Source organism: Stakelama portus, from assembly GCF_003171655.1.
Lineage (GTDB): Bacteria > Pseudomonadota > Alphaproteobacteria > Sphingomonadales > Sphingomonadaceae > Sphingomonas > Sphingomonas portus.
The window spans coordinates 403,700-458,307 of record NZ_QFZL01000002.1; the positions used below are offsets into that span (position 1 = coordinate 403,700).

The window sequence follows — 54,608 nt, forward strand, 5'->3', positions numbered from 1 at the left end:
CGCCGACAGCGCGCAGGTCTATGCCGATCTGCACGTGTTGTCCGCGCGGCCCGATGACGGGGAGCTTGCCCGCGCGCCGCACCGGCTGTTCGGCCATATCGACGGCGCCGACGATTATTCCGCCGCCCGCTGGGCAGCCGAGGCACGCCAGGAGATACTCCAGGCGCACGCCGATGACAGGCTGCCGATTCTGGTCGGTGGCACCGGCCTGTATATGCGCACGCTGCTGGATGGAATCGCACCGGTGCCGGAAATCGATGCCGATATCCGTATGGAAGTGCGCGCGCTGCCGGTGGCCGAGGCCTATGCCGCGCTGGAAAAGGCCGATCCGCAGGCGGCGCAGCGGCTGCGGCCGACCGACACGACGCGGATTGCCCGCGCGCTGGAAGTCGTGCGCTCGACCGGTCGCCCGCTCGCCGAGTGGCAGGCCGAACGGGTCGGCGGGATCGGCAAGCGCGTGGCGCTGACCGCCATGGTGCTGCTGCCCGATCGCGAATGGCTGCGCGCACGTTGCGATCGGCGGTTCGATCTGATGCTCGATCAGGGCGCGGTCGAGGAAGTCCGCGCGCTGTGCGCCCGCACCGATATAGCCGCCAATGCGCCGGTCCGCCGCGCCATCGGCGTTGCCGAAATCGGCGCATGGCTGTCGGGTGCGCTCACCCGCGAAGAGGCGATCGAGCGCGCCCAGGCGGCGACGCGCCAATATGCCAAACGCCAATATACCTGGTTCCGCAACCAGCCTCCCGGCGAATGGGCACGCACGGACGAGACAGAAACAAACCGATTGTTGCATATATTTGAAACTAAATTACTCAATTAAGCCTTGACCTGCACTTTTCGTGCGACTAGCAGCGCCCCTCCGGCGGTGCTATGGCGCACGCGCCTGAAGGAGGACCAACGTGACCGAGAAGAGCGGAGCAGACATCCTGATCGAGACCCTGACGGATCTCGGCGTGGAAGTCGTATTCGGCTATCCGGGCGGCGCGGTTCTTCCGATCTATGACGCGCTGTTCCAGCAGGACCGGATCAAACACATCCTCGTCCGCCACGAACAGGCCGCGACTCATGCGGCGGAAGGCTATGCCCGCGCGACCGGCAAGCCGGGCGTGGTGCTGGTCACCAGCGGCCCAGGCGCGACCAATGCCGTGACCGGCATCACCGACGCGTTGATGGATTCGATCCCGATGGTCGTCATCACCGGTCAGGTTGCGACGCAGCTGATCGGCACCGATGCGTTTCAGGAAGCCGATACGATCGGCATCACCCGCCACTGCACCAAGCATAATTATCTGGTGAAGGCGCCCGGGCGCATTGCCCCGGTGATTCGCGAAGCGTTTCATATCGCCACGTCGGGCCGCCCCGGCCCGGTGCTGATCGACATTCCGAAGAATGTTCAGGTCGCAACGGCGCCCGCCGCCGATCCGGCTGCGCCGGTGACGCGCACCACCTATCGTCCCGTCACCCAGCCCGATCCCGAAGGCATCGAAGCGGTGATCGAAATGCTGGCGGCGGCCGAACGGCCGATCCTTTATACCGGCGGCGGCATCATCAATTCGGGGCCGAAGGCTTCGGAATATCTGCGCGAGCTGGCGGCACTCACCGGTGCGCCGGTCACGTCGACGCTGATGGGTCTGGGCGCCTTCCCTGCTTCCTCGCCGCAATGGCTGGGGATGCTGGGCATGCACGGCACCTATGAAGCCAATCTGGCGATGAACAAGGCGGACCTGATCGTTGCGATCGGATCACGCTTCGACGATCGCGTGACCGGGCGGCTCGATGCCTTCGCGCCCAATGCGAAAAAGGTGCATATCGATATCGACCGGTCGAGCGTGAACAAGAATGTTCGCGTCGATCTGGCCATCATCGGCGATGCCGGAGCGGCGATGCAGGCGATGATCGACCTGTGGAAAACGCGCGGGCATCAGGCGGCGGACCTTACCGAATGGTGGAACCGCATTGACGGCTGGCGCGCGGTGCGCAGCCTGGACTTCGATGACGGCAAGGACGGCGTGATCATGCCGCAGCGTGCGATCCGCGCGCTGTGGGAAGCCACCAGGGACCGCAATCCGATCATCACCACCGAAGTCGGCCAGCATCAGATGTGGGCCGCGCAGCATTTCGGTTTCGATGATCCGAACAAATGGCTGACCAGCGGCGGGCTCGGCACGATGGGCTATGGCCTGCCCGCGGCGATCGGCGCGCAGCTCGGCCATCCCGACGCGCTGGTGATCGATATTGCCGGTGAGGCGTCGATCCAGATGAACATTCAGGAACTGGGCACCGCAATCCAGTATCGTCTGCCGGTCAAGCTGTTCATTTTGAACAACGAATATATGGGCATGGTCCGCCAGTGGCAGGAACTGACCTATTCGAGCCGCTATTCGGAAAGCTATTCCGATGCGCTGCCCGATTTCGTGAAGCTCGCCGAAGCCTATGGCTGGAAGGGCCTGCGCATCGAAGGGATGCAGGAATTGCAGCCCGGCATCGACGAGATGCTCGCCTATGACGGGCCGGTGCTGGTCGATTGCCGCGTCGCGAAACTCGCCAACTGCTTCCCGATGATCCCGTCGGGCGCCGCGCATACCGAAATGCTGCTCGGTGGCGCCGAGGTTTCGGGCGAAATGGACGACGAAGCGAAGGCGCTGGTGTGATGGCTATATGCAATCCTCCCCGTACCGGGGAGGGGGACCATGACGCGAAGCGGCGTGGTGGAGGGGAATTTCGGCAAGCGGAGCGCGGGTGGACACCCCCCTCCACCATGCTGCGCATGGTCCCCCTCCCCGTGTCGGGGAGAATTTAAATGCACATCAAGGAAGAATCGGTCGAGCGGCACACGCTCTCGGTCGTCGTCGACAATGAGCCGGGCATTCTCGCGCGGATTGCGGGGATGTTCACGGCGCGCGGCTATAATATTTCGTCGCTCACCGTGTCGGAAATCACCGACGACGATCTGGTCAGCCGCCTGACGATCGTCACTCATGCTTCGGCGCCGGTGATGGAACAGATCATCGCCCAGCTCGACCGGCTGGTGCCGGTGCACAAGGTGACCGACCTGTCCGTCCATGGCGAACATGTCGAGCGCGAACTGGCGCTGGTAAAGGTCGTCGGCACCGGCGATCACCGGATCGAGGCGCTGCGCCTCGCCGAAGTCTACCGCGCGCGCGTGGTCGATGCGACCATCTCCAGCTTCGTGTTCGAAGTCACCGGCGGGACCGAGAAGATCGACAAGTTCCTCGAACTGATGCGCGAGGTCGGGCTGGTCGAGGTTGCCCGCACCGGCGTCGCCGCCATCGCGCGGGGGAAAGAAGCGGTCTAGCACCGAAGAGACAATTCAATTCGTCACCCTGAACCTGTTTCAGGGTCCACCCCTCCACCGGCGCGGACCGCGCTGGTTGCACGGTGGATGCTGAAACGAGTTCAGCAGGACGGCACATCGGAAGGGAATGAAACGAAATGCGTGTCTATTATGATCGTGACGCCGACATCAATCTGATCACCGACAAGAAGATCGCGATTGTCGGCTATGGCAGCCAGGGCCATGCCCATGCGCAGAATCTGCGCGACAGCGGCGTCAAGCAAGTCGCGATCGCGCTTCGCGCCGGTTCGGCGACCGCCAAGAAGGCCGAAGATGCCGGCTTCAAGGTGATGACCAATTCGGAAGCCGCCGAATGGGCCGATATCGTCATGATCCTCGCCCCCGACGAGCATCAGGCCGCGATCTGGGAAAACGACCTGAAGGGAAAGATGAAGCCGGGCAGCGCGCTTGCCTTTGCCCATGGCCTCAACGTCCATTTCGGCCTGATCGAACCGCCCGCGGACATCGACGTCATCATGATCGCGCCCAAGGGCCCGGGCCACACCGTGCGCAGCGAATATAAGCGCGGCGGCGGCGTCCCCTGCCTGATCGCGATCGATCAGGACGCGACCGGCAATGCGCATGACATCGCGCTCGCTTATGCCTCGGGCGTTGGCGGTGGCCGTTCGGGCATCATCGAAACCAATTTCCGCGAGGAATGCGAAACCGATCTGTTCGGCGAACAGGCCGTTCTGTGCGGCGGCATCACCCATCTGATCCAGGCGGGTTTCGAAACGCTGGTCGAGGCGGGCTATGCCCCCGAAATGGCCTATTTCGAATGCCTGCACGAAACCAAGCTGATCGTCGACCTGCTCTATGAAGGCGGCATCGCCAACATGCGCTATTCGATCAGCAACACCGCGGAATATGGCGATATCACCACCGGCCCGCGGATCATCACCGACGAGACCAAGGCCGAAATGAAGCGTGTGCTCGCCGACATCCAGTCGGGCCGCTTCGTCAAGAATTTCGTGCTAGACAACCGCGCCGGTCAGCCCGAACTCAAGGCCAGCCGCAAGGCCGCCGAAGCGCATCCGATCGAAAAGGTCGGCAGCGAGCTGCGCGCGATGATGCCGTGGATCGGCGCGAACAAGCTGGTCGACAAGGAAAAGAACTGACGCGAAACCGGTTCGCCCGCGCCCGATGCGGCGCGGGCGGGCTTCATTTATTTTCCGTTGTAGAACAATGTGTTGAAGCATTTTTCTGCCGTTACAACTCTGTAACCGCTATTGCAGTTCCCCATGGGTTGGCCCAACTTCCCGCCTGATCGCACCCCAGCGCATTCACGGGAGAATTTTTGCCATGCGTACGCCGACCCTTATCGCCGCCATCGTTTTTGCCGCCGCCGCGCCGCTGGCCGCCGCACCGCTGCTCGCGCCGCAACAGGCCGGTCTGCCCGGTGCCGCCGATCCCTCGCGCGTCGTCGCCGGCACCTATTCGGTGGACAGCGCCCACACTTTTGCGCGCTGGACCGTCAATCATATGGGCGTGACTCCGCTCGAAGGCATTTTCGCCAATGCCACCGGCACGCTGACCATCGATCCGGCCAAGCCCGAAGACGCCAGCGTCGATGTGACGTTCGACATGGCCAAATCGACCACCCATCTGGAAGCGTTCACCCACCATCTGCACAGCGCCGATTTCTTCAATGTCGCCGAATTCCCGACGGCGCGCTTCGTTTCGACTTCGGTCTCGGTCGACGGCACCGAAGCCACGATCACCGGCAATCTGACGCTGCACGGCGTTACCAGGCCGGTCACGCTGGAAGCCGAATTCTTCGGCGCGGGCGACAATCCGATGAGCAAGCAGCTCAATATCGGCTTCACTGCCGAAACGACGATCAAGCGCAGCGATTTCGGCCTGGGCTATGCCGTTCCGGTCGTGTCCGACGAAGTCGAGCTCGAAATCGTCGCGGCGTTCGCCAAGCAATAACATCCCGCTTGGCTGATCTGTCCCGTCAATGCTCCCTTGCCCGGGTTGGGCAAGGGGGCGGCGGCCACTATCGTCCATGCGGCAGCACCGCTGACGCCGATCACGCCTTTGCCCGAGCTCGGCGATGCTGCGTGGGTGCAATTTCGGGTTTCTGCCCAAAAGCGCGCTCGACACGCGGTTTGCGCAATAGCAGCGCCTAAGGTCGTGAACCCATGAATTCGGAACGCAGCGCGATGCCCCAGAAACGCGGCGGCCCGGGAAAACCGGCATAGGCCCCGGGCTGTTCGGGGATCGCCAGGCCGGTGACGTGATAATAGGTGTCGAACAGGTTTTCGACGAACAGCGACACGCTCCAGCGGCCATCGTCGCGCCCGATGCCGATGCGTGCATTGACCAGCGCATAGGCGGGATTGCGCACCACGCCGCGGCCTGTGAAACGATCATAGCCGTCAATCTCCACTGCGCTTTGATAGCGTGTGTCGACATGGACGAGCGCGTGCATCGTCGCGCCCAGGGGCGGGCTCCAGCTGGCCGCGATCGTCACGACATGCGGCGGCTGATTGAGCACGCGCGCACCTTCCAGACCGGTCAGCGGCGTGCCGGAAAAATCATTTTCGTCATCATAGCGTATGTCCATCCACGCATAGCCCAGCCGGAGCGACACCGCCGGTACGGGGCGCAGGATCGCTTCCGCCTCCACGCCCTTGGCGGTTTCGGAATCGACATTGAGAACCGAGAAGCTGGTGCCGCCGAACGCCAGCGCCTGGGCATCATGGATATCCATCACATAGCCGGCGAGGTTGACCATGATGGCCGGCGATGGGCTGAACTTGATGCCTACTTCCCAGGCATCGGCATGTTCGGGACCAAAGCCCAGATCGCTCGCCTGCGCACCGTTTCCGCCCAGCACCGCAGTGTCGAACCCCGATTGGTCGAGATTATAGCCGCCCGACTTCACCCCGCGCGAAAAGCCGGCATAGAGCAACAGGCGCGGATCGGCCTGCCACGCGATCCGAACGGTGCCCGACAGGCGCGCGTCGCTGCGGCGATCGGCATAATCGCCGTTGAATTCGGTGTTTACTGCCGGATTGCAGGCGAGCAGGAACAGCCCTTCATACAAATCCGGGTCGGCGGCGCGGATCGCCTGTCGATAGAGGGCCGCGCGCGGATCGGCGTCGGTGAAGAAGGCGCACCCACCGGTGTCATTTGCGATCCGCGCCGTCATCCGTTTCGTTTCATGATCCCAGCGCAGCCCAAGCGTCAGCGACAGCTGATCGGTCAAATGCACGATGTCGTGCGTGAATAATGCGACCGCGCGGGTATCGACACGATAGCGATCGTCCTGGTTGCCCTGCCCCGCGGCCGAACCCGCAAGCGGGCTGTTCAGATAGTCGAACAGCGCCGATCCGGGCGGGGCCGCCGCCTGCAATGTCGGGCTTTGCAGATAGAGAAGCTGGCCGAACAGCGGCACTGCGCCGGGCGGCAATGGCGCCAGCCCCTGAAGCGCGGCGCCGACCTCTGTTAGCGTCGGCACGGCATAGCTGCCGTAAAATTGCGCGGGAATGCCGATCCCCTGTGGCGGCGGTGCGCCAAGCTGGCCCGCCAGCACAGCATCGACATAGCGGTCGCCGTCGCGTCCCAGCCGCACCGTGTCGGTTTCGCGCAGCCGCTGATCGAGGAAGAAGCCGCCGATCAACCAGTCGAGTCCGCCGCCCGCCGTCGATCCCCGCAGCCGCACTTCCTGCGTGAAATCGCGAACGTCGCTTGTAAAGCCGTCGCGATAGGCGCGGTCGATCCCCGAATAATCGATGTCCTGATTGCGCGTGACGCGCCAGTCGCGCCACGCCGTCACGCTGGTCAGCGTCGCCGCGCCGAGTTCCCAGTCGAGCTGTCCCGAAATGCCGCCATCGCCCACGCGTTCGCCATAATCGCGCATCGGCGAAACGCCCTGCACCCGGTCCTGCGCCGGGCCGTCATGGATGCCGACCAGCCCCTGTCCGGCGGCAATCGCGTCGATCGCGGGCGCGAAGGCGCCGCGCGACACTATCGCGACGCCGCAACATTGCTCCTGCGTTTCGGCATAGTCGCCGATCAGGCGAAAGCGGATATTCCCGGAATCGAACAGCGCCTGTCCCCGCACGTTCCAGCGATCGAGATCGTTGATCGTGCGACGGGAATTCGCGTCGCTTATATAGCCGTCGCGCCGCCTGAGGCCGCCATCGAGTCGCAACGCCAGCGTATCACCGACCGGACCCGTGGCCCCTGCGTGCAGCGCAAACAGGCCGTAATTGCCCAATTGCGCCTCGCCATAGCCGCGCCAGCGAAATTCGGGCGGCGCCGTGAAGACCGCGATCGCCCCGGCCGTGGCGTTGCGCCCGAACAACGTGCCTTGCGGTCCGCGCAGCACTTCGACGCGATCGAGCGGGGGCAGATCGCCGAGCGCCATGCCCGCGCGCGAACGCAGCACACCGTCGATATAGATTCCGACGGCGGGTTCGAATCCCGGATTGTCGCCGGCAGTGGTGGCGCCGCGGATCGCAAAGGCGGTTCCGGTCGCAGCCGACTGGCCGCTGGTCGCCTGAAGACTGGGCGTCAGCCGTTCCACGTCGCGCAGGTCGGTTACGCCCGACGCGCCGAGCATGGGCGAATTGAGCACCGTTGCCGCGTCCGGCGAATGTTCCAGATAGGCTCGCCGTCCGGTCGCCGACACCAGGATGGTTTCCGCATCCGTTTCGGCCGAGTCGCCCTGTTGCTGCGCATGCAGCGGCGCGGCGACGAAAATAGACAGCACAGCCGCCGTCATCCACCCGCTGACATGCATGATAGTCCCCTTTTCCGCACCGATCTTCGCCGGTTCCGGCATTTGCTTTTGCCCGGGGAGCAACTAACGCTGCGCCTTTCCCCACGTCAACGGAAACGGATTTGGGAACCGGCGCGGCAATCGCCGCTTACCCCTAATGGAAAAGAGGAAGAGCCTGACCGCATGCACAATCATGAAGACGAACCCGACGACGGCGACATCATTGCCGAGCCCGGCAAGATTCCCGTTCCCAAAGAGGTCAGCGAAGCAATCCGCACCCTGATCCGCTGGGCGGGCGACGACCCCGATCGCGAAGGGCTGCTCGACACGCCCAAGCGCGTGGCGCGGGCATGGAAGGAATATTGCCAGGGCTATGACGACGATCCCGCGCATCATCTGGGCCGGGTGTTCGAGGAAGTCGGCGGCTATGACGAAATCGTGCTGCTCAACGACATTCCGTTTCAATCGCATTGCGAGCATCACATGGCGCCGATCATCGGCAAGGCGAGCATTGCCTATCTTCCCAAGGACCATGTCGTCGGCATTTCCAAGCTGGCACGCGTGCTGCACGGCTTTGCCCGGCGGCTGCAGGTTCAGGAACGGCTGACTGCCGAAGTGGCCGATTGCATCTGGCACCATCTCAAGCCGGTCGGCGTCGCCGTGGTGATCGAAGCGACGCATGCCTGCATGACCGCGCGCGGGGTGCGCACGCCCGGCGTCGGCATGGTCACCAGCCGGATGATGGGCGTGTTCCGCGACGATGAGCGCAGCCGTGCCGAAGTGCTCAAGCTGATGGGATATTGATCGCGATGGACCGGCGCGTTCTCGTCACCGGTGCATCGCGGCGAATCGGTGCGGCGATCGCCCGCCACCTCGCCGCACGCGCATGGGCCGTCGCGGTGCATCATCATGCGTCGCCCGAAGAAGCAGAAGCCATGGCGATGGACATTCGCGAAGCGGGCGGCACGGCGTGCGTCGTGCAGGGCGATCTGGAGCACGCCGCCACGGCCCCGGCGCTGATCGCCGCGGCGCGCGCGGGGCTGGGCGGGCCGATAACCGGTCTGGTTAACAATGCCTCGCTTTTCGCATGGGATACGCACGCGCTGACCGATTATGCGCAGCTCGACACGCATATGCGAGTCAATCTGGCCGCGCCGGTCGCGCTCGCCTCGGCGCTCGCGGCTCAGCCGGACATGACCGACGGCGCGGTGGTCAATCTGCTCGACCAGAAAGTCGGCAATCTCAATCCCGACTTCTTCACCTATAGCTGTTCGAAGGTGGCACTTGCGGGCGCCACGGAAATGCTCGCCCAGGCGCTGAGCCCCCATATTCGCGTCAATGCGGTGTCGCCCGGCCTCACCCTGCCCAGCCTCGACCAGAGCGAGGAAGAGTTCGCGCAAACCTGTGGCGAAAATCTGCTGCGCCGCCGGGTCGCGGTGGAGGATATCGCAGCTACCGTAGCGCTGCTGCTCGAAAGCCGCAGCATTACCGGCCAGAATATCTTCGTCGATTGCGGCCAGCACCTCGTCCGCTCCGACGGCGATGTGATGTTCAATACCCGCGAGCGCCCCAATGGCTGAGAAACGCTACACCATCCTGCTCGACGCGCTGGAAGTGACGATGGGGCTGGGCATCCACGACCATGAACGCGCCGCGCCGCAGCGCGTTTCGGTGCGCGTGTCGATGGAATGCGTCTATCCCGACGTGCCTGCCGACCGGATCGATGCAGTGGTCGATTATGATTTCCTGCGGGTCGGGATCCGGAAGCTGGCAAGCGAACGCCATTTCGAGCTGCAGGAAGTGTTTTGCGAACAGATCGCCACATTGGCGCTGCGCGATCCGCGCGTGGTGCGCATATGCGTGCAATCGATGAAGCTCGACGTCTATCCGGATGCCCGGGTGGGGTGCGAAATCGACCGCGAGCGCTGATCGATGATGCGCCGGCGCGCGCGCGGTTTCTGAACGCCACGCCGCGCAGGCATCAGGCATATCGACCTGCGGCGGCACTTTATTGAGCACCGCCGCAGGGATCACCGTCAGTCGTCTTTCGCACCCTTCGCAGCGGCGCCCGCTTCGGATTTCGGCGCCGGTGAAGGCGCCGCAGCCTCCGGGGTTTCCCGCTCGGCCCGCGCAGGCGTTTTCACGACCGGCGTTGCCAGGCCACCCGCTTCGCCACCGCCCTTGACCAGATTGTCGAGCGAGCTGCCGTCGAGGCCAAGCTCCTTCATCAATCCGTCGATCACCGGTGCCTGCGCACGATAGGCAAGCGCGGCGCTGACTGCGTCGCTGGCGAGGTTGCCCGAGCCGCCGCCGGTGGGCACGCGCATCGTCGTGCCTTCGCCGCCGCTGCGCAGGCCATCGACCTGGACGATCTTGATCGAATCGATCGCTTCCAATGGCTTGGCGCTTTCGCGGACCAGATCGGGCAACACCTTGAGCAGCGCCAGCTTGGTCTGCAACGACACCTGATCCGAAGACAGGATGTTCGCCGCTTCGTTGACCGCGCGTTGCCCGGCAGCTTCGACTTCGAAACGGACGCGGGCAGCTTCGGCGCGCAGCTTTTCGGCTTCGGCCTCGCCCTGTGCTTCCAGCCGTGCGGCTTCGGCGCGATTGGTCGCGGCGTCGCGTTCGGCCTCGGCATCGACCTTGATCCGGATCGCGTCGCGTTCGGCGGCCTTGGCGGCTTCGATCAGTTCGATCCGCTTGTCGCGTTCGGCAACCTCGGTCTGGCGCGCCGTGGCCACCTGTTCCTCGGCGGCAACCGCCTTGGCGCGGGCTTCGTCGGCTTCGGCCTTGGCCCGGCTTTCGTCGCGGCTCTTGTTCTGGATCGCGATCTGCTGTTCCTGACGGGCGAGCTCGACTGCCTGTTCCTGCGCGATGCGCGCTTCCTTGATCACGCGATCGGCGTCGATCTGCTGGCTGTCGACCATCCGCTTGGCTTCGATCCGCGCGGCTTCGGCTTCCTGATTGCGGACTGCCTGTTCGCGCGCGATCTCGGCCGCCTGTGCGGCGCGACGCATCTCGACTTCGCGCTCCTGTTCAAGCCGGGCAAATTCATTGTCGCGGCTGATTTCGAAGCTGCGCTGGTCGGCCTCGAGATTCTTGGTCTCGATCTGGACACGCGTTTCCTGCTCGATGTCGTTGCGCGCTTTCTTGCGCAGCTCGATCTGCTCGGTCAGCTTGGTCAGACCTTCGGCGTCGAACGCATTATTGGCGTTGAAATGCTCGATCGACGTCTGGTCGAGCCCGGTCAGCGAGACGCTTTCGAGCTCAAGCCCGTTCATCGCCAGATCCGACGAGGAAACCTGCTGCACCTTCTGCACGAAATCCGCGCGTTGTTCGTGCAACTGGTTCATCGTCATCCCCGCCGCGACCGAGCGCAGCGCGTCGACGAACTTGCCTTCGACCAGGTCCTTGAGCGCCTCGGGCTGCATGGTGCGCATGCCCAAAGTCTGCGCCGCCATTGCGATCGCGCCGGCATCGGGACGGACGCGGACATAGAATTCCGCCTTCACATCGATGCGCAGCCGATCGAGCGTGATCAGCGCGTCGCCATTCTTGCGCTCCACCGCAAGACGGACCGTGTTCATGTTGACCGGCATGGTTTCGTGGAAGACCGGCAGCACCATCGCGCCGCCGTTCATCACCACCTTTTCGCCGCCGAAACCGGTGCGGACAAAGCCGATTTCCTTGGTCGCGCGCTTGTAGAGGCGCGTGATCGTGATCGCGAGGATCAACAGGAACGCAAGGATTGAACCGGCAATAATGCCGATCGTAGTCAGATTTTCCATCTCACTCCTTTTCGCGCGGGCTCAGAACGGCCGCGCTTCCACAGCAATGGCATAGAATATGTCGCCGTCGCGCCGCACGAGCAGCACTTCCGCGCCGGATTCCAGCACCTCGCCGTCCTCATTCGGTTCGACCATCACATGATGGATGGTACCGAAACGATCGCCGACGGCGGCGCGCGCCGGCGAGCCGCGGGATGCGCGGCCGATCTCGATATGACCCCGTTTTGCGATCAGGCTGTCGATGCCCACCGCCGTCGTTTCGTCATGCGGCAGGATCCGCGCCAGCGGGCGCGACAGCGCTCCGGTCAGCGGAAAAGCCGCCAGCGCGGCCAGCCCGGCAGCGGGGAGCGCGGGCATGGTGTCGCCGGTAAAGCCCAGCATCGCCTGTTGTCCGCCCAGCCCCAGCAACGCGAACAGCGCGAGCAGCAGCGACAGCCAGATCAGCAGCGGCAGCCGGCCAAAGCCGATCACACTGGCCAGTCCGCCGGCGAAATCGAGATCGGCGTCCGCATCGATGTCGACATCGACATCCGCATCGGCGTCACCCAGCAAATCGCCAAGTCCGACAAGCTGCACAAAGGCAAGCAACACCAGCACCGAAAGCGCAACCGCAAACGGCAGGTTCGAATTTGAAAGCAGGAAGTCCATCTCTGTATCTCTTGGAAGGAGAATAGGACCGCGATTTCGCCCCCGCAATGAAAACCGGATTTGTCATGTACGATTTTCGGAGCGGCGATTTGCCCGCCTGTTTGATGACGGAAAAATTTCGGTACAAAAGATTGCCGTGGTTTCAGCAGCGAAACAGGTTCAGCCTGGCGAAAGCTGGCCCGCGCAAAGTGGCGGCAACGCAATTCGGGGGAATGCAGTCATGAATGGTCGCGCATCACGGCTCTGGCAGATACTGGCGGGAATAAGCGCGCTATACGCGGTGCTATGGGCATTGCCTGCCTCGGCGCAGCAGCTCAGCCGTTATGCAATGGGGCCGCAATATCAGGTTTCGGTTCGCGGCCTGCCGATGAACTGCCGCGCGTATCGCACGGGGCAATATGTCGCGATCTTCAGCGATCCGATGCTCGACGATGTCGGCATTGCCAGCAGCTACGGCAATCAGCCCTATATCGTGCTCAATCCCAACGTCATGGCCCGCTATTCCGATCTGGTCGCGGTCTGGTGGTTTGCGCACGAATGCGCGCACCATGCGCTGGGCCCGATGAACAGCGAATCGAACGCCGATTGCTTCGCCATCCGGCGGATGCGCGATCTGGGCATCATCCGCCGGCGCGAGCAATTGATCGCCTTTTCGCAGGAACTGCGCAACCTGCCCGGAACGGCGATGGGGCACCTGCCCGGCCCGCTGCGCGCGCAGCATATCGCCGCCTGTGCGCTCAGCTAGGTCACCCCTGTGGGAGTACGCCTAAAGCTTCGTTAACCGGTCTGGCCCTAAAGCACGTGCCCATGGGACGCATGTGGTGAGCGAGAACACTCTTCTTCAGATCGTATATGTCAGCAGCCTGACACCGGGCGCGGAAATCGACCCGACGGCGATGCTGGCAAAGGCACGTCGCAACAATGGACGCGACGGGATCACCGGCATGTTGTTTGCCGATGGCAAGCGCTTTCTTCAGGCGATGGAAGGGCCGCTGGAAAAGGTCGAGGCGACGCTTGCCCGCATCCAATCCGATCCGCGCCATCGCGCGATGGTGGTGCTTTCCAAACGGACGATCGCCGAACGCGAATTCGGGCCATGGGAAATGGCGCATTACCATCGTGCCACCGATGCCGAATTCGTCGATCGCGTGCGCCAGCTGACCCAAGCGGCGGCACCGGCCGTGCGTGCGACGATCGAAGGATTCGTGACGCTGCGCACCGAAGTGCGCAGCTAGCCCTTCCCGGTCGTGTCGGGCGATCAGCCCGGCGACCGCGCCCGGTTTGCCGCGCTGAGCACTGCCCGGACCGAAGCCGTCGCGATGTCCGCGTCGATCCCGACGCCGAATACCGTGCGCCCGTCATCGGTCCGACATTCGACATAGGCCGCCGCCTGGGCATCCGATCCCGCACCGATCGCATGTTCCGAATAATCGACGACATCGAGATTGGGGCCGGTCGAATCCGCCAGCGCGGCGATCACGCCGGAAATGAGGCCATTGCCCTTGCCGCTGATCGAGCGTTCCTCGCCGTCGATCGCCACGCGCCCGACGAACAGGCGCTGTCCGACAGTGCCGCTTTCTTCATAATCGACCAGCGTGAAACGATCCCCCTCGCCGGGGAGATAGACCTGATCGAACAGCTTGCTGATGTCGGCAGCATTGAGCTCGCGGCTGGTTTCGTCGGCGAGGCGCTGTACGTCCTTCGAAAATTCCGCCTGCATCCGCTTGGGCAGTTTGAGGCCGCGATCCTGTTCGAGCACCCAGGCGACGCCGCCCTTCCCGCTCTGCGAATTGACGCGGATGACGGCTTCATAGCTACGCCCCAGATCGGCGGGGTCGATCGGCAGATAGGGGACGTCCCACATCTGATCGTTGCGCGCTTCCTGTGCGGCAAAGCCCTTTTTGATCGCGTCCTGATGGCTGCCCGAAAATGCCGTGAACACCAGTTCGCCGGCATAGGGATGGCGCTGATGCACCGGCAGCTGGTTGCAATATTCGACCGTCCGGATGACTTCGTCGATGTCCGAGAAGTCGAGGCCGGGATCGACGCCCTGGGTGTACATGTTGAGCGCGACAGTGACGAGATCGCAATTGCCGGTCCGCTCGCCATTGCCGAACAGACAGCCTTCGAGGCGATCGGCGCCCGCCATCAGGCCCAGTTCCGCCGCCGCGACGCCGGTGCCGCGATCATTGTGCGGGTGGAGGCTGATGACGACCGAATCGCGGTTGCGGATATGCTTGCAGAACCATTCGATCTGATCGGCATAAATGTTGGGGCTCGCCGCCTCGACCGTCGCGGGCAGGTTGAGGATCAGCGGATGATCGGGCGTCGGACGCAGGATATCCATCACCGCCTCGCAAACCTCGACCGAGAAATCGAGTTCGGCGGTGGAAAAGGTTTCGGGCGAATATTCGAAATGCCAGTCGGTGTCCGGCTGCTTCGCCGCTTCGTCGCGCAGCACCTTGGCACCGTTGATCGCGATTTCGCGCACTTCCTCGCGGCTCATGTTGAACACGATCCGCCGCCATGCCGGGCTGACCGCATTATAGAGGTGGACGATCGCCTGTTTCGCGCCCTTCAGGCTTTCGAAGCTGCGCGCGATCAGATCCTGCCGCGATTGCGTGAGCACCTGCACCATCACATCGTCGGGAATCCGGTCCTGCTGAACCAGGCCGGAGATGAAATCGAATTCGGTCTGGCCGGCCGAGGGAAAGCCGACTTCGATTTCCTTGAGCCCCACCTTCACCAGCAGGTCGAAAAAGCGAGTCTTCTTCTCCCCGTTCATCGGGTCGATCAGCGCCTGATTGCCGTCGCGCAGATCGGTGGACAGCCAGCGCGGCGGATGCGTGATCGTACGGCTCGGCCATTGCCGGTCGGGCAGGTTCACTTGCGGGAATGCGCGGTATTTGACGCTCGGATCGCGTAACATCTCGTCAGGTCTCTCTTCTGCGCGCGCTATTCCAGCACGCGGGGAACATCAGCGGTCGAAGAAGCCCTTAGAGGCGCGCGTGTCTGCACGATCCGCACCTCTAAGGGCGGATAAGTCGAAGTCCGAGCAGGAGCGCGTTTCGCATCATGGCGCGCGATATGGCCCATGGTTCAGCATATGTCCAGCCGCGCAGGGTTAAGCCCGCTTAACGATGAATTGTCGTCTACAATGTAGAACGAACAATCGGAGAGGATCATGTTGCAGCTCGTTTATGTCAGCAGCGTCAATCCCGCCGCCGCCCCGGTGGCGCCCGAGCCAATTCTTGCGGTGGCCCGGCGACTGAACGCGCGCGACGACATTACGGGCCTGCTATATTCGGACGGCCAGCGTTTTCTTCAGGCGCTCGAAGGGCCGGAGGAAGCCGTGGAAGCTGCGTTCGCCCGGATCCAGGCGGATCCGCGCCATCGTGCGATCATGCTCCTGTCGCGCCGCATCACCAGCCGACGCGAATTCGGCGACCGGGACATGGCGCACCACACCAGCGCGGACGATCTCGACACGTTCCTGCATCGCATCCGGGCGCTGGTGGCGCGGGCATCGGACGATGTGCGCGCTACGTTCGAGGGCTTTGTCGAGGTTCGGCGCGCGGCCTGAACCTCATTCGATATCGCTGTCATATTGGGCGAGTGCGCGCTGCACGTCGATTTCGCCGGCATGTTTTTCCTTGAGCGCGGCCAGCGCGGCATCGGTGCCGGTGCAGTTTTCGGAAATGCCGTCGGCGATCTCTTTCTTGCGATCCTCGTCGGTGCCTTCCTCATCCATCCAGCGTTCGCACGCGTCGCGCTTTTGCTTGAAGGCGATGACATCGGCGGGAAGCGTGTCCGCAGGATCCACCATGGTCATGGCATTTTGCGGGCTGGGCGTCGGGGTCGGCGTCGGACTGGGTGTCTCACCCGGCGTCGCGACGATCTCGGCCATCGGCGGCGTATCCGAATAATTCGTCCCGGTCGTGCCCCCGTTTCCGCCGCAACCGGCGAGCGCCAGGCTTCCCGGCAACAGGACCACCAACAACCCCCAAACGCGCATATTCACACCTCCCTTTCCCGCTTGCCGATACTGTTAGCACGGGAATCCGCCCCGGCCTACCGCACCGCTTCGATCAGGCGACGCATATGCGCGACGAAATGCGGCAGCAGCGCAACCAATCATGCCCGCCGCGCTTTCGATTCAGCAACGATCGGGCTTTGCACAGGCGGGACCGCGCGCGGCCAAACCGCGCGGGCAAGGCGTACCGCAAAACGCTTAATCGGACCGGGCTTGGCAGGATGGACACAGCGCGGCACAAAACGCCATCGGGTACGTGCATCTTGCCAAGAAGCGCAGTACATCGTTCATAGCGAACAGGGCTGCGAGGCTTCCCACAAGCCCGAAGCGCTATTCAGGGATAGGCCCCGGCATTTTCAACGGGGCATGGAAGGAGAAGGATATGGCTACCAAAACCAGCGGCGCGCGCGGCGGCATTGCCAAGCCGGTGACTCCCTCGCCGCAGCTCGCGGAAATCACGGGAAGCGCCCCGCTGCCGCGCAGCGAAGTGGTGAGCAAGATGTGGGAATACATCAAGAAGCACAATCTGCAGAACCCGGAAAACAAGCGCGAGATCATCGCCGATGCGAAGCTGAAGCCGATCTTTGGCCGCGACAAGGTGACCATGTTCGAAATGAACAAATATCTCAGCAATCACATGAGCTGACGGCCGCGGGAGCCGGCACCGCCGGCTCCCCGGGTTGTCTCGGGCAGGGTCCCTGCCCCCATTTTACTGCGCGGCGTCGATTTCCGCCGCCCAGGGGTCGGGCCCCGCCACTGCTTCGCCCGCCCGCGTGAAATCCATCAACAGGTCGGTGTCGCGCGCATAACGCGGCCATTGCGGCAGCCCCGCGCCGTTCGGATCGCCGGTCTTGACGAAATTCACCAGATAGTCGCTGATCGTGTCGCCGACCGCCCGGTCCGTGGCCGTGGTGGCATCGCCATATTTGATCGCGGCATTGTCGAAGAAATAGGGAATGTCGCTGGCGTGATAGGCGCCATCCCAGTCGAGCGACCCGGCAACATAGGAAAAGCGATATTCCCACACCGGAACGCCATGATCGGCGATCGCGCCGGACGCCTGGCGCGCGCCCGCGACCATATAGCCGGTCCTGCCGCCGATATCCGCGCTCGTCGCGCCGATCAGCATCGGCACCTGCGCAAATTCGCCGCTGTCATAGGCCGCGCCCATATCCACGCTGACCGTGCCGTCGACGAAGGGACGCGAGAAGGTTTTCGGCCCCGGCGCGGACATGGTGGCAAGATTGAGCCCGCCGGTGACATCGTCGGCGCTCAGCGCGCGCAATTTGTCCATGGCATCGGCGGCCTGGGGGTCGATGCCGTGCGCGCGCGCGAAATTCGCGCTGATTGCCTCGACATCGGCGGTGTGGGGCGCATCATCCGAGCGGCCGGCGCCGCCCGACAGGATCACCGCCTTTTGAAACAACCCGCGGGCGCGCGGCGAGGTGACGAGCTGGTGCACCGACATGCCGCCCGCGCTTTCGCCGATAATCGTCACATTGTCCGGGTCGCCGCCAAATGCGGCAATGTTTCGCTGCACCCATTTCAGCGCGGCGATCTGATCCATCGTGCCGAAATTGCCGAGCCGCCCGTCATAGAGATTCTCGTCCTTCATCTGCGGCATCGCAAAGGTCCCGAACCGGCCCAGGCGATAGTTGAAGCTGAAGAACAACACGCCCTTTTTCGCCATATTGGCACCGGCATAGGTGGGCGGCGAAGCGCCCCCGTTCACAAATCCGCCGCCATAGATCCACACCACGACCGGCAGCTTGCCGGTCGCGCCCGCAGGCTTCCAGACATTGGCGTAGAGGCAATCTTCGGCAGGCGTGGTGCCGAGCGGCGCAGCATCGCTGGGGAACGGCAGCTGCATGCAATCGGACGCATAGGCAGTCGCATCGCGCACGCCCTGCCAGTCGGCCATCGGCTGTGGTGCGCGCCAGCGAAAGCGCCCGACCGGCGGCGCGGCGAAGGGAATCCCCTTCCAGCTTTCGACGCCGTTCTCGATCTTTCCGCGCAGCGCGCCATTCTCGATCGTCACGACCGGCTGTGCGGTCTGCGCCTGAACCAATACCGGCATAGCCGCTGCTGCGATCAGCGCGATGCTGCAGGCGAAACGCTTCATGGCAACCTCTCCAGTCATGCCTGCCGCTGTCCCGCGCTGCGGCAGGCGATTGGTGTCCCGGAGAGGATTCGAACCTCCGACCTCCAGATTAGGAATCTGCTGCTCTATCCTACTGAGCTACCGGGACACGGGTTGCGTGGGTAGATTTGCGCGCGGGGCGGGTCAACGCGGAAAGCGCAGTTGCCGACGCCGTAATGCGCGTGCCTAATTCCGCGCTTCGGGTGGCACCACCGGAAAGGGGAGCGGCGCGACCGCCAGCCCGTCCTCGATCATCTCGCGCGTTTCCTCTGGCGTTGCCTGGCCATGAATCGGCGCATGATCCTCTTCGCCTTCATGCATCGCCCGGGCGCGTGTGGCGAAGCTCTTGCCCACCCATTGCGAATTTTGGAGCGCCTTTGCCTGCATCTGCGCCAGCGCGGCAAGCGCGGCCTTCACCGCTTCAGGCGAGGGCGCCTCGGCCGGCGGCGACGGCTTCGCGTCCGGCGTTGCAGAAGCGGGCAGCGGCTTTGGTGCAGGGCTTTCCGATCTGCGATTGCCCTTGGTGCCGACATTGGGCGCCATCAGCGCCTTGCCGACATCGCCATCGCCGCACATCGGACAGGCAAGCATGCCCCCGGCCTTCTGCTCTTCATAGGCTGCGCTCGATCCGAACCATGCTTCGAACACATGCCCCTGCCCGCATTTGAGGTCGAACACGATCACAGCGTTTCGACTTCAGGAATCGGGCGGCGATGTTGCAGGACCGGTACGCGGGCGCGGGCGTCGGTGACCCGGGCCTGGTCGATTTCGGCAAAGCCCACGCCGGGCGCTTCGCCCATGTCGAGCAATATTTCACCCCAAGGATCGACCGCGAGCGAATGGCCATAGGTGGCGCGGCCATCCTCATGCTCGCCGGTCTGTGCCGCCGCGATGACGAAGGACGCTGCCTCGATCGCGCGGGCACGCAGCAGAACATGCCAATGCGCCGCACCGGTCGGCCGGGTGAATGCGGCGGGCAGCGCGAACAATGTCGCCCCGGCATTGCTCAATGCGCGAAACAGGTCGGGGAAACGCAGGTCGTAGCAGATGGCAAGGCCAAGGCGCCCCAGCGGCGTATCGACCAGCACGGCTCTGTCGCCACCGGTATAGACGGCGGATTCGCGCCAGCTTTCGCCGGTCGGCAAATCGACGTCGAACAAATGCATCTTGTCGTATCGGGCACGGATTTCGCCGCGATCGTCGATCACGAAACCGCGATTGGCGAGCTTTCCGTCCTCGCGCAGCAAGGCGAGCGATCCGATATGCGCCCAGATGCCGTGTTTTGCCGCCGCGTCGCGCATCGCGGCGAGCACCGGATCCTCCGCTTCCTGCGTCAGATGCGCGGCGGCGCGCTTGCGATCGCGGTCGAGCAGGCCCGACATTTCCGGCGTGAAGAGCATCGCCGCGCCCTCGCCCGACGCTTGCGCCATCGCGTCGGTCATGACCTTCGCATTGGCGGCGGGATCGATCCCGCTGGTCATCTGAAGAATCGCGGCGCGGCTCATCCGTTCAGCATCGCGTCCAGCTTGCCGTCACGCTCAAGCGCGGCGAGATCGTCCGACCCGCCGACATGCGTTCCGTCGATGAATATCTGGGGCACGGTGGTGCCGCCATTGGCGCGATCGAGCATCTCCTGGCGTTTGGGACCGCCCATGGTGATATCGAATTCCTCATATTCCGCGCCCTTGCTGGCGAGGAGATTCTTCGCCCGCGAGCAATAAGGACAGAATGCCTTGGTGTAGATTTCGACTTTTGCCATATCGTCCCCCGAGTTGTGGTGCGCCGCGTCGCTTGTCAATCTACGGCTTCTCCGGGAAGAACGCGCGCCCAGCATAAAAGGATCACTTGCGCGGCTCCGGCACGCTTGAGCAGGCTTGCGCAGGCCTCCGATGTCGCGCCGCTGGTATGGACATCGTCGACCAGCAGAATGCGTTTGCCGGAAACCGCTTCTTTCGCACCCGGCGCGAGGGCGAAGGCGCCCGCCACCACCTTGCGCCGCTGGCGCGGGCCCATGCCGCGCAATGGGGGCGTGGCCCTGGTCCGCACCAGCAGGTCGCGCGCGATCGCAACGCCGCTGGTCCGGCCCAATGCCTGCGCGATCAGCAGCGACTGGTTATAACCGCGTCGCCACAGGCGCCAGCGATGCAGCGGCACCGGGATCAGCAGATCGGCATCGGCGGGCATCAGCCGGGCCATCGCCTGCGCCATCGTATCGGCGGCGGCCATCCGCCCGCCATATTTGAGCTTCAGCGCGACATGCCGCGCAATATCGCCATAGGCGACCGCCGCGCGGATGCCATCATGCGGCGGCGGATCGGCCAGGCATTGCCCGCATTGTGCGCCCGGCCCCAGGTCATATTCGAACGGCGCGCGACAGGTGGCGCACCAGGGTTCGCCCAGAAACCGCAATTGCCCCCAGCAAGCAGCGCAGAAATCATGATCGGTGCGGGTAACCGCCGAACAGCCGGGGCAGCGCGGCGGCAACGCGAAATCGGCAATCCGGGCAAGCGGCGCGAGCGAGACCATGACCGGCTTGTCGCCGCCCGCGCGAGCCTGCACAAGCGCCGACTATGACTCCGCCCGAAATCTTTGACCGCGCGCTGCGCCGCCGCCGCCGTGACCGCGCGGCGCCTCTATATGCCGAATTCGATTTTCTCCGCGCGCATATGCTGGAGGGGATTGCCGAGCGGCTGGGCGATGTGACGCGCGAATTCGGCGACGTGCTCGATCTGGGCAGCTTCGACGGCGCTTTCACGCTGCCCGGCACGCGAATCACGCGAATCGACGCGGGCGCACGCTTCGCCGCGATGGCGGGAGGGGTGCAGGCGGACGAGGATCGCCCAAATTTTCCCGATGGCAGTTTCGATCTGATCGTTTCGGTGGGCGTGCTCGATCAAGTCAACGACGTGCCCGGCGCGCTGGCGCTGGCGCGGCGCGCGCTGCGGCCCGACGGATTGTTCCTGGGAGCGTTTCTGGGTGGGGACAGCCTGGCGACGCTGCGCCGGGCGTTTCTCGAAGCGGAAGGCGACCGCCCGGTGGCGCGGTTTCACCCGCGAATCGATGTACGCGCCGCCGGCGACCTGTTGTCGCGCGCCGGCTTTGCGCTGCCCGTGGCCGATGTCGAGACGCTGACCGTGCGCTATGCGGGCGTCGGCAATCTGTTGCGCGACCTGCGCGGCATGGCGGCGTCCAACCTGTTGCCCGGCACGCCGCCGCTACGGCGCGATACCGTGGCACGTGCCGCCGAAGCCTTTGCCCGGCAGGCGGACGCGGACGGACGCACGGCGGAGCGATTCGACATCGTCTATCTGACCGGCTGGGCACCCGATCCGAGCCAGCCCAAACCCGCCCGCCGCGGCAGCGCGACGGCATCGCTGGCGGATGCCCTGAAAGCCAGAGACTGATCGCGTTCGGGGACGCAGGGGGGGCCGATCCGTCCCCGCTTGCGAACTCAGGCGCCCAGTTCGCGCAATTCGCTTTCGATCTGCGCGCGCTGGTTGTCATCCGCCGATGCGAGTTGGGCGCGGAGCGCTTCCTTGCGCCCGTCCTTCATTCCGCCGACGATTTTCGCGAATTTCTTCGACAGCACGACCATGCCCAGCGCGATCAGCGTCCACACGGTCAGCACCAGCGACCAGGTCCCGATCTCTTCCTTGGCCGAATCGGAATAGCGCAACGCCATTTCGGATGTCTGGGACATTTTGTAGAAAAACAGCAGCCAGCCGAGCACCGCGCCCCCGAGCAGCCAGCGCCCGATCTTCTGCATCCTGGCCAGCTTTTCTTCGGATTCGCGCAATTCGCCTGCGGTCGGATTTTCCTTGCTCACGACAACCTCTCCTTTGCCCCCGACGGGGTCTGTCTTGCCATTTTTCGAGGAGAGATTGAGGAAACCGGAGCCTGGCTTCAGGCAAGGCCCGTCCAGGTCAGAAGTAAATTCGACAAATTTATCAAATGCTTATCGCGCAAAAATGCGCATTGGCCCCCGATCACCCCTCCTCTGCCAATAATCGAGCAAGGAAAGATCTGAATTTCAAGCCTTCAAAGCGTCCCGCATGCTTTCACCGCTATCGCAGAGACATGGCGAAGGTTGTTCAGATCAGCGCTTCGAGCAAGCCGATCAGCGGCTTGTCAGCCGGCGGCATTTCCAGCGCGTGAAGCTCTAACGGGCGAACCCATTTGAGCGCGCTGGCATGTTTTGCCTGCGGCATCCCGGACCATTTGCGCAATGCATAGAGCAGCAGCAACAGATGCCGGTCGCCGAGCGGCTCGCTGGCGAAGGTCGCCGGGGCGAGACATGCCGTCTCCACTGCGATCCCCAGTTCCTCGGCCAGTTCGCGGGCCAGCGCGGCTTCCGGCACTTCGCCGGCTTCCACCTTGCCGCCCGGAAATTCCCACAAGCCGGCCATGGGTTTGCCGGGCGGTCGCTGCTGCACCAGCACGCGCCCGTCGCCATCAACCAGCGCGGCGGCGACGACGAAGAGAAGGGAAGACCGGTTTGCTACAAGGGACACGTTGAGCACTTCATTAAGGAAGAATCGCTACCTCTTGTAGAGATGCGAGTTAAAGAAACCAGCGATGCGTAAGCTCGCCGCGACACTGATCCGGCTGACGCGCGACTGCCGTGGGGCAAGCGCGGTGGAATATGGATTCATCCTGGCGCTGATCGTTCTCGCGCTGATCACCAGCCTGATGGCGCTCGCCGATGTCACCACCGGCATGTGGAACAATGTGTCGGAAAAGGTCGTCCGGGCTTCTCAGTAAGTCCGCTTAAGCCTTTTTCAACCTCCGACACCTACCGTCCGATCTGCCGAACCGGTTCTCCGGTGCGGCCGGGTGACTGAAGTTTCATGGAACACTGGAGACCGGACATGCAGAAGATTCGTAATTTCCTGAAGAACAGCAAGGGCGCGACCGCCATCGAATATGGTCTGATCGCAGCTCTGATCGCCGTTGCCGCCATCGCCGCGATGCAGGGCCTGGGCAACAATCTGAAGAACACCTTCAACAACGTTTCGTCGAACATGAAGAGCACCTAGTCTCTAGGTTTTTCAAGATTCTACGCGAACGACTGGCGGCGGGGCTTCGGCTCCGCCGCTTTTTTATGGGTGCAAGGCAGATCGGGCGGAACGTGCCGCCGCCAGACGATCAGAGGCGGCCCATCGCCAGGAATTTGGCACGGCGCGCCTGACGCAACCCTTCGGGCGAACCGCCGTCGAGATCGTTGAGTGCCGATTCGATGGCATCGCCCAGCGCGCGAATCGCCACCTTGGGATCGCGATGCGCGCCGCCCAGCGGCTCGGCAACGATTCGGTCGATCACACCCAGTTCCTTCAGATGCTGGGCAGTGACCTTCATCGCTTCGGCGGCGTCCGCCGCCTTGTCCGCGGTGCGCCACAGGATCGAAGCGCAGCCTTCGGGTGAAATCACCGAATAGACCGCATGCTCCATCATCAGCACGGTATTGCCCGATGCGAGCGCGATCGCGCCGCCCGAGCCGCCCTCGCCCAGAATCGCCGACACCAGCGGCACCCCCAGATTGAGGCATTGTTCGGTCGAGCGGGCAATGGCTTCGGCCTGTCCGCGCTCTTCGGCCTGCACGCCGGGAAAGGCGCCCGACGTATCGACCAGAGTCACGACCGGAAGGCCGAACTTGTCGGCCAGCCGCATCAGCCGGATCGCCTTGCGATAGCCCTCCGGCTTGCCCATGCCGAAATTATGCTTGAGCCGGCTGGCGGTATCGTCGCCCTTTTCATGGCCGATCACCATCACGCGGCGTCCGCGAAACCGACCCAGCCCGCCCATGATCGCATTGTCGTCGGCAAAGGCGCGATCGCCGCCCAGCGGCATGAAATCCTCGATCAGCTCGGCGACATAATGTTTGAAATGCGGACGTTCGGGATGACGGGCGACCTGAGTCTTCTGCCACGGCGTCAGCCGGGCATAGGTGTCGGTCAGCATCTTGTCGGACTTGGCCTGAAGCTTCGCGACTTCCGATTCGATATCCACGGCGCCATCGGCCGCAGTCTGGCGCAGCTCGTCGATGCGACCCTGAAGCTCCGCAATCGGCTTTTCGAAATCGAGAAAGGTGGCCATCCGGCGCCTGAAATCCTGTTGTCTGCCCAAAAGCCGCGCATTGCACCCGCGCCGCCAACTCCATGCGGCCTAGGTGCGTCCGGCGCCTTCGTCAACGCGCGAGGTCGGCCAGGGGATGCCGCTGATTGACCAGTTCGACGAGTCGGCGGCTGTCGACATGGGTATAGATCTCGGTCGTGGCGATGTCGGCATGGCCTAGCATCGCCTGCAGCGCGCGCAGATCCGCACCGCCTTCGAGCAGGTGCGTGGCAAAGGCGTGGCGCAACACATGCGGGCTTACCCGATCGGGCGCGATGCCGGCCTCTCCCGCCAGCGCGCGGATGATCTGGAACAGGCGGACGCGCGACAAATGCCCCTTTCCCGACGGGAAAAGCCAGGGTTTTTCCACCGGCACATGGTCGCGCCATGCGGCAACCGCGGCACGCGCACGGTCGCTGATCGGCACCAGCCGCTCGCGCCCGCCCTTGCCGCGCAGGATCAGATAGGGGCGGTCGGGCGCCACGGCATTGCGCGGCAGGGCGACCAGCTCGCTCGCGCGCAGCCCGGAGCCGTAGAGCAGCTCCACCAGCGCGGCGAGCCGCAGATCGCGCGGGTCGGGCGGCACCCGCGCTATGCGCGCGGCGATCGCCGCGAACAGCGCGTCGACGTCGGCGACCGACAAGGTACGCGGCAGCGGCCGAGTCGCGCCGGGGCGCGGCAACGCGCCGCCCGGATCGTCGCTGCGCAGCCCCTCATCGGCCAGAAAGGCGTAAAAACGCCGCAGCGCCGCCGATTTGCGCGCCACCGTGCTGCGCGCCAGCGACATCCATTCGGCACCCAGCCGCTCGAGATCCTCGCGCCCCGCCTCGCCCAGCCGCCCGCCGAGAAATTCGGAAGCGAGCCGGAGGTCGGTGGCATAGGCGGCGATCGTGTTGCCTGCGGCCCCCGCCTCGGCAGCCATCATCTCCAGAAACCGCTCGATCAGCGCAGCGTCGTTCGCCGACACGCTCATGCGGCCGTGTCGGCGGAACGAATCACGCCCGCGTGATCGCCTCGACGGCGATCATCCGCGCATAATTTTCCATGCCCGCCGCGCGCAGCGCCGCGACGATATGGAACAGCGCTTCGGGCTGTACCTGCGACCAGCGATAGGTCTGCATCGCCAGTGCGGAAAGCAGCACCACGGTCCCGGCATCGCCGCGCCGACCTGCAGCGTCGATTTCCTGGGTCCAGAGATTGCTGGCCCCGATCGGCACATCGAGCGCGGACGCCATGCGTTGCGCGTCATTGTCCTCAAGCCGCCCGAGCCCCGCCAGACCGGCGAAGAAAAGCTGTGCCCTGCGACGATCGAAATTGGCGCGATAGCTGTCGGCATCGCTATAGGAAATGCGCGCGCCCGGCGTCATGTCCGCCAGCGTCAGCATCGCCCAGCCATTGGTGCCGCGCGCGACGACGCTCTCCCACGCCTGTGCCTGCTGAGTCAGGCCGGTGCTGAGCATCGACGCGATCAGCAGGTCCGCATCCTCACTCAGATCGCTGCTCGCCGGAAGCCGCCCCGCCGCGCGCGCAGTAAGGATCAGGCGCGCATAATGGCGGCGCGAATCCCCCGGCGCTTCCCACAGGCTGCGCATCGCCGTAACGCGGTCGGCCGCACGCGCAGCGGCATAGGCGGTGCGCAAATCGCGCGCCGTTGCCAGTTCCGCGCTGTTGCCATCGTCGTTGGCGGCGATTTCGCCATAAAGATCGACCAGCCCGGCGTTCGAAAACACGCCATTTGCCGCCGCCAGTTCGGCATCGGCGACCCGCAATCCGGGATCGGGGCGCGGCGAAAGCGCATACCAGTAGCGCAGCTGCGGCCGGACGCCCTGCATCAGCCGATCGGGAATTTCGACATTGCCCGCCATCGCCAGGCCATATCGCCAAGTCGTCAGGCGATTGACGCTGTTCCATTCGATCGTCACGGCACGCGCACCCGATGCACCGGTCGCAATCACTTTTTCGGCGAGCAGCGTATCGATATCGTTGCGCGATCCGCGACGTGTGCCTTGCTGCACCAATTCTTCGGCGCGCTTCGACTTGCCGACCAGCCCGGCGCACATCGCCTGGGCAAGCACCCAGCCGCGCGCGGGCAGGGTTTCGGCGCCACGATCGGCATAGGGGCACACCGCCGCAGGATCGCCATTGGCGAGCGCGACCTGCATCCCCGTCTGCATCAGCCAGGGCGAATAATCCTCGGTATCGACCGACTGGACGAGCAGCCGCGCGGCAACCGATTCGCCCATGCGGAGCAACAGCCATGCGCGCTCTGCCGTGAAATCGGCGCCGGAAATGCCCTGCGGCGTGTCGATCCGGGACATCAGGGCGCGGCGCAGCGCGATCGAAAGCCAGCGCGACGCGATCGGCGCGTCGAGCCGCCGCATCAGAATCTGAAGATAGCGTCCGTTCGACCGGCCGAACGAATCATGCGCGAAGGGCGGATTGCCATAGGCGACCGTACCGACCCGCGCCGTGGAGCGGCGGGCGAATTCGGGCAGTTCGTACCGCGAATAATCGACGGTCGACAGCGTCGGAGTCGGCTGAGGCGCAGGCGATTCGCCGCCGGTTTCCGCGCTTTGCGAAGGCGATGCGGGAATCGGCTGCACAATCGCCGGACGCGGCGCCGGGTTGGGAGCGCGCGTCGGTTGCGGCGCCGGCGGCGTCGTATCGGGCTCGCCGAATCCCGGCGGCAGCAGCGATTCGGGCGCGTCCTGGCGGTCCTGCCGATCCTGGCCGAGCGCGGGAATCCCCGTCCCGGCGGCCAGCAATGCGAGCGCGATTGCCCCGAAGGCGACGTTACTGCGAGAGATTTTCAAGCGGAACGACCTTTTCAACACGAACCGGCTCCTGTTCGCTATTGCGGCCGGCGAGAAAGAACAGGCCGCCAACCAGCAACAACAGGACGACGACCAGAGCGATGAGCGAACGGGGCATGGAACAGGGTCCGTGGACAGAGGAAAATCGGGTCGGCGGCCTTTTGCCCGAGACCCACGCTGGCTGTATAGCCCCAACTGTCATGTTACAAACCGATGTCAGTCACGCGACCTGGAGCGGCAAGCCGATCGTATTGATCGGGCTGATGGGCGCAGGCAAGTCGACCGTGGGTCGCCGGCTGGCCCAGCGGCTGCATCTGCCGTTCGTCGATGCCGATTGCGAGATCGAAGCGGCGGCGGGCATGACGATTCCGGAAATTTTCGACAAATTCGGCGAGCCGCATTTCCGCGACGGCGAACGGCGCGTGCTGGCGCGCCTGATCGACGACACCACGCCCAAGGTGATCGCGACCGGGGGCGGCGCGTTCCTGAACGACGATACGCGCGCGCTGATCCTCGAACGGACGCTGGCGATCTGGCTCGACGCCGAACCGCATGTCCTGGCCGAACGCGTCAGCCGTCGGGACTCGCGCCCGTTGCTACGCGATCGCGATCCGATCGAAGTGCTTACCGAACTCGCACGCGTGCGAAATCCGGTCTATGCGCTCGCGCCGATCCGCGTCGAAAGCATCGCGATGCCGCACGACGTAACCGTGAACGAGATTTTGAAGGCTCTGGGTCTGTGACCATCGTCCCCGTCGCGCTGGGCGCACGCAGTTATGACATTCGTATCGAGGCGGGGCTGATTGCCCGCGCCGGCGATATACTCGCACCCTTTTCGCGTGGGCGAACGATGGCGATCGTTTCCGACGAGAATGTCCGCCCGCATCTTGCCGCGTTGCAGGCGAGCATGGAAATGTCAGGGATCGCCAGCGAGGCAATCGTGCTGCCGCCCGGCGAAGCTACCAAGAGCTGGGCACAGCTGGAGGCGCTGACCGACCGGCTGCTCGATCTGGGTATCGAGCGCGGCGATCATGTGATCGCACTGGGCGGCGGAGTGATCGGCGATCTGGTCGGCTTTGCGACTTCGATCCTCAAGCGCGGATGCGGCTTCATCCAGATTCCCACCACGTTGCTGGCGCAGGTCGACAGTTCGGTCGGCGGCAAGACCGCGATCAACAGCCGCGCGGGCAAGAATCTGATCGGCGCGTTTCACCAGCCGGCAATGGTGCTGATCGACCCGCAGGTGCTCGATACGCTGGGCCCGCGCGACCTGCGCGCCGGCTATGCCGAGGTCGTCAAATATGGCCTGATCGACGATCCGGAATTTTTCGCCTGGTGCGAAGCGAACGGCGCCGCGCTGCTTGCCGGCGATCCCGCCGCGCGCGCATATGCGATCGCACGATCGGTAACCGCCAAGGCGCGCATCGTCGCCGAGGATGAGCGCGAGACGACCGGCAAGCGCGCTCTGCTCAATCTGGGCCACACATTCGGCCATGCGTTGGAAGCGGAAACCGGTTTTTCCGACAAACTGCTCCATGGCGAAGGCGTGGCGGCGGGCATGGCGCTGGCGTTCGGCTTTTCGGTTGCTCAGGGCATTTGTCCGGGGGCAGATGCCGATCGCGTCGCCGCGCATCTGCGCGATACCGGCCTGCCGCACGATCTCGCCTCGGCGGGAATCGCGGCAAGCGGCGAAACGCTGGTCGCGCATATGCTGCACGACAAGAAAATGGATGCCGGTACGCTGCCCTTCCTGCTCGCGCGCGGGATCGGGCAAAGCTATCTCGACAAGACGGTGTCGCTGGACGACGTCGCGGCGTTTCTCGACCGGCAGCACGTGCCGGCCTGACATTACTGCCGCTGGTAGTGGGGACAGGATAGGCCGTTCCCGTTCGTGCCGAACTGCGAAAAGCTCAGCACAAACGGTGGGCGCGTCGGGAGCCTAGGCGGCGAGTTCGACCGTCAGCGTCGTTGCCTGCGGCTGGATCGAACGAACGGTCACTGCCGCGTCGTCACCTTCGCCGCGTTCGACGGCGGCGATCTGAATCGCGGTCACCGAATCGCCATTGCCTTCACCCGGCGCGACCACGGCCTGTGCGCCGTCTTCGCGGGTTTCGAGTTCTTCGAACACGTACACGCCCTGCGCGTCGAGATAGAAGGTGTTTTCGCCGAAATGGCCCTGCAGCCCGGAATCGGCAGCGGCCGTTTCGGGAATGGGGGTCAGGCCGGTCTTGTCCTTGATCGTGTCGATCTGCTGCTGATCGAGCTTCATCGTGCGGTCTCCTGTTGCGAGCACGGGAGGGACGCGCCTGGGAAGCGAGCCCCGGGGACGCCGATTGGCGCCACGGCGGAGGCACAAGCCTATCGAACTTCGCCCGGCAGGTCCAACCCGGCGCGCCGCGATCCGCCCCGGCGGCGCCACACATTGCCCCGCAGCGCGGATGCCCCTAGCCTGCCGCGCAATCCACGAAACAATATGCGAAAGCTGTCATGCGAATCCTTTTCTCCCTTCTGGCGCTGATCGCGCTCGCCCCTCTGCCCGCCGCGGCGCAAAGCGGGGATGGTTCGTCCGAAATGCGCGTCGCCCCGATCCTGACCACGCCCGAAGCGCGGGACGTATGGACCCATGCAAAGCCCGAAGAGGCACGTGTCACGCATGTCTCGCTCGACCTGACTGCCGATTTCGACGCCAAAGAAATGCGCGGCACCGCGACGCTGGAAGTGATTTTCGCGCAGGGAGCGAAGCAGGTTATTCTCGACGACGCCGGGCTGGTGATCGAAAGCATCACCGATGTCGAAGGCGCGCCGCTCGAATGGCATGTCGGCGAGGCATCGCCCAATATTGGCGCACCGCTGATCATCGCCCTGCCCCGTGCCGATGCGGCGATCAGCAAGCCCGACGATCCGCAACCCAATATGCGCGTCATCCATATCCGCTATCGCTCGGCACCGGGCGCGAGTGCGCTGCAATGGCTGCCGCCCGAACTGACGGCGGGCAAGGCGCATCCCTATCTGTTCAGCCAGGGTCAGGCGATCGAGAATCGCAGCTGGATTCCCACGCAGGATTCGCCCGGCATTCGCCAGACCTGGGACGCCACGATCACGGTTCCTGCGGATCTGGTCGCAGTGATGAGCGGCAACCGCATGATTCCCGATGGCGTGGCGGCGGGCGACAGCCATCGCAGCTTCTATTTCGTGATGGACAAGCCGGTGCCGCCCTATCTGATCGCGATGGCGGTCGGAAATCTGAAGTTCCGGGAGCTTGGCCCGCGCACCGGCGTGTGGACCGAGCCGGAAATGCTCGACAAGGCGGCCTATGAATTCGCCGATGTCGAAAAGATGGTCGATGCGGCGGAATCGCTTTACGGCCCCTATCGCTGGGGTCGCTATGACATGCTGCTGCTGCCGCCGAGCTTTCCCTATGGCGGCATGGAAAATCCGACGCTGACCTTCCTCACGCCGACGCTGCTGACCGGCGACCGTTCGAACACCGATGTCGTCGCGCATGAGCTGGCGCATAGCTGGTCGGGCAATCTCGTCACCAACGCCACCTGGTCGGACAGCTGGCTCAACGAAGGCTTCACCACCTATTTCGAAAACCGGATCATGGAGGCGCTCTATGGTCCCGAACGCGCCGCCATGTATTCGGATCTCGACTGGGACGGCATGGAGCGCGACATCAAGGCCGCCGGCGGCAGTGATGCGCCGAGCACGCGGTTGCACGGCGATCCGGGCGAAACGTTCGGCCAGCTCGATTATTTCAAGGGATCGAACTTCCTGCGGATGATCGAACACACTGTCGGCCGCGAGCGGTTCGATGCATATCTGAAAGGCTATTTCGATCGTCACGCCTTTCAGCCGCAGACGACTGCCGGCTTCCTTGCCGATATTCGCGAGCATCTGGTGCAGGGCGACGAAGCGCTGGAAGCGAAGCTGAAGCTCGACCAATGGGCCTATCAGCCCGGCCTGCCCGACAATGCCGTGCATATCGAATCGGCGACGCTGGCCAAGGTCGACGCCGATCTGGCGGCATTCAAATCGGGCGCTGCCGTGTCGGCGATCGACACCGATGGGTGGAGCACGCAGGAATGGCTGCGCTTCCTCAACGGCCTGCCGCGCGAACTGCCCGAGGCACGGCTTGCCGAGCTGGACGACACGCTGCACCTGTCGCAATCGACCAATGCCTATGTCCGCTCGGCATGGCTCGAACTGGCGATCGCCAACCGCTATGAGCCCGCACTGCCCGCGCTGTATGAATTTGCAGGTCAGGTCGGGCGCGGGCTGCTGATCCGTCCGCTCTATGCCGGACTGATGGCGCAAGGCGAATGGGGCGCGAAGATCGCCGCTGACCTGTTCGAAAAGTCGAAGGCGACTTATCACCCGACCACGGCGGCGCAGATCGCGCGGATCGTGAGCGGCACGGCGACGGGCGAATAGGCAACGCTTGCGGGACGTCGTGGCCCCGGCCCCGGCATCCCGCGCAGCGCGGTCATTGACGGTTCATCCCCTCGCCGCAAGGATGGCGCGACAACGACGCATCCGGGGGGAGCAATGCCATGTTGACTGCAATGATCGCGATCGGGCTGGCCGGAACGCCCCCGTGCGACTTTCCCGAGCAATGGGCCTATTGGCTGCGCATCCCCGAAATGCCGGCGCGGCCCGGTGCGACGCTGCGGCTCGAACCGGAAGCAGGGGTTTCGTATAATTGGGTCTCCGTACCCACGGATTGCATCAAACGATGGGAAGTCAGCGACCCGGCGATGGCCGATGTCGATCCCGAAACCCGGCAACTCCATATCCATGACGATGCCGTGCCCGGCACGCGGATCACGATCAGCTATACCAATTTGCAGGATCGCCGCAGTTCGGCATCGGTGCTGATCGTCGGGGCGGAAGAAAAGGTGCTGACCGGTGCGCGTCGCCAGAGCGGGCTGGAAAATTGCGCAGCCGGGCGATCGATCGGCGAGATGGTGTTCCGGGACGACGGCAGCTTTTCGGTCACCTATCAACCATTTGAAAGCTATCAGGATTATTGGGGCCGCTATATTTACGATCCCGTCACCGGCGCGCTGGCGATGACGGTGACGGGCGGCAATCTCATCCCCGAACCGCTCGACCTATGGGGTTCGGCCTATTTCAACGCGGACGGAAAGCTGGTTCTGGATGGCGTGTTTCTGGGCGCAGCGCCGCCGCCCCAACCCGATAGCTGCCGCTATATCTTTGGCTGAGCGCGTCAGCCGCCGCGCAGCGCACTGACCGCAAGCCACAGCCAGCCCAGGATCAGAGCGGTCCCGCCGATCGGCGTGATCGCGCCCAGCCAGCGCGGCAGACCGAGCGCCATCAGATACAGCGTACCGGCAAAGATCAGCGCGCCGACCACGAACAGCCAGCCCGAGGTGCGAAAGCCCATCTGCGCGGCAACCAGCGCCGCGACGGCATGAACGAGCTGATATTGGCCGCCGGTGCGCAGCCATTCGGCCGCTTCGCCGCTCGCGCCATGCGCGCCGAACGCCCCGGCGCCGACCGCCATCGCGCCCGAAAGCGCAGCGAGGATGACAAGCAGGTTCATGACAGCGTTCCCCTAAATTCCCAATTCAACCAGTCGGCGCGAAACCCATCCGCTCGCGAAAAGACCGGTTCTTCATTCGCTCTCCGCTTTCCGCACTGCGGCGGCGGGCGTCGCGTGCGTGAACATCCGGTCGCGGGCGGCGCGGATGTCGCCGCTTTCCTTTTGCGCCTTCAGCCGGTCCTTGTCGCGGTCGCGATATTCGTCTTCGGTCCGGGCGATTTCACTTTCGTCGACGCCCACCGACTGCATCGCCTGACGCGCCATCGTGATCGCCGATTCGAACACTTCGCGCACGACGCCGGCAACCGGCGCGCCGCGTATCTTCAGGATGCTGCGCCGGTCATAGACGCGCACGAAGATCGTCGCATCGGGAAAGGCGTTGCGAACGCCATGCAGCATTTCGGCTTCAAAGGGGTCGCCATCGATGCAGAAACAGATCAGCTGCGCCTCATGCGCTCCGGCCTGTCGCAGGATATCCAGCCGCGTGCCGTCGCCATAATAGACTTTCATGCCAAAGGTGCCGGCGGTTTCGATCATTTCGACATCGCGATCGATCAGCGTGATCGTCAGCCCCTGCCCCAGCAGCATCTGGGCAACTGTCTGCCCGAACCGGCCATAGCCGACGATGATCGCGCTGGCGCCGTCCTGTTGCGGCGCGTCCAGCCCTTCGGCCACCGGTTCGGGTTCGGTGCGCAGCTTGCGCGTCGCCATCATCAGGAACGGCGTCGTTGCCATCGACAGCGTGACGATCGCGCCGAACAGGCTCGCGGCGGAATTTTCGATGAGAAAGGCGTTCTGTGCCTGCGCAAAGAGGACGAAGCCGAACTCGCCGCCCTGGCTGAGCAACAATCCGACCGCGAATGCCTGTCGCCAGGGCAGGGCGGAAACCCGCGCAATCACTGTGATGACGGCGGTCTTGGAGATGATCAACGCGGTCGCCATGCCGATGACGAACAGCGGGCGCTCGGCAATCGCGTGCAGGTCCAGCGTCATGCCGACCGCGACGAAGAACAGGCCGATCAGGATCGAACGGAACGGTTCGACATCGGCTTCGAGTTCATGGCGATAGGGCGTGTCGGCAAGCATCACGCCGGCGATGAAGGCGCCCAGCGCGATCGACAGGCCCAGCGCCTGCATCACCGCCGCCGCAGCGATGACAGTGAACAGCCCGGCGAACACGAACATTTCCCGCTCGCCCAGATTGCCGATCAGGCGGAACAGCGGGCGGAGCAGATACCGCCCGGCAAGCACCAGCCCGACCACGGCGACGACCGTGTAGAGACCGAGCAACCAGCCCGGAGGCCCCTGGGCATCCGCCGGATTGCGCGACAGCGCAGCGATGATCGTGATCAGCGGGACGATCGAAATGTCCTGAAACAACAGGATCGAAAAGGCGCGCTCGCCCACCGGCGTGCGAAGGCGCCCGGCCGATTGCAGCATCGGCAACACCTGTGCCGTCGAAGACAGCGCCAGCGGCAGCCCCAGGGCAATGGCGGCGGCCCAGCTGAACTGCGTCCCGAACCCGACGATCGCCGTCAGGACAAGCCCGCAGAGCACCACCTGGGCCAGGCCGAAACCGAAAATATCGCTGCGCATCCGCCAGAGGCGCGCCGGGCTGAGCTCGAGCCCCACCAGGAACAACAGCAAAGCGATCCCCAGTTCGGCGATGCCCATCTTGTCCTCGGCATCGCCGACGATCCCCAAGACCTGAGGCCCCACCACGGCGCCTGCGACCAGATAGCCCAGCGTCGCACCCAGCCCGAATTTGCGGAACAACAGGACGAACAGCAGTGCGAATCCGAGTATCGGCGCGGCATCGGTGAGCAGCGCGGTACCGGCATGGCCCTCCATCAGCCGGTCACCTTTGCCGCGGCGAGTGCGGCGGCTTCGGCAATTGCTTCGAAACCGAGGCGGATCGACGGGTGGCGCGCGCTGTGCGGCAATGCCGGCGTGAATATCTCCAGCCCGGGCCAGTCGGGCACCGCGCTGCGTTCGCCGCCCAGCCATTGCGCCAGCTGGTCGCGCGCCAGCGCGAGTTCGCCGGCCGTCTTGCCCAGCGCCTCAGCCCCCATCAGCGAAGCCGATGCCTGACCCAGCGCACAGGCGCGCACCAGCATGCCGATCGCGCTGACGCGGCCGCTGTCATCGACATCGACGTCCACCGTCACCCGGCTGCCGCAGACGGGCGATCGTTTCTCGACCGATGCCATCGGCGCCGCAATCCGCTGCTGATGCGGAACCGACGCGGCAAGCCGCAGGATTTCGGTGTTGTAGAGAGGCGCATTCACCCGCCGGTATTTAGGCCATTCTCTTCACGATGCGAGTCCCCAAAGCAGCAGCGGGGCGATCGGCATCGATCCGGCGCGCCATGGCGCGCACATACCGATGCGCGCTTTCCCCAGCCTTTGCCCGATCCGCCTCTATAAAGAGGAATCATGGTAAATGCATTTTAGCGAGTTCCGTAGATGAAGCCCGTCCCGCGCGAACAGATAAAGTTGCTCAGACAAGCCATTGCCGACACCCGCTCTTTCCGGGATTCCGAGCATTATTCGATCCCCAGATGCGCCGAGCTGCGCAGGATCCTGGACGATGCCGCCATGGAAACACCGATGCGCGAGGATCAGCGCCGGAAACTCGATCAATCGCTTGCCGAGGCGCTTGCATGTCCGCACGGCCATTGCGTGCATAACCCGTCGTAACAGGATTTCCGCCGTTTTCGAACGTCCCGTGCGCTGTCGCGGCGTTCAGGAAATCATGTTCCCATTTTCGTCGAGGCGGATGATATTTTCCTCATCCGTAGGCGATCCGAATACCGGCTCCCCCCGGCGGCGCTTGTCGACGAAATCGGCAATCGCCGCGCTGCTGGCGTTGAGCAGCGGATAGACGGTCGATGCCGTCACCCATTCGGGGCGTTTGGCGGGACCGCCGCGCACCGTATCGATCACGAGCATCAGCAAAAGGAAAGCGAGGCTGACCAGGATCAGCCCCTTGAGCGCCCCGAACCCCAGCCCGAGCACGCGGTCGATCGGCCCCAGAAAACTGTCCCGCGTGCGTGCACCCACGGCATTGGCGATAATCCGCCCGCCGAAATAGGTTACGCCCGCGATGATCGCGAACGACAGGACGGCAGCGCCCTGAACGGTGCCCACCGTCGGCGCCAATATTTCGGCGAAAGGCGTGTGGAACATGCGGATCGCGATCACGATCAGCACCCAGGCAAGCAAGGCGAGCACTTCGGTCACGAATCCGCGCAGGAAGCCCAGGATCGCCGACGCGCCGATCGCCAGCAGCACGAGTATGTCGAGCGCAGTCAAACTCATCGAGTCCCTCCCCCGGCCTCCCGCACCGGAAATCGCAGCGAGTTTACGCGCTGTGCGCGGGAGAGGCTAGCGGGAAGCTGAACGGTCGCGGGACAGCCTGTCAGGCAGCGAGCGCGGCCTGCGCCTCCGGCTGCTCGCTCTCTCCCATATCGACCACATGATGCAGCGTGCCCGCGGCAATCGCATCGACAGCCTCGACCACGGCATCGATCGTCGTCCGGTCGGTGGGATAGGTCATATGTGCGCATTGAACGCGAATGCAGCCATCGACATGCGGCGATTCGCCACGCGCGGCGACGCTGGGGATCAGGCCATCGCACGGCGACCAGAGCGCAATCGTCGGCACCGGCGGCTTTTCGGCCAGTTGCTCGGGATCGAACGGGCGTACGTCGCGATTGCGCGTCATCCAGTTGTAGAAGCGCCAGATGAACGTGGTCCGGATATCGGCGCCGAACGGACTGCCCATGGTGATCACCGCCGCGACGCGATCCGGGGCCTGTTTGGCATATTCGCGCGCGATAAGCCCACCCAGCGACCAGCCGACCAGCACCAGCCGCTCATCGCTGCGCGACAGGGCGCGGACACGGCGGTCGAGCCGGTCCATCAGATCGGGGCCCACGCCTTCGTTGCGGCCCAGGCCCCAGCCATGGGCGCGATGGCCGGCACGGCGCAGATGAAAACGCAACCGGCGCATCGAATGATCGGTGGCGAGAAATCCGGGCAGCAGCAACAGCCGGACGCGGCGCTTGTCCGTCGCGCGCCGCTCACGCCACCGCCTGCGCACGTCCGAAAGCCGCACCGGACGATGCGGCATCGGGATAATACCGACGAAGAAAAGGGCGAGTTCGCGGAGGAACTGAACCGTCGAGCGAATCTCCCAGGTCGGTATCGATGAGTGATGCGCTACATGTGTGTTCATGTCGGGGCTAACGATCCACAGGGGATTGAGTTTCCTCGACCTTCAACTCACTCCAGCACCGCCATCGCGTCCGCCACCGAAACGTCGCGCATCATGCCCAGATAGTGGTCGAGATATCCCTTGTGCGATGCGCCGACGATCACCAGCATCCGGCTGCCGGGCCGTGCGCCGAACGCTTCGCGGATATTCGCCGCCATGCGCAGGTTGCGCGTTTCCCAATAGGTTACGTACATCCGCCCATATTGCCCGGCGGAAGGGTCGGCGAGCGCCGCGCCGAAATCGCGGGCATAAACCTCTGCCGGATAGTCGGGCGCATTATACAGGCGATAGGCGTCGAGCACGCCTTCACCACTGTAAAGCCACGGCCCGCGCGCGGCGACTTCCCGTGCGGTCGGTTCGACGCGCGCAGCCGCCCAGGCTGCGCTTATCGCCGCGCCATATGCATCCCCGTCGTCGATCGGCAGCGACACGCCCTGATCGTCCATCTGGATCACGTGTTGCAGGCCCAGTCGAACCGCGAGCCGCGCCGCCAGGGCATAATTTTCATTCCGGCGCAGCATCAGCCGGTCGAGCCGTTCGGCCAGCGCCGCGTCGATACCGTCGCCCGCGCGCCGTTCGGATTCGGGCAGATAGAGCCATTGCACCACTGCCGAAGTGGGGTCGCCCGACGCGAGCATCACCGCCGCCAGATGCCGGCGTTCCGCCGCGCCGGGCGTTGCGGGCAGCGCCGCCAGCAGCCGCGCGCGCTCGGCAATCGCCTGCGGCACGTCAAGGCCGGCGGCGGCGTGCGCGTCCTCGGTATCGGGGCAATAATCCTTTGCCGTGTCGGCGAATTCGGGCTGAAGCCGCATCAGATAGCATTGGTCGCCCGGAATCGATTCGATCGCGATCATGCGCGGTTGCCACGCCGCAAGCCGATCGATCAGCGGATCGAGATTCGCCAGCGGCACATCGGCGGGCCAGCCCGACAGATGCGACGTCCCCAGAACCAGCACTTCGTTGGGCGCTCGCTCGACCCCGGCAGACGGCACCTGCGCATGCGCCCCGCCCAGACAGGACAGCAATCCCGCAATCGCCAGCATCATCGTTCGCATCGCCTGCCCTTCCTTCGAATGAAGCCGGATGCGTATTATACTAACAATACACTGACAAGCGGCAATGGCGGCTATTTTCGATGCCGTGTCCTGCGCAGCGCCCAGCGGTCATAGCCGAGCGCATCCACGCGCTGGAGCAGCAATTCGGCGGTTTGCGCATCGGGTGCCGGGTCGCGCGACAGGACCCATAGATACCGCCCGCTCGGTTCGCCGACGATCGCCCAATCATAATCATCACCATGATCGAGCACCCAGTAATCGCCCGTGTAGAGCGGACCGAAGAAAGCGACCTTCAGCTTGGCGTTGCTTGCTTCGTCGACGATCACGGCGCGCGCATGCGCTTCCTGCATCTCGCCATCGGGCCAGTTCCGCATGCCGCGATTGACCACCGAAACCTTGCCATCGTCGAGCAGGCCATATTCGGCGGTGACCGCATCCATCCCCTTCTGGAACCGGTTTTCGTGGCGCGCGAGCTCATACCATTTGCCCAGATAGCGGTCGATCTCCACCGGCCTGGTCGGTTCGGGCACGTCGGGATTGATCACCGGCGGACGCGTCGCCCGCGAATAGACGATCGCCCCGCCGATTGCGGCAGCCGCGGCCCCGGTCGCGATTTTCAGGAAAGTCGATTGCTTCATGCCGCGATTGTGACTCGGCCATCGCGATAAGGGAAGCGTCAGGCGAAATATCTGGGTCGTGAACCCATAATCGTGCGCCACCGGGCGTCGGGGCGCGCCGCGCTATCGACCGAGCAAGTGATCGACGAACGCGGCCAATGTCCTGAAACCCGATACCCGCAACTCGGATTTCTCGGGCATCTTTGCGCCCGGCGCCAGCGCCTTGCCGAAACCCAGTTTCGAAGCCTCGCGGCACCGCAAATTGGCGTGCGCCACCGGACGGATTTCGCCCGACAGCGCGATTTCGCCGAACGCCACAGCATCGCTGGGCAGCGGCCGTTCGCTGAGCGCCGAGATCAACGCCGCAGCGACCGCCAGATCCGCCGCCGGGTCCTGCACGCGATAGCCGCCGGCGATGTTGAGATAGACTTCGCAGGTCGAAAAGCTGAGCCCGCACCGCGCCTCAAGCACCGCAAGGATCATCGACAGCCGCGCCGAATCCCACCCCACGACCGCGCGCCGCGGCGTCGCGCCGCTCGCCAGCCGCACGGTCAGCGCCTGCACCTCGACCAGCACCGGACGCGTCCCTTCCAGCGCGGGAAACACGATCGTGCCGGTGACACTCTCGTCGCGATCGGACAGGAACAGCGACGAAGGATTGCCGACTTCCGAAAGCCCCTCGGCCTCCATCGAAAACACGCCGATTTCGTCGGTCCCGCCAAAGCGGTTCTTCACGGCGCGCAGGATGCGATATTGGTGGCTGCGCTCACCTTCGAAGCTGAGCACCGTGTCGACCATATGCTCCATCACGCGCGGCCCGGCGATGCTGCCGTCCTTGGTGACATGGCCGACCAGCACGACGGCAGTGCCGCGTTCCTTGGCAAAACGGATCAGTTCGCCGGCTGAGGCGCGCACCTGGCTTACCGTGCCCGGCGCGCCTTCGATCAGGTCCGAATGCATCGTCTGAATCGAATCGATGATCAGCAAAGCAGGCGGTTCGCCGGCACCCAATGTCGTCAGAATGTCGCGCACGCTGGTCGCCGAAGCGAGCTGTACCGGCGCATTGCCCAGCCCCAGCCTTTGCGCGCGCAGCCGCACCTGATCCGAGGCTTCTTCGCCCGAGACATAGGCAACGCCCTTGCCCGCCAGCGCCATTTTCGCCGCCGCCTGCAACAGCAGCGTCGATTTGCCGATTCCCGGATCGCCGCCGATCAGCGTCGCCGACCCTTCGACAAATCCGCCACCCAGCGCACGGTCGAGTTCAGCGATGCCCGTCGCCATCCGGTCGGGCAGCGGCACCTTTGCATCCAGCCCGAGCATCGTGATCGCGCGGCCGCCCGATTGCAGATTATGCTTGGCCTGAAACGGCGTGAACGATGCGCCCGCATCCTCCACCATCGTGTTCCATTCGCCGCAATCGGTGCATTGCCCCGCCCATTTGGACGCCACGCCGCCGCACGCCTGACAGACAAATCGTTTCTGGATTTTCGCCATGGCGGCGGGTGTATCGCACGCGGAACAAAAAGGGAATAGGTGGCGCTACCAGGGAACGGTTTCGCCGAAACGATCGAGATATTCGATGCCCGGCCGATCACGCTTGGCGATCAGCACGTCGACGATCAGCGGCACCGTTTCCTCGAGCGTGTAGGGCGCCTTGTCCCCGCCCAGATCGGTACGGATCCAGCCCGGCGCGATCAGCGCCATCGGCCGCGGATGCTCCCGCTCGCGCGCGGCAAAGCAGCGCAGCAACATGTTCAGCGCGGCCTTGCTGGCGCGATACGCCTCACGCATCCCCTGTTCGTTGTTGCCGATGCTGCCCTGCCCCGACGACATCGCGCCGATCAGACCGGTATCGGGCACCAGATCCTGCAACGCTTCGATCACCCGCATCGGGCTGAGCGCATTGGTGTGCATCACATCGAGAAACTCGGCATCGGTGACGGCATCGATCTGTGCCACCGGATCGCGCGTCGTCGTCCCGGCATTGACGAACAACAGGTCGATCCGCGTTCCCGCCAGCCGCGCGCGCAGCGCCGCAATCTGGTCCGCCGAATTGATATCGAGCGTTTCGATGGTCAGCCGCCCGTCCGCCTCGCTCGCCAGATCGTGGAGTTGCGTCCGCTCATAGCCGCGCACGGTGCCGATGACATGCCAGCCGCGTTTCAGAAATTCCGCTGCGATGGCGCACCCCAGTCCGCGCGAGGCGCCGACGATCAGTGCGGTTTTGACGGAAACTTGCTGGGTGGTGTTCGGCAAAAACGATCCTTTCGGTATTCTGAGGTTGATAAGACGGCTTTCGGGCCGGCCGGTTACGGTTCCGATCCCGCCGTCCGTGTCGGGTCGCGATTATCCTGCCCGCTCGCGCCTTGGCGTGTTTGGAGCGACATCGCGTGTCCTGCACCGAACATTTCCCGAACCGAAATACGGGGCCGAACCCGAACAACGTGCAACGGCCATGGCGTTTCCCTGCGCACCCCGCTATTTGCCGCTCCCGATGCAGCCGACCGACCTCCGCATTGCCATGTTCAGCGGCAATTACAATTATGTCCGCGATGGTGCGAACCAGGCGCTCAACAACCTTGCCGGGTTCCTGCTGGAGCGCGGTGTCACGTTGCGAGTCTATTCGCCGACGACGGACACCCCCGCCTTCGAACCGACCGGCGATCTTGTGTCGGTGCCGGCATGGCCGCTTCCCGGCGGACGCGACGAATATAAGCTTGCCCCCGGCCTGCCCAAAAAGGTGCGCGACGACCTGAAGGCGTTCGCGCCGAACGTGGTCCATGTTTCCGCGCCCGACATTCTGGGCCATCGCGCGCTCAGCTGGGCGCGGCGGCACGACATCGGCAGCGTCGCGACCTTGCACACGCGGTTCGAAACCTATCCGCGCTATTACGGCCTCAAATTCCTCGAGCCGCTGGCGATTTCGCTGTCGAAGCGTTTCTATAATCGCGCCGACGCAGTGCTGACGCCCGGCCCGATGCTGTCGGACATATTGCGCGAATGGGGCGTGACCAGCCCGATCACCATCTGGTCGCGCGGGGTCAATCACGATCGTTTCAATCCGGCACGCCGCAATCTGGAATGGCGGCGGGAACTCGGCATCGGCGACGAAGAAGTGGTCGTCGGCTTCCTCGGCCGTCTCGTGCTGGAAAAGGGGCTCGACGTATTTGCCGAAGTGATCGGCAAGCTCGAAGCGATGGGCGTGAAACATCGGGTGCTGGTGATTGGCAAGGGGCCCGCGCGCGACTGGTTCGCGCAGCAGGTGCCGAGCGCGGTATTCGGCGGCTTCCTGACCGGCGACGATCTGGGCATGGCGGTGGCGTCGCTCGATATCTTCTTCAACCCGTCGATCACCGAAACCTTCGGCAATGTGACGCTGGAGGCGATGGCAGCCGGCGTGCCCGTGGTCGCCGCACGCGCCACCGGCCCGGTCGGCATGGTGGAGGAAGGCAAGTCGGGCATTCTGGTCGAACCCGGCGATATCGACGGCTATGCCGATGCGATTGCGCGGTTCGTGCAGCAGCCCGATTTCCGCCGCATCGCCGGTGAGGCCGGGCATGAACGCGCCAAGGGCTATCGCTGGGACCTGATCAATCAGGCGGTGCTCGACGCCTATCTGAGCGTCAGCGAAAAACACGCATAGCCTTCGCGACGGCAGCGACCGGTTAACGCGGTGCTACTCTGTCCCGCTTCGGGGCAGGCCGAATCCATTGGTAGCGCGATGGCCCCGCGCATGCCATTTTACGCTCTGGATTGCTGCGGAGTTTGGCTGAGCGATGGCGCGCAAGCTGTTGGGATTTGTCGGAGTATTGCTGTTCGCCGCGATCATCAGCGGCGGGCTGTTACTCGCGGGATTCCATGTGACGCGCGCGGTGGCAGGTTCCGTAAAGGAAGCCAAAGGCGACGCGCTGGCACAGGCTGCTTCGCCGGCCGCAACGCCCTCCCCCACTGCAATCGCAACGCCAGCGCCTGCCGCGACCCCGCAAGCACAGCCCGCTGCTCAGGACGTCCCGGCGACCGCGCCGGTCGATCCCGAAGAAATGGTGGTTCGCCGCGTCCTGCCGATCACCGAGCCGATCAAGTTCGGCGACTGGTATTGGGACGAGCGCGGCGCGCCCGCCACCGGGACGATCATCGTCACCATCGACCTGAAGGCCCAGGTGCTGTCGGTGTGGCGCGACGGATATGAGATCGGCACGACTGCCGTGCTGTACGGCGCCGACGAAAAGCCGACGCCGATCGGCACCTTCCCGATATTGGAGAAGGATATCGATCATGTGTCGAGCACCTATAACAGCGCGCCGATGCCCTATTCGCTGCGGCTGACGCGCGATTGGGTGGCGATCCATGCCAGCGATATCATCGCTGGCTATGCCACCCATGGCTGTATCGGCGTGCCCGAGGAATTCGCGGCGAAACTCTTCGCCGCCACCAAGGTCGGCGATCTGGTGGTGATCACCAACGGCAAGACGCTCAGCGCGGACAGCTGACCGCGTTCAGCCGTCCTTCCAATCGAACGTCAGCGGAGCCTCGCGAAACGCGAAGCGATCGAGGTGGCGGGCGACCACGTCCTTCATCACTTCGCGCTGTTCGGCAACGCTGGCATCGATCCGCACGTCCAGCGCATCGTCCTTCGCATCGAGCGTGACCAGCGCATCGCCGGGAAAGGTCCCGGCGCGCCCTTCGGCGGGGAAGCGGATAGTGCCGTGATCGGCAATGAATGCGACCTCCAGATTATGCGACCAATGTTTGCACAATTGCTGAAGATAGCGGCTGCCGCTGCTCGTCGGCACGGCTGCGATACTGGTTACGCGCATGACTATTTCCTTCCGGTCCGCCGACGCCAGCCCATGGCGTCGGCGCAGCAATTCGAGCCGCGTCACATCCGTTCGATCCTGCGCGCGGTTTCATCGATCATCTCGGCGATGGCGTGCAGCGTATCGCTGTCCGCATCATCGGCCAGCCGCGTCTGAAGCACCGTTTTGAGGTTCATCATCGCGCGCCGGATCGGGCCGCCACTGGCACGCGCCTTCAGCGACGCAATCTGCGTCAGGCGGGCAAGCAGCGCTTCGGCCTGTTTGGCATGTTCGGCCAGATAGGCCTGGCCTTCGGTAGTGATCGCGAACTGCTTCTTCGCGCCTTCCGAACGATGTTCCTCGATCAGCCCCATTTCCTCGAGCATGGTCAAGGTCGGATAGATCACGCCGGGACTGGGCGCATAGGCGCCATCGGTGCGCTCTTCGATCTCGCGAATGAGATCATATCCGTGGCGCGGGTTTTCGGCGATGAGATGCAGCAGAACGAGCTTCAGCTCGCCCCCGTCGAACATCTTGCGCCGCCCGCGACCCCCGCCATGGGGTCCATGGCCGTGGTGCCGTGGGCCATGGCCACGACCGCCGCCTTCGAATTCCGCGCCGCCGAACCCGCCGGCCCACGCGTCATAGCCTCTTCCAAAACGCATCTGAATATTCCTCGATATATCTTTACAACGAGCGTCAGATATATCGCCGCGAAATAAGTTTCAAGATATATCGTGGAATATTCTTTTAGCGCGCCATCAACATGCGGCGGACGCTGCTGCGCACCGGCGGCACGCCCTGGGCAAGCCGCAGCGCGACATGACGCGCGGCACGCGCCGGTGCGCGATCGTCGGTGAACAGGCGCGTCAGCGCGTTGGTGCCGGCATAAAGCGGCCAGGCCGCGCGCCGATGCGCGCTTTCATAGGCGCGCAATACGGCATCGCTGCCGATATCGCCGCCGCGCGCGACCGCAGCCTGCACCGCATCGGCGAGCAATTGCTGGCCGCTGAGCCCCAGGTTGAAGCCATGCGCCGTCACCGGATGCATCCCCACCGCCGCATCGCCGATCAATGCCGCGCGACGCGCCGCGAAATGGTGCGACCATGTGGTGACCAGCGGATAGAGATGGCGCGTCCCCTCCAGCGTCATCGCACCGAGCCGATGCTGGTATCGCGCTTCGATATCCGCGGCAAAGGCCGTCGGATCGAGAGCCATCAGCCGCTCCGCTTCGCCCAGCGGCACCGTGACGACCGCCGACGAACATCCGCCGTTGAGCGGCAGCATCGCCATCGTCTGATGATGGTCGAACCATTCGGTCGCGACGCCATGATGCGGCAGGGCGTGGCGCATGCGCGAGACCAGCATGCCCTTGCCCAACCGGTTGGTCGACGCAGCAATGCCCAGCTGATCGCGGACATGCGAAAACCGCGAATCGGCGCCGACCAGCAGCCGCGCCCGCACTTCACAGCCATCCGCCAGCACGGCGCGTGCGGAACTGCGATCCGTTTCAATCGACGCCACCGCAGTATCGGCGAGCACGCGCACGCCAGGCAACGATTCGATCCCGCGGAACAGTGCGTGGCGAATACGATGATTGGGCACCAGATAGCCAAGCACGTCCGCGCCGGTGGCGCCGGTATCGAAGCCCAGCGCGAACCGCGAATGCCCGTTCAGCACGCGCGCCTCGCGAAGCGGCGCGATATCGGCATCGGGAATTGCGCCCCACACGCCCAGCCGCTGCAACGTGTCGACCGATCGATGCGTCAGCGCGATTTCGCGACCGTCATAGGCGGGATCGGCAAGCGCGGCGTGCGACTGGCGCTCCGCCAGAACCACCGAAAGCCCGTTTCCCGCAAGCGCCCGCGCGAAGGCCAGTCCCGCCGGCCCCGCGCCGATAATCAAGATATCGCATTCCATGGCGTCGCCTGTTGCGCCCGGCGGAACGCCCCTGCTTTGCGCGCGATCAAATCCTGTTTCACCAGCGGATGCAAAATCGCGCACGCGCGCCTATCTTGGCCGGCGATGGCAGATCTTTTCATCGACCAGACTTCCCCCGAACCGCAGGACGAGGCCGTTGGCGGGCCGCTCGCCGATCGGTTGCGCCCGCGCGCGCTCGACCAGGTGGTGGGACAGGAACATCTGACCGGCCCGGAGGGCGCGATCGGGCGGATGGTGGCTGCGGGCAAGCTCTCCTCGATGATCCTCTGGGGTCCGCCGGGCACCGGCAAGACGACGACCGCGCGGTTGCTCGCCGACGCGGTCGGGCTGCGCTTCGTTGCGATCTCGGCGGTTTTCTCGGGCGTCGCGGACCTCAAGAAAGTGTTCGCCGAGGCGAAGGAACATGCCCGGATCGGCCAGCGCACGTTGCTGTTCGTAGATGAAATTCACCGCTTCAATCGCGCGCAACAGGACGGGTTCCTGCCCTTTGTCGAGGACGGCACGGTGACATTGGTCGGCGCGACGACCGAAAATCCCAGCTTCGAACTCAATGCCGCGCTGCTCAGCCGGGCGCAGGTGCTGATCCTCCGCCGCCTCGATGCCGAAGCACTCGAAAAGCTGCTGCTACGTGCCGAAGCGCTGGAGCAGCGCCCGCTTCCCCTCGATCCCGATGCCCGCGCCGCGCTGATCGCCAGCGCCGATGGCGACGGTCGGTTCCTGCTCAATCAGGCCGAGACGCTTTATTCGGTGCGGCTCGATGCGCCGCTCGACCCCGCCGGGCTCTCTGCGCTGCTCCAGCGCCGGGTCGCGGTTTATGACAAGGATCGCGAGGGCCATTATAATCTCATCAGCGCGCTGCATAAATCGCTGCGCGGCAGCGATCCTCAGGCAGCGCTCTATTATCTCGCGCGGATGCTGACGGCGGGTGAGGAACCCCTCTATGTGCTGCGCCGCATCGTCCGCTTCGCGAGCGAGGATATCGGCCTGGCCGATCCCAATGCGCTCACCCAGTGCCTCGCCGCCAAGGATGCCTATGAGTTTCTCGGCAGCCCGGAAGGCGAACTGGCGATCGTGCAGGCGTGCCTTTATTGCGCCACCGCGCCCAAATCGAACGCGGCGTACAAGGCGCAAAAGGCGGCATGGCGCAGCGCGAAGGAGACCGGCAGCCTGACGCCGCCGCAGAACATCCTCAATGCCCCGACAAAGCTGATGAAGGACATCGGCTATGGCAAGGGATATAGCTACGATCACGATGCCGAGGGCGGTTTTTCGGGCGACAATTACTGGCCCGAGGAAATGGCGCCGCAGACTTTCTATACCCCCGTCGATCGCGGCTTCGAAAAACGCGTCGCCGAACGTATGGCATGGTGGGACGAGCGGCGCCGGCCCGCGACCGGACAACGGACAAATCCCTAACCGCGCCCTTGCGTTGCCTGCGCTATAGTGAAATCAGGCGCAACCTTGTGCCGGCACGGGCCTTTTATTCCGCAATGACGTTTGAAGTTCCCAGTTTCGAGCCTGAAGGCTCCGGGCTTGCCGCGCGGTTATTGCGCTGGTGCGCGCGCCGCCGCGAGTGGATCTTCACGATTGTCGGCATCGCGATCCTGATCCTGGCATTTGTCGCGCTGAGCTCGGTTCTGAACGACATCCGCCCTGCCGATATTCAGCACGCCGTGGCGACCATTTCCGCGCCGCGATGGCTGATGGCGCTCGGCTTCACCGCCGCCAGCTTCGCCTGTCTGATCTATTTCGATTTCGCCGCGTTCCGCACGATCGGCCAGAGCGTCCGCCGTGGCGTCGTCGCGCGCGCAGCCGCCACCAGCTATGGCATTTCCAACACGCTGGGTCTGCCGGTGCTGACCGGCGGCACGGTGCGGCTCAATTTCTATTCGAAGGAAGGGATCAGCGAAGCCGATATCGCGCGTGTCGTCACGATTGCGGGTCTGACTTTCTGGCTCGGAATATTGGTGGTCGTCGGCCTTACCCTGCCGCTGCAACCCGCAGGCGTGCATCTCGGCCCCGTCCAGCTTCCCGATATCGCGCGCTGGGGCGTCCCTGCCGCGATTGCTGTGGCACTGGGCACCTATCTGGCATGGACAGCGCAAGCGCCGCGCACGCTCAGCTTTTCGGGGATCAGCATTCCGCTGCCCGGACCGCGACTGACGCTGGGACAGCTTGCCGCCGCGACGCTCGACCTTATTTTCTCGGCGGCGGTGGTGTTCGTGCTGTTGCCCGAACTCGGCATCAATGCGTTTCCGATGCTGCTTGCGGCATTCGTACTGGCGCTCGCCATTGCCGTGCTTACCCATGCCCCGGGCGGGCTGGGCGTATTCGAAGCGACCGTGCTGATCCTGCTCCCCGATGTTCCGCGCGATGCACTGGCGGGCGCACTGATCGGCTATCGCCTGATCTACTTCCTCCTGCCCTTTGTGCTCGCGCTCATCTATCTGGCCATTCGCGAAGGCGAGACGCTGCACGCGCGCGCAGCCCCGGTGGTGAAGGCGAGCGGCGCGGTCGCGCGGTCGCTGGCGCCGCTTACCATGGCGGCGGCAGTGTTCGCGGCCGGGGCGTTGCTGATCCTGTCCGGCGCGTTCCCGCTATATCCCGAGCGGATCGAGATCATTACCGCGCTGGTGCCCGACACACTGCTCGAATTGTCGCATTTCACCAGCAGCGTCGTCGGCGCGGTGCTGCTGTTCACAGCCTATGGCCTGTATCGCCGGCTCGACATCGCCTGGCTGACCAGCATGGCGTTGATCGGCGCGGGGATCGTGCTGGCCGTGCTGCGCGCGCTCGATTGGGTCGAGGCGGGCATATTGGGCGGCGTCTTTGCGCTGCTGGCATGGACGCGACCGGCCTTTTACCGCCAGTCGGCACTGACCAGCGAGCGGCCGGGCGCGGGATGGCTGGTGTCGATCGTCGCGGTGATCGCGGGCAGCATGTTCATCGGCTTCTTCAGCTACAAGCATATCGCCTATGACCGCTCGCTCTGGTGGTCGACTCAACCCTTTGCCGACGCACCGCGTTTCCTGCGCGCCTCGCTCGGCGTTGCGATCGTCGCGATCCTGCTCGCGGTGCGGCGCCTCACCGGCCCGGCGCGCGCAAGTTACGACACGCTGCCGCGCGAGCTGCCCGCCTCGGTCTGGCGCAAGGCGCTGGCCGCATCGACTTCCAGCGAAGCGCATCTTGCCCGCACCGGCGACAAGAATTTCCTGATCAGCGAGGCAGGCGACGCATTCCTGATGTACCGCGTGCGCGGGCGCAGTTTCATCGCGATGGGTGGACCGATCGGCGAGCCTGCGCGCGCACAGGAACTGGCATGGAAATTCCGCGAGCTTGCCGACCGGCATGGTGCGCGCACCGTATTTTATCGCTGCGACGCATCGATGCTGCCGCACCTGATCGACCTGGGGCTTGGCGTGATGAAGATCGGCGAGGAAGCGCGCATCCCGCTTGCCGATTTTTCGATGGAGGGCAGTGCCCGCGCCAAGCTGCGCAACGCCGTCCGACGCGCGGAAAAGGAAGGCGTGACGTTCCGCACGGTCGAAGGAACCGAACTCGCCGAATTGATGCCCCGGCTGCGCGCGGTTTCGGACGAATGGCTGGCTGCCAAGGGGCAGCGCGAAAAACAGTTCAGCCTGGGCGGCTTTACGCCCGAATATCTGCTCGGCGGGCCGGTTGCGGTCGCGGAGCAGGATGGCGAAGTGCTGGCGTTTCTCAACCTCTGGACGCTGCCGGGGGGCGAGGAAGTGTCGTTCGACCTGATGCGCCACCGCACCGATATTCCGCATGGGACGATGGACTATCTGATCGTCAGCCTTGCCCATTGGGCCCAGGCGCAGGGCTATCGCCATCTGACGCTGGGCGTCGCGCCGCTTTCGGGCATCGAAAACCGCCGGCTGGCGCCATTATGGGCGCGGATCGCCGGTTTGATGTTTCAGCATGGCGAGCGGCTGTACGGTTATGCCGGGCTGCGCCGGTGGAAGGCGAAGTTCCTGCCCGAATGGCGGGGACGGTATTTCGCGGCGCCACGCGGGCCGGCCCTCACGATCGCGCTTGCGGATACCGCTTTGCTCGTATCGGCGCCGTCGGGAGTCAATCTTGAACGGCCGATCCGCGGGCCGCAACTGCTGCTGGCGTTGCACCGTGACGGCGGCGCGGCGCCTTTCGCCGCGCTGCGCAATCGGGGATAGATGCAATGACCGGATGGGAAGATGTCGTTGCGTTTTGCCGCACCCTGCCGGACGTGACGATGGAAAGCTATTACGGCACGCCCTGTCCAAAACTGAACGCCAAGCCGCTTTGCGCGCCGGGCCGCGAAGCCGACAGTTTCTGCCTGATGGTGACGAAGGCGGAAAAGGACATCCTGCTGGAAACCGATCCCGATCATTTCTGGCAAACCGATCATTATCGTAATTATTCCGCGATCCTCGTCCGCTATGGCGCACCGTTCGACCGGGTGGCACTATATCTGTGGCGGCGCTGGTGGGATCTGGCGCGCAAACCGCAACGTCTGGTCTGCGGTCGAACCGAGCGGCCGTGAGACCCTTTACCGATTTCATTGCGATCGACTGGTCGGGGCAGGCCGTCGCACGTCCCAGGGGGCTGGCCGTCGCCCGCGCAGGCATCGGGCGCGACGCGCCGGAACTGGTCATTCCGCCGGGCGGATGGTCGCGCGCGGGCATTCTGAACTGGCTGACCGAACTGGCCGATGCCGGAACCCGCGCGCTGATCGGGCTCGATCTTTCGCCTGCTTTCCCGTTCGTCGACGAAGGCGCCTATTTCCCCGGCTGGAGCGAAAGCCCGGCGGACGCAAAGACGCTCTGGGCACTGGTCGAGCATATCAGCCGCGACGATCCGCATCTGGCCGCCGGCAGTTTTGTCGCGCATCCCGAAGCGAAGCGGCATTTCCGCCAGCGTTTCGATTGCGGAGATTTGTTCCCCGCGGGGCGCGGACGGTTTCGCGTCGTCGAACATGGCCAGGCCGCGATGCGGCTTTCGCCCTATAGCTGCTTCAATCTGGTCGGCGCGAGCCAGGTCGGCAAATCGAGCCTGACCGGCATGCGCGTCTTTCATCGCCTGGCCGGACATATCCCGTTCTGGCCGTTCGATCCGGTGCCCGACAACGGACCATTGCTGGTCGAAATCTATACCGCGCTTGCGTCCCGGCTCGCCGGATTGCGCAAGGGCATTTCGAAGATTCGCGACCGCGAAACGCTCGACCTGCTGCTTGCAGCCTTCGGATCGGCGCCGCACCGGCCGCTGGTGCGATATGACGACCACGCCACCGACGCGATCCTGTCGGCGGCGTGGCTGCGCCATGCGGCGGAACGTACCGAATTATGGGCGCCCGCCGCAATGACGGCGCACATCGCCCGAACCGAAGGCTGGACCTTCGGCGTCGAATGACCGGCTATTTGTACAGCGGGACGCAGATTTCCGAGAATTCGATCTTGAACCGGTCGCCGTCATAGGAAGCCGGATCGAGCGGCGTGATCGCGGTTCGGCGCTTGTCGACTTCGCCCGGTGCCAGATCGCGACGTCCCGCTTCGGCGCGTGCGGCATTCATTGCGCGCACTTCGATCCGCATCGCATCTTCCTTTGACAGCGCGCCGCGGACGGCATCGTCCTTTTGCGCGACCGATGCGATCCGCGCACATTGTATCGCCTGTTCAAGGCTTGGCTGCGGCGACGGCCCGGGTCCGGGAATCGCGCTGGGGGTTGGCACAGCCGCCGCCGCCGCCGTTGTGTTCAAGGGCGCGGACGCATTGGCCGGCGGCGCGAACGTGTCGGCAGGAAGCGGCGAAGGCGAGGCGGTCGGCATCGCCGGTGGCGTCGCCGCTGCGCGTGCATCATTGCCATTGGCATCGCCATCGACAAACTGACATCCCGCGAGCAGCAGGGGCGCGGCCATTGCCGCGATCAAACCTGTTTTCTGGATCAATTCTGACTCCTCCCAGTGCGTCGGTCCACGATTCCGGTGCAATATGCAAACGCCGGACCACGACTTCGGCTCCACAGGGGCTGGACGCGAACGCCGCGTTATCGCAAGGGGGGAGCCGCATGCCGCGTTAGCTCAGCTGGTAGAGCAACCGCCTTGTAAGCGGTAGGTCGTCCGTTCGAGTCGGACACGCGGCACCATTTTTCCGGCTTCCCTCACACCACAAAACGCCCTTTGCGGGGCCGATCCCTGCGTTTGGGGATGCTGTTCTCCCGAGCGGAAACCTGGGTCGTGAACCTTAAACGGGCGTATCCCGACTATTGATACATAGTATCCTTAAATAAACGGCGGCGTATTTCAAATTCGCTATAAATCGACTGTATAACGTGTATTATCCATCGCCTTGTTATGGTGACCTTGACTTCACAGCGCTTGCTGATCGTTCATGGCGATACCAGCGAAACCCGCCGGATCGCTGACATGCTGCATAGTAACGAGGTGCTGTCGGCACAATCGCTTGAAGATGGCTGCACGCTGATACGCGAACAGCAACCTGCCGCCGTCGTTCTTGACCTTGTGGTTGCCGAATGCGGCGGCGTTGCCTGCGTCAGGGAAATACGGGAAGCGTCAAAGGACGTTGCGATCATCGCGCTGGGTGCGCAATCCGATGATCGACTTGCGCTCGAATGTATCTCGGCGGGAGCGCAGACCTATCTGGCGCATGGTGAACTGCAGCAGGCGCTGCTGCGTCGCGCGGTCGAATACAGCATCTATCGCATCCGCGAAGCATCGGCGCAGCGCCGGGCGGATTCCCTGCTCGAACAGCTCGAACACTCCCAGCGGCTGGAAAGCCTGGGACTCATGTCTTCGGGCATTGCGCATGACCTCAACAATACGCTGCAGCCGATATTGACGGTGATGCCCTTGTTGCGCGCGCGGATCGCCGATCCCGACTCCGACGAAGCATTGGCAATGATCCATGAAGCAGCGATCCGCTCGCGCGGGCTGGTACGCGAAATCGTCGATGTCGGGCGCAGCCAGGCGACCGAACCGCTCCACGCACTCGCGCTCGATCAGTTCATCGCCGATGTCAGCAAGCTGCTGAAAGCGGGCTTGCCGCCCTATATCCAGCTGAAACTGGAACTGGAGCAGGTCCCGCTGATCGACGCCTATCGCAACCAGCTCTACCAGATCGTCCTCAATCTGGTGACCAACGCGGCGCAGGCGATCGGCGACAGCAATGGCGAAATCGTGATTTCGGTGAACGGCGATTTCGCTTCCCGCGTCGCGCGTCTGAGCGTCGGCGACGATGGTCCCGGCATGGACACCAAGACGCTGGAAAAGATTTTCGAGCCGTTTTTCACGACCCGGCACAGTAGCGGCGGCAGCGGCCTGGGATTGTCTGTCGTCCGCAAGGCGGTCGAGAAGATCGGAGCCGAAATAACCGTGGAAAGCAGTCCCGGAAAGGGAACGCGATTCGAGCTGAAGTTCGATGCTCGACAGGGAGGGGCGTGACGTGTCGCACAGAATTCTGGTGGTCGATGATGAGGAGCCGGTGCGCAAATCGCTCACCATGCTCCTATCCGCCTATGGCTATGAGGTGGCAACCGCCGCCGATGGCGAAGAAGCGCTGGAAACCTTCGCCCGGTTCCGGCCCGCGCTGGTATTGTCGGACATGGTGATGATACGCGGGCAGGGAATCGAAGTGATCCTCGCGCTGCGCGAGCGCAATGTCGACTTGCCGATCGTGGCGATGTCGGGCGGTGCACGCATGCAGGGGGATGACGCGCTGGTCGTCGCGCGGCGCGCCGGGGCCACGGCGAGCATCGAAAAGCCGTTCGAGCCCGATGATCTTTTGACGCTGTTGCGCCAATTGCTCGATTGAAGCCGGCGAATATTTCCGGCCCCGACCGGTAGCGTAAAAGCCAGGTCCGCCCTTATCACGCGTCGGGAAGATCGGGATGGGGATGCGCTTTGCCCGTTTCGACAAACCGGTCGCGCAACCAACAGGCCGCCGGCCCCGGCGGCGCCGAGCGCCGATGGATCGCGTGAAACCGATATAGCCCGCCCGGATCGTCGGGCAGATGCAGCCGGACGAGGGCCCCGGTCATCAGATCGCCCTCGACCATCGGCAGGGGCATATTGCCCCACCCCACCCCTTCGCGCAGCAGCGCATGTTTGGCGCCCAGATCGGCCAGCCGCCAGGTGCGCGGGCTGCGCACCGCGAAGTCCTGTCCAGCAGTCAGCGGCGAGCGATCGGTCAGCACCAGCTGGATATGCTCGCGCGCGGCACCCGAGCCGGGGTCGGCAAGCCGCGCCAGCGGATGATCGGGCGCGGCGACGGGAATCAGCGGTACGCTTCCTGCCGATACCCGTTCGAGCCCGTCGAACCCGGTGACTAGCGGACCGCTGATCGCGATGTCCGCCTGTTCGTCAAGCACCAGCGCCGTCACCGCTCCCAGCGCTTCGACATGCAGTCGCAGCGAGACGGTGGGGAATGCCGTGTTGAAGCCGCGCAGCACTTCACCCAGCCGGTCGGAAGGCAACATGACATCGACCGCCAGGCTGACTTGTGCTTCCAGCCCGTCCAGCAATCCCTTTGCCGTGGCGCGCAGCCCGTCCATTCCCTGGGCGATGGTCAGCGCTTCGGCAAGGATCGCCTGTCCGGCATCGGTCAGCCGCGGGCGCCGGGTTCCTTCTCGCTCGAACAATTGCAGCCCCAGCTGCGCCTCCATATTGGCGATGCCATAGCTGACCACCGACACCGCGCGATTGAGCTTGCGACCGGCGC

The 54,608-nt window shown here is 64.3% G+C and carries 59 protein-coding genes and 2 tRNA genes (2 of these 61 running past the window's edge); 29 read left to right on the forward strand and 32 right to left on the reverse strand.

Features of this window, described 5'->3' with window-relative positions; all coding sequences use genetic code 11:
• The 5 genes from miaA to DKB74_RS07200 form a co-directional block, all read left to right on the forward strand.
• Positions 1-820 carry the 3' portion of a tRNA (adenosine(37)-N6)-dimethylallyltransferase MiaA gene (gene miaA, locus DKB74_RS07180; protein ID WP_239987417.1) on the forward strand. 104 nt of this gene lie to the left of the window's left edge, so only the last 820 of its 924 coding nucleotides appear in the window; its start codon lies off the left edge, out of view; the stop codon is at positions 818-820.
• A gap of 79 nt (positions 821-899) precedes the next feature.
• Positions 900-2,651 (forward strand): biosynthetic-type acetolactate synthase large subunit, encoded by a 1,752-nt coding sequence (ilvB, locus tag DKB74_RS07185; RefSeq protein WP_109807444.1) that lies wholly within the window; start codon positions 900-902, stop codon positions 2,649-2,651.
• A 149-nt stretch (positions 2,652-2,800) separates the two neighbouring features.
• On the forward strand, positions 2,801-3,316 hold the full coding sequence (gene ilvN, locus DKB74_RS07190; protein ID WP_109807445.1) for an acetolactate synthase small subunit: 516 nt from the start codon (positions 2,801-2,803) through the stop codon (positions 3,314-3,316).
• 137 nt (positions 3,317-3,453) lie between these two features.
• Positions 3,454-4,473, forward strand: a complete 1,020-nt coding sequence (ilvC, locus tag DKB74_RS07195) for a ketol-acid reductoisomerase (protein WP_109807446.1) — start codon at positions 3,454-3,456, stop codon at positions 4,471-4,473.
• 184 nt (positions 4,474-4,657) lie between these two features.
• The gene (locus tag DKB74_RS07200; protein ID WP_109807447.1) at positions 4,658-5,287 is read left to right on the forward strand and encodes a YceI family protein; all 630 of its coding nucleotides are present in this window, start codon (positions 4,658-4,660) and stop codon (positions 5,285-5,287) included.
• Positions 5,288-5,483: 196 nt separating this feature from the next.
• Here the strand turns inward: DKB74_RS07200 and DKB74_RS07205 are convergent, their stop codons facing one another.
• A complete protein-coding gene (locus DKB74_RS07205) occupies positions 5,484-8,150 on the reverse strand; it encodes a TonB-dependent receptor (RefSeq protein WP_109807448.1) in 2,667 nt (888 codons plus the stop codon).
• A gap of 120 nt (positions 8,151-8,270) precedes the next feature.
• Here DKB74_RS07205 and folE point away from each other — a divergent pair, with 120 nt between their 5' ends.
• Genes folE through DKB74_RS07220 form a run of 3 tightly spaced genes read left to right on the forward strand, consistent with a single transcriptional unit; the run spans position 8,271 to position 10,016 of the window.
• Positions 8,271-8,891: a GTP cyclohydrolase I FolE gene (folE, locus tag DKB74_RS07210; RefSeq protein ID WP_109807449.1), complete on the forward strand. Its 621-nt coding sequence runs from the start codon at positions 8,271-8,273 to the stop codon at positions 8,889-8,891.
• Between the two features lie 5 nt (positions 8,892-8,896).
• Positions 8,897-9,667, forward strand: coding sequence for an SDR family oxidoreductase (locus DKB74_RS07215; protein ID WP_164497928.1), 771 nt, complete (start codon positions 8,897-8,899; stop codon positions 9,665-9,667).
• Complete coding sequence (locus tag DKB74_RS07220; RefSeq protein ID WP_109807450.1) at positions 9,660-10,016, forward strand: dihydroneopterin aldolase; 357 nt, start codon at positions 9,660-9,662, stop codon at positions 10,014-10,016. The genes DKB74_RS07215 and DKB74_RS07220 overlap by 8 nt, the downstream gene beginning before the upstream one ends.
• 107 nt (positions 10,017-10,123) lie before the next feature.
• Here the strand turns inward: DKB74_RS07220 and DKB74_RS07225 are convergent, their stop codons facing one another.
• Positions 10,124-11,878, reverse strand: a complete 1,755-nt coding sequence (locus DKB74_RS07225; RefSeq protein WP_109807451.1) for a flotillin family protein — start codon at positions 11,876-11,878, stop codon at positions 10,124-10,126.
• A 21-nt stretch (positions 11,879-11,899) separates the two neighbouring features.
• Positions 11,900-12,526: an OB-fold-containig protein gene (locus DKB74_RS07230; protein WP_109807452.1), complete on the reverse strand. Its 627-nt coding sequence runs from the start codon at positions 12,524-12,526 to the stop codon at positions 11,900-11,902.
• Positions 12,527-12,746: 220 nt separating this feature from the next.
• Here DKB74_RS07230 and DKB74_RS07235 point away from each other — a divergent pair, with 220 nt between their 5' ends.
• Together DKB74_RS07235 and DKB74_RS07240 are read left to right on the forward strand one after the other, a co-directional pair.
• On the forward strand, positions 12,747-13,271 hold the full coding sequence (locus DKB74_RS07235; RefSeq protein WP_145960920.1) for a hypothetical protein: 525 nt from the start codon (positions 12,747-12,749) through the stop codon (positions 13,269-13,271).
• A gap of 76 nt (positions 13,272-13,347) precedes the next feature.
• The gene (locus DKB74_RS07240) at positions 13,348-13,761 is read left to right on the forward strand and encodes a BLUF domain-containing protein (RefSeq protein WP_109807454.1); all 414 of its coding nucleotides are present in this window, start codon (positions 13,348-13,350) and stop codon (positions 13,759-13,761) included.
• A 23-nt stretch (positions 13,762-13,784) separates the two neighbouring features.
• Here DKB74_RS07240 and leuA read toward each other — a convergent pair whose 3' ends face one another.
• Complete coding sequence (leuA, locus tag DKB74_RS07245; RefSeq protein ID WP_109807455.1) at positions 13,785-15,455, reverse strand: 2-isopropylmalate synthase; 1,671 nt, start codon at positions 15,453-15,455, stop codon at positions 13,785-13,787.
• A gap of 255 nt (positions 15,456-15,710) precedes the next feature.
• Here leuA and DKB74_RS07250 point away from each other — a divergent pair, with 255 nt between their 5' ends.
• Positions 15,711-16,109, forward strand: a complete 399-nt coding sequence (locus DKB74_RS07250; RefSeq protein WP_109807456.1) for a BLUF domain-containing protein — start codon at positions 15,711-15,713, stop codon at positions 16,107-16,109.
• Between the two features lie 3 nt (positions 16,110-16,112).
• Here the strand turns inward: DKB74_RS07250 and DKB74_RS07255 are convergent, their stop codons facing one another.
• A complete protein-coding gene (locus DKB74_RS07255; RefSeq protein ID WP_145960921.1) occupies positions 16,113-16,541 on the reverse strand; it encodes a hypothetical protein in 429 nt (142 codons plus the stop codon).
• 400 nt (positions 16,542-16,941) lie between these two features.
• Between DKB74_RS07255 and DKB74_RS07265 the strand changes: the two genes are divergently transcribed.
• Positions 16,942-17,205: an SWIB/MDM2 domain-containing protein gene (locus tag DKB74_RS07265; protein WP_109807458.1), complete on the forward strand. Its 264-nt coding sequence runs from the start codon at positions 16,942-16,944 to the stop codon at positions 17,203-17,205.
• 63 nt (positions 17,206-17,268) lie between these two features.
• Here DKB74_RS07265 and DKB74_RS07270 read toward each other — a convergent pair whose 3' ends face one another.
• The 6 genes from DKB74_RS07270 to DKB74_RS07295 all read right to left on the reverse strand — a co-directional run bounded on the left by DKB74_RS07270 (position 17,269) and on the right by DKB74_RS07295 (position 21,225).
• Positions 17,269-18,681 carry a carboxylesterase/lipase family protein gene (locus DKB74_RS07270; RefSeq protein WP_109807459.1) on the reverse strand — a complete coding sequence of 471 codons (1,413 nt, stop codon included), beginning with the start codon at positions 18,679-18,681 and terminating at the stop codon, positions 17,269-17,271.
• Positions 18,682-18,731: 50 nt separating this feature from the next.
• A tRNA-Arg gene (locus tag DKB74_RS07275) sits at positions 18,732-18,808 on the reverse strand.
• Positions 18,809-18,885: 77 nt separating this feature from the next.
• Positions 18,886-19,383: a DUF1178 family protein gene (locus tag DKB74_RS07280; protein ID WP_109807460.1), complete on the reverse strand. Its 498-nt coding sequence runs from the start codon at positions 19,381-19,383 to the stop codon at positions 18,886-18,888.
• Positions 19,380-20,204, reverse strand: a complete 825-nt coding sequence (locus tag DKB74_RS07285) for a carbon-nitrogen hydrolase family protein (RefSeq protein ID WP_109807461.1) — start codon at positions 20,202-20,204, stop codon at positions 19,380-19,382. Before DKB74_RS07285 ends, DKB74_RS07280 begins: the two co-directional genes overlap by 4 nt.
• Complete coding sequence (gene grxC / locus DKB74_RS07290; RefSeq protein WP_109807687.1) at positions 20,201-20,458, reverse strand: glutaredoxin 3; 258 nt, start codon at positions 20,456-20,458, stop codon at positions 20,201-20,203. Before grxC ends, DKB74_RS07285 begins: the two co-directional genes overlap by 4 nt.
• A gap of 35 nt (positions 20,459-20,493) precedes the next feature.
• Positions 20,494-21,225 (reverse strand): ComF family protein, encoded by a 732-nt coding sequence (locus DKB74_RS07295; RefSeq protein WP_109807688.1) that lies wholly within the window; start codon positions 21,223-21,225, stop codon positions 20,494-20,496.
• A gap of 44 nt (positions 21,226-21,269) precedes the next feature.
• Between DKB74_RS07295 and DKB74_RS07300 the strand changes: the two genes are divergently transcribed.
• Positions 21,270-22,103 (forward strand): methyltransferase domain-containing protein, encoded by an 834-nt coding sequence (locus tag DKB74_RS07300; protein ID WP_109807462.1) that lies wholly within the window; start codon positions 21,270-21,272, stop codon positions 22,101-22,103.
• Between the two features lie 47 nt (positions 22,104-22,150).
• Here DKB74_RS07300 and DKB74_RS07305 read toward each other — a convergent pair whose 3' ends face one another.
• Positions 22,151-22,525, reverse strand: a complete 375-nt coding sequence (locus DKB74_RS07305) for a hypothetical protein (protein WP_109807463.1) — start codon at positions 22,523-22,525, stop codon at positions 22,151-22,153.
• 265 nt (positions 22,526-22,790) lie between these two features.
• A complete protein-coding gene (locus DKB74_RS07310; protein ID WP_109807689.1) occupies positions 22,791-23,210 on the reverse strand; it encodes a (deoxy)nucleoside triphosphate pyrophosphohydrolase in 420 nt (139 codons plus the stop codon).
• Positions 23,211-23,274: 64 nt separating this feature from the next.
• Here DKB74_RS07310 and DKB74_RS07315 point away from each other — a divergent pair, with 64 nt between their 5' ends.
• On the forward strand, positions 23,275-23,460 hold the full coding sequence (locus DKB74_RS07315; RefSeq protein ID WP_109807464.1) for a Flp family type IVb pilin: 186 nt from the start codon (positions 23,275-23,277) through the stop codon (positions 23,458-23,460).
• A gap of 107 nt (positions 23,461-23,567) precedes the next feature.
• On the forward strand, positions 23,568-23,735 hold the full coding sequence (locus tag DKB74_RS07320) for a Flp family type IVb pilin (RefSeq protein WP_109807465.1): 168 nt from the start codon (positions 23,568-23,570) through the stop codon (positions 23,733-23,735).
• Positions 23,736-23,844: 109 nt separating this feature from the next.
• Here DKB74_RS07320 and DKB74_RS07325 read toward each other — a convergent pair whose 3' ends face one another.
• The 4 genes from DKB74_RS07325 to DKB74_RS18885 form a co-directional block, all read right to left on the reverse strand.
• Positions 23,845-24,792, reverse strand: a complete 948-nt coding sequence (locus tag DKB74_RS07325; RefSeq protein ID WP_109807466.1) for an acetyl-CoA carboxylase carboxyltransferase subunit alpha — start codon at positions 24,790-24,792, stop codon at positions 23,845-23,847.
• A 91-nt stretch (positions 24,793-24,883) separates the two neighbouring features.
• A complete protein-coding gene (locus DKB74_RS07330) occupies positions 24,884-25,783 on the reverse strand; it encodes a tyrosine recombinase (RefSeq protein WP_109807467.1) in 900 nt (299 codons plus the stop codon).
• Between the two features lie 22 nt (positions 25,784-25,805).
• Positions 25,806-27,623 (reverse strand): hypothetical protein, encoded by a 1,818-nt coding sequence (locus DKB74_RS07335; protein ID WP_109807468.1) that lies wholly within the window; start codon positions 27,621-27,623, stop codon positions 25,806-25,808.
• Positions 27,604-27,741: a hypothetical protein gene (locus DKB74_RS18885; protein WP_164497930.1), complete on the reverse strand. Its 138-nt coding sequence runs from the start codon at positions 27,739-27,741 to the stop codon at positions 27,604-27,606. Before DKB74_RS18885 ends, DKB74_RS07335 begins: the two co-directional genes overlap by 20 nt.
• Before the next feature lie 82 nt (positions 27,742-27,823).
• On the opposite strand from DKB74_RS18885, the gene DKB74_RS07340 reads away from it, so the two are divergent.
• Positions 27,824-28,366, forward strand: coding sequence for a shikimate kinase (locus tag DKB74_RS07340; protein WP_109807469.1), 543 nt, complete (start codon positions 27,824-27,826; stop codon positions 28,364-28,366).
• Positions 28,363-29,469 (forward strand): 3-dehydroquinate synthase, encoded by a 1,107-nt coding sequence (aroB, locus tag DKB74_RS07345; RefSeq protein WP_109807470.1) that lies wholly within the window; start codon positions 28,363-28,365, stop codon positions 29,467-29,469. Before DKB74_RS07340 ends, aroB begins: the two co-directional genes overlap by 4 nt.
• A 93-nt stretch (positions 29,470-29,562) precedes the next feature.
• Here the strand turns inward: aroB and DKB74_RS07350 are convergent, their stop codons facing one another.
• Positions 29,563-29,892, reverse strand: coding sequence for a hypothetical protein (locus tag DKB74_RS07350; protein WP_109807471.1), 330 nt, complete (start codon positions 29,890-29,892; stop codon positions 29,563-29,565).
• A gap of 218 nt (positions 29,893-30,110) precedes the next feature.
• On the opposite strand from DKB74_RS07350, the gene DKB74_RS07355 reads away from it, so the two are divergent.
• Entirely contained in the window at positions 30,111-32,057 is a 1,947-nt protein-coding gene (locus DKB74_RS07355) for a M1 family metallopeptidase (RefSeq protein ID WP_109807472.1), read from the forward strand.
• Between the two features lie 119 nt (positions 32,058-32,176).
• Positions 32,177-32,848, forward strand: a complete 672-nt coding sequence (locus DKB74_RS07360; RefSeq protein WP_109807473.1) for a hypothetical protein — start codon at positions 32,177-32,179, stop codon at positions 32,846-32,848.
• A gap of 5 nt (positions 32,849-32,853) precedes the next feature.
• Here the strand turns inward: DKB74_RS07360 and DKB74_RS07365 are convergent, their stop codons facing one another.
• From DKB74_RS07365 to DKB74_RS07375, 3 genes are all read right to left on the reverse strand, one after another.
• Positions 32,854-33,189 (reverse strand): DUF423 domain-containing protein, encoded by a 336-nt coding sequence (locus DKB74_RS07365; RefSeq protein WP_109807474.1) that lies wholly within the window; start codon positions 33,187-33,189, stop codon positions 32,854-32,856.
• 72 nt (positions 33,190-33,261) lie between these two features.
• Positions 33,262-35,040: a monovalent cation:proton antiporter-2 (CPA2) family protein gene (locus DKB74_RS07370; protein WP_109807475.1), complete on the reverse strand. Its 1,779-nt coding sequence runs from the start codon at positions 35,038-35,040 to the stop codon at positions 33,262-33,264.
• Entirely contained in the window at positions 35,040-35,477 is a 438-nt protein-coding gene (locus DKB74_RS07375; RefSeq protein ID WP_109807476.1) for an iron-sulfur cluster assembly scaffold protein, read from the reverse strand. Before DKB74_RS07375 ends, DKB74_RS07370 begins: the two co-directional genes overlap by 1 nt.
• Before the next feature lie 177 nt (positions 35,478-35,654).
• Here DKB74_RS07375 and DKB74_RS07380 point away from each other — a divergent pair, with 177 nt between their 5' ends.
• Complete coding sequence (locus DKB74_RS07380) at positions 35,655-35,888, forward strand: hypothetical protein (protein ID WP_109807477.1); 234 nt, start codon at positions 35,655-35,657, stop codon at positions 35,886-35,888.
• A 45-nt stretch (positions 35,889-35,933) separates the two neighbouring features.
• Here the strand turns inward: DKB74_RS07380 and DKB74_RS07385 are convergent, their stop codons facing one another.
• The 6 genes from DKB74_RS07385 to DKB74_RS07410 form a co-directional block, all read right to left on the reverse strand.
• Positions 35,934-36,509 carry a CvpA family protein gene (locus DKB74_RS07385; protein WP_109807478.1) on the reverse strand — a complete coding sequence of 192 codons (576 nt, stop codon included), beginning with the start codon at positions 36,507-36,509 and terminating at the stop codon, positions 35,934-35,936.
• 100 nt (positions 36,510-36,609) lie between these two features.
• Entirely contained in the window at positions 36,610-37,428 is an 819-nt protein-coding gene (locus tag DKB74_RS07390) for an esterase/lipase family protein (protein WP_109807479.1), read from the reverse strand.
• Positions 37,429-37,475: 47 nt separating this feature from the next.
• A complete protein-coding gene (locus DKB74_RS07395) occupies positions 37,476-38,522 on the reverse strand; it encodes a DUF5694 domain-containing protein (protein ID WP_109807480.1) in 1,047 nt (348 codons plus the stop codon).
• A gap of 71 nt (positions 38,523-38,593) precedes the next feature.
• Positions 38,594-39,160, reverse strand: a complete 567-nt coding sequence (locus DKB74_RS07400) for a lipocalin family protein (protein ID WP_109807690.1) — start codon at positions 39,158-39,160, stop codon at positions 38,594-38,596.
• A gap of 102 nt (positions 39,161-39,262) precedes the next feature.
• Complete coding sequence (gene radA / locus DKB74_RS07405) at positions 39,263-40,633, reverse strand: DNA repair protein RadA (protein ID WP_109807481.1); 1,371 nt, start codon at positions 40,631-40,633, stop codon at positions 39,263-39,265.
• A 45-nt stretch (positions 40,634-40,678) separates the two neighbouring features.
• The gene (locus tag DKB74_RS07410) at positions 40,679-41,395 is read right to left on the reverse strand and encodes an SDR family NAD(P)-dependent oxidoreductase (RefSeq protein ID WP_109807482.1); all 717 of its coding nucleotides are present in this window, start codon (positions 41,393-41,395) and stop codon (positions 40,679-40,681) included.
• 238 nt (positions 41,396-41,633) lie between these two features.
• Here DKB74_RS07410 and DKB74_RS07415 point away from each other — a divergent pair, with 238 nt between their 5' ends.
• Together DKB74_RS07415 and DKB74_RS07420 are read left to right on the forward strand one after the other, a co-directional pair.
• A complete protein-coding gene (locus DKB74_RS07415) occupies positions 41,634-42,782 on the forward strand; it encodes a glycosyltransferase family 4 protein (protein ID WP_109807691.1) in 1,149 nt (382 codons plus the stop codon).
• A 133-nt stretch (positions 42,783-42,915) separates the two neighbouring features.
• Positions 42,916-43,629 carry a L,D-transpeptidase family protein gene (locus DKB74_RS07420; RefSeq protein WP_109807483.1) on the forward strand — a complete coding sequence of 238 codons (714 nt, stop codon included), beginning with the start codon at positions 42,916-42,918 and terminating at the stop codon, positions 43,627-43,629.
• Positions 43,630-43,635: 6 nt separating this feature from the next.
• Here the strand turns inward: DKB74_RS07420 and DKB74_RS07425 are convergent, their stop codons facing one another.
• The 3 genes from DKB74_RS07425 to ubiM form a co-directional block, all read right to left on the reverse strand.
• Complete coding sequence (locus tag DKB74_RS07425) at positions 43,636-43,956, reverse strand: DUF2218 domain-containing protein (RefSeq protein ID WP_109807692.1); 321 nt, start codon at positions 43,954-43,956, stop codon at positions 43,636-43,638.
• A 62-nt stretch (positions 43,957-44,018) separates the two neighbouring features.
• Positions 44,019-44,600: a PadR family transcriptional regulator gene (locus tag DKB74_RS07430; protein ID WP_109807484.1), complete on the reverse strand. Its 582-nt coding sequence runs from the start codon at positions 44,598-44,600 to the stop codon at positions 44,019-44,021.
• Positions 44,601-44,685: 85 nt separating this feature from the next.
• Positions 44,686-45,855 (reverse strand): 5-demethoxyubiquinol-8 5-hydroxylase UbiM, encoded by a 1,170-nt coding sequence (gene ubiM / locus DKB74_RS07435; RefSeq protein WP_109807485.1) that lies wholly within the window; start codon positions 45,853-45,855, stop codon positions 44,686-44,688.
• A 105-nt stretch (positions 45,856-45,960) separates the two neighbouring features.
• Between ubiM and DKB74_RS07440 the strand changes: the two genes are divergently transcribed.
• From DKB74_RS07440 to DKB74_RS07455, 4 genes are all read left to right on the forward strand, one after another.
• The gene (locus DKB74_RS07440; protein WP_109807486.1) at positions 45,961-47,292 is read left to right on the forward strand and encodes a replication-associated recombination protein A; all 1,332 of its coding nucleotides are present in this window, start codon (positions 45,961-45,963) and stop codon (positions 47,290-47,292) included.
• A gap of 74 nt (positions 47,293-47,366) precedes the next feature.
• Complete coding sequence (gene mprF / locus DKB74_RS07445; RefSeq protein WP_161956827.1) at positions 47,367-50,069, forward strand: bifunctional lysylphosphatidylglycerol flippase/synthetase MprF; 2,703 nt, start codon at positions 47,367-47,369, stop codon at positions 50,067-50,069.
• Positions 50,070-50,074: 5 nt separating this feature from the next.
• Positions 50,075-50,419: a hypothetical protein gene (locus tag DKB74_RS07450; RefSeq protein WP_109807488.1), complete on the forward strand. Its 345-nt coding sequence runs from the start codon at positions 50,075-50,077 to the stop codon at positions 50,417-50,419.
• On the forward strand, positions 50,416-51,285 hold the full coding sequence (locus tag DKB74_RS07455; RefSeq protein WP_109807489.1) for a hypothetical protein: 870 nt from the start codon (positions 50,416-50,418) through the stop codon (positions 51,283-51,285). The genes DKB74_RS07450 and DKB74_RS07455 overlap by 4 nt, the downstream gene beginning before the upstream one ends.
• 4 nt (positions 51,286-51,289) lie before the next feature.
• Here DKB74_RS07455 and DKB74_RS07460 read toward each other — a convergent pair whose 3' ends face one another.
• On the reverse strand, positions 51,290-51,820 hold the full coding sequence (locus tag DKB74_RS07460; RefSeq protein WP_145960922.1) for a hypothetical protein: 531 nt from the start codon (positions 51,818-51,820) through the stop codon (positions 51,290-51,292).
• A 121-nt stretch (positions 51,821-51,941) separates the two neighbouring features.
• On the opposite strand from DKB74_RS07460, the gene DKB74_RS07465 reads away from it, so the two are divergent.
• From DKB74_RS07465 to DKB74_RS07475, 3 genes are all read left to right on the forward strand, one after another.
• A tRNA-Thr gene (locus DKB74_RS07465) sits at positions 51,942-52,017 on the forward strand.
• A gap of 217 nt (positions 52,018-52,234) precedes the next feature.
• On the forward strand, positions 52,235-53,332 hold the full coding sequence (locus DKB74_RS07470; RefSeq protein ID WP_161956828.1) for a sensor histidine kinase: 1,098 nt from the start codon (positions 52,235-52,237) through the stop codon (positions 53,330-53,332).
• A 1-nt stretch (position 53,333) separates the two neighbouring features.
• A complete protein-coding gene (locus DKB74_RS07475) occupies positions 53,334-53,702 on the forward strand; it encodes a response regulator transcription factor (RefSeq protein WP_161956829.1) in 369 nt (122 codons plus the stop codon).
• 55 nt (positions 53,703-53,757) lie between these two features.
• Here the strand turns inward: DKB74_RS07475 and DKB74_RS07480 are convergent, their stop codons facing one another.
• On the reverse strand, positions 53,758-54,608 hold the 3' portion of the coding sequence (locus DKB74_RS07480) for a LysR family transcriptional regulator (RefSeq protein ID WP_109807493.1). 76 nt of this gene lie beyond the right edge of the window; the window shows 851 of its 927 coding nt (coding positions 77-927); the start codon falls outside the window, past its right edge; its stop codon occupies positions 53,758-53,760.

Coding starts and splice junctions, on each gene's coding strand:
- DKB74_RS07230 (WP_109807452.1), bottom strand. CDS start 12,526: ATGGACTTCCTGCTTTCAAATTCGAACCTGCCGTTTGCGGTTGCGCTT.
- DKB74_RS07255 (WP_145960921.1), bottom strand. CDS start 16,541: ATGCGCGTTTGGGGGTTGTTGGTGGTCCTGTTGCCGGGAAGCCTGGCG.
- grxC (WP_109807687.1), bottom strand. CDS start 20,458: ATGGCAAAAGTCGAAATCTACACCAAGGCATTCTGTCCTTATTGCTCG.
- DKB74_RS07200 (WP_109807447.1), top strand. CDS start 4,658: ATGCGTACGCCGACCCTTATCGCCGCCATCGTTTTTGCCGCCGCCGCG.
- mprF (WP_161956827.1), top strand. CDS start 47,367: ATGACGTTTGAAGTTCCCAGTTTCGAGCCTGAAGGCTCCGGGCTTGCC.
- leuA (WP_109807455.1), bottom strand. CDS start 15,455: ATGTTACGCGATCCGAGCGTCAAATACCGCGCATTCCCGCAAGTGAAC.
- DKB74_RS07430 (WP_109807484.1), bottom strand. CDS start 44,600: ATGCGTTTTGGAAGAGGCTATGACGCGTGGGCCGGCGGGTTCGGCGGC.
- DKB74_RS07425 (WP_109807692.1), bottom strand. CDS start 43,956: ATGCGCGTAACCAGTATCGCAGCCGTGCCGACGAGCAGCGGCAGCCGC.
- DKB74_RS07320 (WP_109807465.1), top strand. CDS start 23,568: ATGCAGAAGATTCGTAATTTCCTGAAGAACAGCAAGGGCGCGACCGCC.
- DKB74_RS07365 (WP_109807474.1), bottom strand. CDS start 33,189: ATGAACCTGCTTGTCATCCTCGCTGCGCTTTCGGGCGCGATGGCGGTC.
- DKB74_RS07395 (WP_109807480.1), bottom strand. CDS start 38,522: ATGCGAACGATGATGCTGGCGATTGCGGGATTGCTGTCCTGTCTGGGC.
- DKB74_RS07250 (WP_109807456.1), top strand. CDS start 15,711: ATGTTGCAGCTCGTTTATGTCAGCAGCGTCAATCCCGCCGCCGCCCCG.
- DKB74_RS07415 (WP_109807691.1), top strand. CDS start 41,634: ATGCAGCCGACCGACCTCCGCATTGCCATGTTCAGCGGCAATTACAAT.
- radA (WP_109807481.1), bottom strand. CDS start 40,633: ATGGCGAAAATCCAGAAACGATTTGTCTGTCAGGCGTGCGGCGGCGTG.
- DKB74_RS18885 (WP_164497930.1), bottom strand. CDS start 27,741: ATGCCCCGTTCGCTCATCGCTCTGGTCGTCGTCCTGTTGTTGCTGGTT.
- DKB74_RS07325 (WP_109807466.1), bottom strand. CDS start 24,792: ATGGCCACCTTTCTCGATTTCGAAAAGCCGATTGCGGAGCTTCAGGGT.
- DKB74_RS07350 (WP_109807471.1), bottom strand. CDS start 29,892: ATGAAGCTCGATCAGCAGCAGATCGACACGATCAAGGACAAGACCGGC.
- ubiM (WP_109807485.1), bottom strand. CDS start 45,855: ATGGAATGCGATATCTTGATTATCGGCGCGGGGCCGGCGGGACTGGCC.
- DKB74_RS07440 (WP_109807486.1), top strand. CDS start 45,961: ATGGCAGATCTTTTCATCGACCAGACTTCCCCCGAACCGCAGGACGAG.
- DKB74_RS07270 (WP_109807459.1), bottom strand. CDS start 18,681: ATGAAGCGTTTCGCCTGCAGCATCGCGCTGATCGCAGCAGCGGCTATG.
- DKB74_RS07295 (WP_109807688.1), bottom strand. CDS start 21,225: ATGGTCTCGCTCGCGCCGCTTGCCCGGATTGCCGATTTCGCGTTGCCG.
- DKB74_RS07205 (WP_109807448.1), bottom strand. CDS start 8,150: ATGCCGGAACCGGCGAAGATCGGTGCGGAAAAGGGGACTATCATGCAT.
- DKB74_RS07215 (WP_164497928.1), top strand. CDS start 8,897: ATGGACCGGCGCGTTCTCGTCACCGGTGCATCGCGGCGAATCGGTGCG.
- DKB74_RS07390 (WP_109807479.1), bottom strand. CDS start 37,428: ATGAACACACATGTAGCGCATCACTCATCGATACCGACCTGGGAGATT.
- DKB74_RS07355 (WP_109807472.1), top strand. CDS start 30,111: ATGCGAATCCTTTTCTCCCTTCTGGCGCTGATCGCGCTCGCCCCTCTG.
- DKB74_RS07285 (WP_109807461.1), bottom strand. CDS start 20,204: ATGAGCCGCGCCGCGATTCTTCAGATGACCAGCGGGATCGATCCCGCC.
- DKB74_RS07370 (WP_109807475.1), bottom strand. CDS start 35,040: ATGGAGGGCCATGCCGGTACCGCGCTGCTCACCGATGCCGCGCCGATA.
- DKB74_RS07385 (WP_109807478.1), bottom strand. CDS start 36,509: ATGAGTTTGACTGCGCTCGACATACTCGTGCTGCTGGCGATCGGCGCG.
- DKB74_RS07235 (WP_145960920.1), top strand. CDS start 12,747: ATGAATGGTCGCGCATCACGGCTCTGGCAGATACTGGCGGGAATAAGC.
- DKB74_RS07360 (WP_109807473.1), top strand. CDS start 32,177: ATGTTGACTGCAATGATCGCGATCGGGCTGGCCGGAACGCCCCCGTGC.
- DKB74_RS07340 (WP_109807469.1), top strand. CDS start 27,824: ATGTTACAAACCGATGTCAGTCACGCGACCTGGAGCGGCAAGCCGATC.
- DKB74_RS07380 (WP_109807477.1), top strand. CDS start 35,655: ATGAAGCCCGTCCCGCGCGAACAGATAAAGTTGCTCAGACAAGCCATT.
- DKB74_RS07300 (WP_109807462.1), top strand. CDS start 21,270: ATGACTCCGCCCGAAATCTTTGACCGCGCGCTGCGCCGCCGCCGCCGT.
- DKB74_RS07225 (WP_109807451.1), bottom strand. CDS start 11,878: ATGGAAAATCTGACTACGATCGGCATTATTGCCGGTTCAATCCTTGCG.
- ilvC (WP_109807446.1), top strand. CDS start 3,454: ATGCGTGTCTATTATGATCGTGACGCCGACATCAATCTGATCACCGAC.
- DKB74_RS07330 (WP_109807467.1), bottom strand. CDS start 25,783: ATGAGCGTGTCGGCGAACGACGCTGCGCTGATCGAGCGGTTTCTGGAG.
- folE (WP_109807449.1), top strand. CDS start 8,271: ATGCACAATCATGAAGACGAACCCGACGACGGCGACATCATTGCCGAG.
- DKB74_RS07220 (WP_109807450.1), top strand. CDS start 9,660: ATGGCTGAGAAACGCTACACCATCCTGCTCGACGCGCTGGAAGTGACG.
- DKB74_RS07315 (WP_109807464.1), top strand. CDS start 23,275: ATGCGTAAGCTCGCCGCGACACTGATCCGGCTGACGCGCGACTGCCGT.
- DKB74_RS07400 (WP_109807690.1), bottom strand. CDS start 39,160: ATGAAGCAATCGACTTTCCTGAAAATCGCGACCGGGGCCGCGGCTGCC.
- DKB74_RS07420 (WP_109807483.1), top strand. CDS start 42,916: ATGGCGCGCAAGCTGTTGGGATTTGTCGGAGTATTGCTGTTCGCCGCG.
- DKB74_RS07265 (WP_109807458.1), top strand. CDS start 16,942: ATGGCTACCAAAACCAGCGGCGCGCGCGGCGGCATTGCCAAGCCGGTG.
- ilvN (WP_109807445.1), top strand. CDS start 2,801: ATGCACATCAAGGAAGAATCGGTCGAGCGGCACACGCTCTCGGTCGTC.
- DKB74_RS07450 (WP_109807488.1), top strand. CDS start 50,075: ATGACCGGATGGGAAGATGTCGTTGCGTTTTGCCGCACCCTGCCGGAC.